The 57,338-nt window shown below is 67.7% G+C and carries 53 protein-coding genes (2 of these 53 only partly in view); 27 read left to right on the top strand and 26 right to left on the bottom strand.

Annotation, left to right across the window (positions count from 1 at the left end; translation table 11 throughout):
* Positions 1-644, top strand: partial view of an MFS transporter gene (locus tag GVY64_RS03510; RefSeq protein WP_159838643.1) — the 3' portion only. The gene continues 538 nt to the left of window position 1, outside the view; 644 of the gene's 1,182 nt are visible here — the last part of the coding sequence; its start codon lies off the left edge, out of view; the stop codon is at positions 642-644.
* A 128-nt stretch (positions 645-772) separates the two neighbouring features.
* Here GVY64_RS03510 and GVY64_RS03505 read toward each other — a convergent pair whose 3' ends face one another.
* Positions 773-1,780, bottom strand: a complete 1,008-nt coding sequence (locus tag GVY64_RS03505) for a 3-isopropylmalate dehydrogenase (protein WP_159838642.1) — start codon at positions 1,778-1,780, stop codon at positions 773-775.
* A gap of 276 nt (positions 1,781-2,056) precedes the next feature.
* Complete coding sequence (serA, locus tag GVY64_RS03500) at positions 2,057-3,655, bottom strand: phosphoglycerate dehydrogenase (RefSeq protein ID WP_159838640.1); 1,599 nt, start codon at positions 3,653-3,655, stop codon at positions 2,057-2,059.
* Positions 3,656-3,799: 144 nt separating this feature from the next.
* On the opposite strand from serA, the gene GVY64_RS03495 reads away from it, so the two are divergent.
* Positions 3,800-4,354: a TetR/AcrR family transcriptional regulator gene (locus GVY64_RS03495; RefSeq protein ID WP_159838638.1), complete on the top strand. Its 555-nt coding sequence runs from the start codon at positions 3,800-3,802 to the stop codon at positions 4,352-4,354.
* 68 nt (positions 4,355-4,422) lie between these two features.
* Positions 4,423-6,132 carry an alpha/beta fold hydrolase gene (locus tag GVY64_RS03490; protein WP_159838636.1) on the top strand — a complete coding sequence of 570 codons (1,710 nt, stop codon included), beginning with the start codon at positions 4,423-4,425 and terminating at the stop codon, positions 6,130-6,132.
* 641 nt (positions 6,133-6,773) lie between these two features.
* Here GVY64_RS03490 and GVY64_RS03485 read toward each other — a convergent pair.
* Positions 6,774-7,700: a LysR family transcriptional regulator gene (locus GVY64_RS03485; protein WP_159838634.1), complete on the bottom strand. Its 927-nt coding sequence runs from the start codon at positions 7,698-7,700 to the stop codon at positions 6,774-6,776.
* 92 nt (positions 7,701-7,792) lie between these two features.
* Between GVY64_RS03485 and GVY64_RS03480 the strand changes: the two genes are divergently transcribed.
* Together GVY64_RS03480 and GVY64_RS03475 are read left to right on the top strand one after the other, a co-directional pair.
* Positions 7,793-8,851, top strand: a complete 1,059-nt coding sequence (locus GVY64_RS03480; protein WP_159838632.1) for an MFS transporter — start codon at positions 7,793-7,795, stop codon at positions 8,849-8,851.
* 52 nt (positions 8,852-8,903) lie between these two features.
* Positions 8,904-9,710 carry a nucleotidyltransferase domain-containing protein gene (locus GVY64_RS03475; RefSeq protein ID WP_159838630.1) on the top strand — a complete coding sequence of 269 codons (807 nt, stop codon included), beginning with the start codon at positions 8,904-8,906 and terminating at the stop codon, positions 9,708-9,710.
* 90 nt (positions 9,711-9,800) lie between these two features.
* Here the strand turns inward: GVY64_RS03475 and GVY64_RS03470 are convergent, their stop codons facing one another.
* The 9 genes from GVY64_RS03470 to GVY64_RS03430 all read right to left on the bottom strand — a co-directional run bounded on the left by GVY64_RS03470 (position 9,801) and on the right by GVY64_RS03430 (position 19,497).
* Positions 9,801-10,004: a cold-shock protein gene (locus GVY64_RS03470; protein ID WP_014987157.1), complete on the bottom strand. Its 204-nt coding sequence runs from the start codon at positions 10,002-10,004 to the stop codon at positions 9,801-9,803.
* A 478-nt stretch (positions 10,005-10,482) separates the two neighbouring features.
* Positions 10,483-12,324, bottom strand: a complete 1,842-nt coding sequence (gene iolD / locus GVY64_RS03465; protein WP_201297887.1) for a 3D-(3,5/4)-trihydroxycyclohexane-1,2-dione acylhydrolase (decyclizing) — start codon at positions 12,322-12,324, stop codon at positions 10,483-10,485.
* A complete protein-coding gene (gene iolB / locus GVY64_RS03460) occupies positions 12,315-13,211 on the bottom strand; it encodes a 5-deoxy-glucuronate isomerase (RefSeq protein WP_201297886.1) in 897 nt (298 codons plus the stop codon). The genes iolD and iolB overlap by 10 nt, the downstream gene beginning before the upstream one ends.
* A gap of 244 nt (positions 13,212-13,455) precedes the next feature.
* Positions 13,456-14,349, bottom strand: coding sequence for a Cgl0159 family (beta/alpha)8-fold protein (locus tag GVY64_RS03455; RefSeq protein ID WP_159838626.1), 894 nt, complete (start codon positions 14,347-14,349; stop codon positions 13,456-13,458).
* A gap of 461 nt (positions 14,350-14,810) precedes the next feature.
* Positions 14,811-15,755: a 5-dehydro-2-deoxygluconokinase gene (iolC, locus tag GVY64_RS03450; protein ID WP_201297885.1), complete on the bottom strand. Its 945-nt coding sequence runs from the start codon at positions 15,753-15,755 to the stop codon at positions 14,811-14,813.
* On the bottom strand, positions 15,752-16,534 hold the full coding sequence (locus tag GVY64_RS03445) for an ATP-binding cassette domain-containing protein (protein ID WP_159838624.1): 783 nt from the start codon (positions 16,532-16,534) through the stop codon (positions 15,752-15,754). The genes iolC and GVY64_RS03445 overlap by 4 nt, the downstream gene beginning before the upstream one ends.
* The gene (locus tag GVY64_RS03440) at positions 16,531-17,577 is read right to left on the bottom strand and encodes an ABC transporter permease (protein WP_201297884.1); all 1,047 of its coding nucleotides are present in this window, start codon (positions 17,575-17,577) and stop codon (positions 16,531-16,533) included. The genes GVY64_RS03445 and GVY64_RS03440 overlap by 4 nt, the downstream gene beginning before the upstream one ends.
* Before the next feature lie 10 nt (positions 17,578-17,587).
* Positions 17,588-18,583, bottom strand: coding sequence for a sugar ABC transporter substrate-binding protein (locus tag GVY64_RS03435; protein WP_159838622.1), 996 nt, complete (start codon positions 18,581-18,583; stop codon positions 17,588-17,590).
* A gap of 17 nt (positions 18,584-18,600) precedes the next feature.
* Positions 18,601-19,497, bottom strand: coding sequence for a TIM barrel protein (locus tag GVY64_RS03430; protein ID WP_159838620.1), 897 nt, complete (start codon positions 19,495-19,497; stop codon positions 18,601-18,603).
* A 254-nt stretch (positions 19,498-19,751) separates the two neighbouring features.
* Between GVY64_RS03430 and GVY64_RS03425 the strand changes: the two genes are divergently transcribed.
* From GVY64_RS03425 to GVY64_RS03380, 10 genes are all read left to right on the top strand, one after another.
* Positions 19,752-20,753, top strand: a complete 1,002-nt coding sequence (locus tag GVY64_RS03425) for a LacI family DNA-binding transcriptional regulator (protein WP_159838618.1) — start codon at positions 19,752-19,754, stop codon at positions 20,751-20,753.
* 58 nt (positions 20,754-20,811) lie between these two features.
* Complete coding sequence (locus GVY64_RS03420; RefSeq protein ID WP_159838616.1) at positions 20,812-21,831, top strand: Gfo/Idh/MocA family protein; 1,020 nt, start codon at positions 20,812-20,814, stop codon at positions 21,829-21,831.
* Between the two features lie 75 nt (positions 21,832-21,906).
* On the top strand, positions 21,907-22,200 hold the full coding sequence (locus tag GVY64_RS03415; RefSeq protein ID WP_201297883.1) for a hypothetical protein: 294 nt from the start codon (positions 21,907-21,909) through the stop codon (positions 22,198-22,200).
* 227 nt (positions 22,201-22,427) lie between these two features.
* Positions 22,428-23,405, top strand: a complete 978-nt coding sequence (locus tag GVY64_RS03410; protein WP_159838612.1) for a DNA cytosine methyltransferase — start codon at positions 22,428-22,430, stop codon at positions 23,403-23,405.
* Between the two features lie 44 nt (positions 23,406-23,449).
* A complete protein-coding gene (locus GVY64_RS03405; protein ID WP_201297882.1) occupies positions 23,450-24,559 on the top strand; it encodes a DNA cytosine methyltransferase in 1,110 nt (369 codons plus the stop codon).
* 228 nt (positions 24,560-24,787) lie between these two features.
* Positions 24,788-27,352, top strand: a complete 2,565-nt coding sequence (locus tag GVY64_RS03400; RefSeq protein WP_236566585.1) for a Z1 domain-containing protein — start codon at positions 24,788-24,790, stop codon at positions 27,350-27,352.
* Entirely contained in the window at positions 27,352-28,368 is a 1,017-nt protein-coding gene (locus tag GVY64_RS03395; RefSeq protein ID WP_159838610.1) for a PD-(D/E)XK motif protein, read from the top strand. Before GVY64_RS03400 ends, GVY64_RS03395 begins: the two co-directional genes overlap by 1 nt.
* Positions 28,365-30,359: a hypothetical protein gene (locus tag GVY64_RS03390; RefSeq protein WP_159838608.1), complete on the top strand. Its 1,995-nt coding sequence runs from the start codon at positions 28,365-28,367 to the stop codon at positions 30,357-30,359. The genes GVY64_RS03395 and GVY64_RS03390 overlap by 4 nt, the downstream gene beginning before the upstream one ends.
* Positions 30,359-31,255 carry a hypothetical protein gene (locus GVY64_RS37140; RefSeq protein WP_201297881.1) on the top strand — a complete coding sequence of 299 codons (897 nt, stop codon included), beginning with the start codon at positions 30,359-30,361 and terminating at the stop codon, positions 31,253-31,255. Before GVY64_RS03390 ends, GVY64_RS37140 begins: the two co-directional genes overlap by 1 nt.
* Positions 31,252-32,082: a DUF6339 family protein gene (locus GVY64_RS03380; RefSeq protein ID WP_159838606.1), complete on the top strand. Its 831-nt coding sequence runs from the start codon at positions 31,252-31,254 to the stop codon at positions 32,080-32,082. Before GVY64_RS37140 ends, GVY64_RS03380 begins: the two co-directional genes overlap by 4 nt.
* Positions 32,083-32,221: 139 nt before the next feature.
* Here the strand turns inward: GVY64_RS03380 and GVY64_RS03375 are convergent, their stop codons facing one another.
* Both GVY64_RS03375 and GVY64_RS03370 read right to left on the bottom strand, forming a co-directional pair.
* Complete coding sequence (locus GVY64_RS03375) at positions 32,222-32,464, bottom strand: hypothetical protein (RefSeq protein ID WP_159838604.1); 243 nt, start codon at positions 32,462-32,464, stop codon at positions 32,222-32,224.
* A 303-nt stretch (positions 32,465-32,767) separates the two neighbouring features.
* Complete coding sequence (locus tag GVY64_RS03370; RefSeq protein ID WP_159838602.1) at positions 32,768-33,262, bottom strand: DNA-directed RNA polymerase subunit beta; 495 nt, start codon at positions 33,260-33,262, stop codon at positions 32,768-32,770.
* 191 nt (positions 33,263-33,453) lie between these two features.
* Here GVY64_RS03370 and GVY64_RS03365 point away from each other — a divergent pair, with 191 nt between their 5' ends.
* The 5 genes from GVY64_RS03365 (at position 33,454) to GVY64_RS03345 (ending at position 36,822) form a co-directional block, all read left to right on the top strand.
* Positions 33,454-34,788: a helix-turn-helix domain-containing protein gene (locus GVY64_RS03365; RefSeq protein ID WP_159838600.1), complete on the top strand. Its 1,335-nt coding sequence runs from the start codon at positions 33,454-33,456 to the stop codon at positions 34,786-34,788.
* Positions 34,789-34,805: 17 nt separating this feature from the next.
* Positions 34,806-35,369 (top strand): GNAT family N-acetyltransferase, encoded by a 564-nt coding sequence (locus GVY64_RS03360; protein ID WP_236566584.1) that lies wholly within the window; start codon positions 34,806-34,808, stop codon positions 35,367-35,369.
* A 212-nt stretch (positions 35,370-35,581) separates the two neighbouring features.
* Positions 35,582-36,091, top strand: coding sequence for a hypothetical protein (locus GVY64_RS37135; RefSeq protein ID WP_201297880.1), 510 nt, complete (start codon positions 35,582-35,584; stop codon positions 36,089-36,091).
* Between the two features lie 162 nt (positions 36,092-36,253).
* The gene (locus tag GVY64_RS03350; RefSeq protein WP_159838596.1) at positions 36,254-36,541 is read left to right on the top strand and encodes a hypothetical protein; all 288 of its coding nucleotides are present in this window, start codon (positions 36,254-36,256) and stop codon (positions 36,539-36,541) included.
* A 92-nt stretch (positions 36,542-36,633) separates the two neighbouring features.
* Positions 36,634-36,822, top strand: a complete 189-nt coding sequence (locus tag GVY64_RS03345) for a hypothetical protein (protein ID WP_159838594.1) — start codon at positions 36,634-36,636, stop codon at positions 36,820-36,822.
* Between the two features lie 215 nt (positions 36,823-37,037).
* On the opposite strand, the gene GVY64_RS03340 is transcribed toward GVY64_RS03345, so the two are convergent.
* The 4 genes from GVY64_RS03340 to GVY64_RS03325 all read right to left on the bottom strand — a co-directional run bounded on the left by GVY64_RS03340 (position 37,038) and on the right by GVY64_RS03325 (position 40,813).
* The gene (locus tag GVY64_RS03340; RefSeq protein ID WP_159838592.1) at positions 37,038-37,268 is read right to left on the bottom strand and encodes a DUF6400 family protein; all 231 of its coding nucleotides are present in this window, start codon (positions 37,266-37,268) and stop codon (positions 37,038-37,040) included.
* A gap of 165 nt (positions 37,269-37,433) precedes the next feature.
* Positions 37,434-38,852, bottom strand: a complete 1,419-nt coding sequence (locus tag GVY64_RS03335) for a vWA domain-containing protein (RefSeq protein ID WP_236566583.1) — start codon at positions 38,850-38,852, stop codon at positions 37,434-37,436.
* A 1-nt stretch (position 38,853) separates the two neighbouring features.
* Positions 38,854-39,738: an AAA family ATPase gene (locus GVY64_RS03330; RefSeq protein WP_159838588.1), complete on the bottom strand. Its 885-nt coding sequence runs from the start codon at positions 39,736-39,738 to the stop codon at positions 38,854-38,856.
* Between the two features lie 31 nt (positions 39,739-39,769).
* Positions 39,770-40,813, bottom strand: coding sequence for an acyl-CoA thioesterase (locus GVY64_RS03325; RefSeq protein ID WP_236566582.1), 1,044 nt, complete (start codon positions 40,811-40,813; stop codon positions 39,770-39,772).
* Between the two features lie 397 nt (positions 40,814-41,210).
* On the opposite strand from GVY64_RS03325, the gene GVY64_RS03320 reads away from it, so the two are divergent.
* On the top strand, positions 41,211-41,513 hold the full coding sequence (locus GVY64_RS03320; RefSeq protein ID WP_159838586.1) for a hypothetical protein: 303 nt from the start codon (positions 41,211-41,213) through the stop codon (positions 41,511-41,513).
* 69 nt (positions 41,514-41,582) lie between these two features.
* Here GVY64_RS03320 and ilvC read toward each other — a convergent pair whose 3' ends face one another.
* The 3 genes from ilvC to GVY64_RS03305 all read right to left on the bottom strand — a co-directional run bounded on the left by ilvC (position 41,583) and on the right by GVY64_RS03305 (position 45,219).
* Positions 41,583-42,584 carry a ketol-acid reductoisomerase gene (gene ilvC / locus GVY64_RS03315; protein WP_201297896.1) on the bottom strand — a complete coding sequence of 334 codons (1,002 nt, stop codon included), beginning with the start codon at positions 42,582-42,584 and terminating at the stop codon, positions 41,583-41,585.
* 200 nt (positions 42,585-42,784) lie between these two features.
* Complete coding sequence (ilvN, locus tag GVY64_RS03310; protein ID WP_039799659.1) at positions 42,785-43,288, bottom strand: acetolactate synthase small subunit; 504 nt, start codon at positions 43,286-43,288, stop codon at positions 42,785-42,787.
* Positions 43,285-45,219 carry an acetolactate synthase large subunit gene (locus GVY64_RS03305; RefSeq protein WP_159838582.1) on the bottom strand — a complete coding sequence of 645 codons (1,935 nt, stop codon included), beginning with the start codon at positions 45,217-45,219 and terminating at the stop codon, positions 43,285-43,287. The genes ilvN and GVY64_RS03305 overlap by 4 nt, the downstream gene beginning before the upstream one ends.
* A gap of 426 nt (positions 45,220-45,645) precedes the next feature.
* On the opposite strand from GVY64_RS03305, the gene GVY64_RS03300 reads away from it, so the two are divergent.
* Entirely contained in the window at positions 45,646-46,161 is a 516-nt protein-coding gene (locus GVY64_RS03300) for a PH domain-containing protein (protein ID WP_236566581.1), read from the top strand.
* A 454-nt stretch (positions 46,162-46,615) separates the two neighbouring features.
* The gene (gene ilvD, locus GVY64_RS03295; RefSeq protein ID WP_159838580.1) at positions 46,616-48,457 is read left to right on the top strand and encodes a dihydroxy-acid dehydratase; all 1,842 of its coding nucleotides are present in this window, start codon (positions 46,616-46,618) and stop codon (positions 48,455-48,457) included.
* 62 nt (positions 48,458-48,519) lie between these two features.
* Here ilvD and GVY64_RS03290 read toward each other — a convergent pair whose 3' ends face one another.
* Together GVY64_RS03290 and GVY64_RS03285 are read right to left on the bottom strand one after the other, a co-directional pair.
* Positions 48,520-49,362 carry an NmrA family NAD(P)-binding protein gene (locus GVY64_RS03290; protein WP_159838578.1) on the bottom strand — a complete coding sequence of 281 codons (843 nt, stop codon included), beginning with the start codon at positions 49,360-49,362 and terminating at the stop codon, positions 48,520-48,522.
* Positions 49,363-49,490: 128 nt separating this feature from the next.
* Positions 49,491-50,369 carry a DoxX family protein gene (locus GVY64_RS03285; RefSeq protein ID WP_159838576.1) on the bottom strand — a complete coding sequence of 293 codons (879 nt, stop codon included), beginning with the start codon at positions 50,367-50,369 and terminating at the stop codon, positions 49,491-49,493.
* Between the two features lie 117 nt (positions 50,370-50,486).
* Here GVY64_RS03285 and GVY64_RS03280 point away from each other — a divergent pair, with 117 nt between their 5' ends.
* Complete coding sequence (locus GVY64_RS03280; protein ID WP_159838574.1) at positions 50,487-51,593, top strand: PQQ-dependent sugar dehydrogenase; 1,107 nt, start codon at positions 50,487-50,489, stop codon at positions 51,591-51,593.
* A gap of 229 nt (positions 51,594-51,822) precedes the next feature.
* Here the strand turns inward: GVY64_RS03280 and GVY64_RS03275 are convergent, their stop codons facing one another.
* Positions 51,823-52,710 carry a LysR family transcriptional regulator gene (locus GVY64_RS03275; RefSeq protein WP_159838572.1) on the bottom strand — a complete coding sequence of 296 codons (888 nt, stop codon included), beginning with the start codon at positions 52,708-52,710 and terminating at the stop codon, positions 51,823-51,825.
* A 79-nt stretch (positions 52,711-52,789) separates the two neighbouring features.
* On the opposite strand from GVY64_RS03275, the gene GVY64_RS03270 reads away from it, so the two are divergent.
* From GVY64_RS03270 to GVY64_RS03260, 3 genes are all read left to right on the top strand, one after another.
* Positions 52,790-53,731, top strand: coding sequence for an EamA family transporter (locus tag GVY64_RS03270; RefSeq protein WP_236566580.1), 942 nt, complete (start codon positions 52,790-52,792; stop codon positions 53,729-53,731).
* A complete protein-coding gene (locus GVY64_RS03265) occupies positions 53,728-54,360 on the top strand; it encodes an NAD(P)-dependent oxidoreductase (RefSeq protein ID WP_159838570.1) in 633 nt (210 codons plus the stop codon). The genes GVY64_RS03270 and GVY64_RS03265 overlap by 4 nt, the downstream gene beginning before the upstream one ends.
* A 99-nt stretch (positions 54,361-54,459) precedes the next feature.
* Entirely contained in the window at positions 54,460-55,401 is a 942-nt protein-coding gene (locus GVY64_RS03260; protein WP_159838568.1) for an SMP-30/gluconolactonase/LRE family protein, read from the top strand.
* Positions 55,402-55,405: 4 nt separating this feature from the next.
* Here the strand turns inward: GVY64_RS03260 and gatB are convergent, their stop codons facing one another.
* Both gatB and GVY64_RS03250 read right to left on the bottom strand, forming a co-directional pair.
* Positions 55,406-56,911, bottom strand: a complete 1,506-nt coding sequence (gene gatB, locus GVY64_RS03255) for an Asp-tRNA(Asn)/Glu-tRNA(Gln) amidotransferase subunit GatB (RefSeq protein ID WP_159838566.1) — start codon at positions 56,909-56,911, stop codon at positions 55,406-55,408.
* A 64-nt stretch (positions 56,912-56,975) separates the two neighbouring features.
* A protein-coding gene (locus tag GVY64_RS03250; protein WP_159838564.1) for an alpha/beta hydrolase family protein crosses the window boundary here: on the bottom strand, positions 56,976-57,338 show its end. It continues 1,014 nt past the right edge of the window; only the last 363 of its 1,377 coding nucleotides appear in the window; its start codon lies off the right edge, out of view; its stop codon occupies positions 56,976-56,978.

Below are 57,338 nucleotides of genomic sequence, written 5' to 3'. Positions count from 1 at the left end.
CGGCCGTGGGCTGTCTGGCCGGCATCGTCGACCCGCCGCGCCCCGCCCGGTCGGACGCCGATCCCGCCTTGCGGGCCAATCCCTATCGCGACGACGCGACACTGTGGCGCATCCATCTGGTCTCGGTGCTGCTGGTCGTTCCGCAGGGCACGGTGTGGACCTTCGCGCTGCTGTGGCTGCATCGCGACATCGGCTGGTCGCTGGCCGCCGCGGGGGCGCTGGTGACCGTCACACAGATCCTCGGCGCGCTGGGCCGGATCGGCGCGGGCGCGTGGTCGGATCGCGTGGGCAGCCGGATGGGACCGCTGCGCACGGTCGCCGTCGCCGCCGTGCTCTCGATGGCGGGGCTGGCGCTGACCGCGTGGACGCACTGGTGGTGGGCCGCCATCCCGCTGCTGATCGCCGCGTCCGTGATCACCGTCTCCGACAATGGTTTGGCCTTCACCGCGGTCGCCGAAATCGCCGGCCCTTACTGGAGCGGCCGGGGCCTCGGCGTCCAGAACACCGGTCAGAATCTGGCCATGGCCGCCGTCCCGCCGGTGTTCGGCGCGCTGATCACCGCGAGCGGCTTCCCCGCCGCGTTCCTTCTGGCCGCCGTCACGGCTGTCGCGGCAATCCCCCTCGTCCCCCGCGACGCCGACTAGACCCGCGCCCCGAAGTCCTACGCAGACGGCGCTGATACGCGAGACAGCGGTCGGGCGCGGGATCCGTGCAGAGGCTGTGTGCAGGAAGGTCCCGTTCCTCGGGGGAACGGGACCTTTGCGGGGAAGGGTCAGACCGTGGCGGCGATGCGGTCGCCGATTTCCACGGTCGACGCGGCGCCGGAGCGCGACTCGAGGTCCTTGGCGACCGCCGACTCGATGCGCGCGGCCGCCTCGCTGTCGCCCAGATGATTGAGCAGCAGGGAGACCGAGAGGATCGCCGCGGTGGGGTCGGCCTTGGACTGGCCGGCGATGTCCGGGGCGCTGCCGTGCACCGGCTCGAACATGCTGGGGTTCGTCCCGGACGCGTCGATGTTGCCGCTGGCGGCCAAGCCGATGCCACCGCTCACGGCGGCGGCGAGGTCGGTGATGATGTCGCCGAAGAGGTTGTCGGTGACGATCACGTCGAACCGGCCGGGGTCGTTGACCATGTGGATGGTGGCGGCATCGATGTGCTGGTAAGCCGTGCTGACCTCGGGGAACTCGGCCGCGACCGCGTCCACCGTGCGCTGCCAGAGCGAGCCGGCGAAGGTGAGCACGTTGTTCTTGTGCACCAACGTCAAGTGCTTGCGGCGGGCCTGCGCCTTGGCGAAGGCATAGCGCACCACACGCTCGATGCCGAAGCGGGTATTGGTGCTGACCTCGGTGGCCACCTCGTGCGGGGTGCCGACGCGGATCGCACCGCCGGTGCCGGTATACGGGCCCTCGGTGCCCTCGCGCACGACGACGAAGTCGATGTCGGGGTTGTCCGCCAGCGGGCTGGTCACGCCGGGGAACAACTTGGACGGCCGCAGGTTCACGTGGTGGTCCAGCGCGAACCGGGTGCGCAGCAACAGGCCGCGTTCGAGCACGCCGCTGGGCACCGACGGGTCGCCGATCGCGCCGAGCAGGATCGCGTCGTGCTGCTGCAGCTCGGGCAGCACCGAGTCCGGCAGGATCTCGCCGGTCGCGTGGTAGCGGCGCGCACCGAGGTCGTACTCGGTCTTCTCGACGCCGGGCACGACCACGTCGAGCACCTTGAGCGCCTCGGCGATGACCTCGGGCCCGATCCCGTCGCCCGGGATGACAGCAAGTTTCATGAGAAATGCTCCGTTCGATTCTGCCGGTCGCGGCCGCCACAACCGCGGCCCACACGCGACCGCCGGGGTGCGCACGATATTCCGGCCGGGTGACCGCAGCACCGCCACGGTACTCGGCGCGGCCGGATCGCCGAGCACCGGGCGCGCGGCGCGGCACCGCGCCACTCGCGCCGGTCCGCACGCCGGTTGCGCGCGGACGCAGAAGCCGGCGCCGCGCACGATGCTTCGTGCGCGGCGCCGATTCAGCATTCGCCGGGGCGGTGCGCCCCGAGCGGATCAGGACAGGTCGACCTGCACGACCTTGGCCGCGCCGACGGACTCGGCGATCGCGGCCTGCACCTCGGCGGGCACCTCGCGGGCGACCCGCAGCACGACCGTGGCGCCTTCCTTGTCGACGTCCTGGGTCAGCTGCGCGGCCAGGATGTCGACCTCGGCCTCGCCGAGCTTGGTGCCGATCTTGCCCAGCGCGCCCGGACGGTCCTCGTAGTTCAGGATGGCCAGGTTCAGGCCCTCGGCGCGCATGTCGTAGTTGCGGCCGTTGATGTTGACGATCTTCTCCACCAACTGCGGCTCGGTCAGCGTGCCCGCGACGTTCAGGGTGCTGCCGTCGCCGAACACGGCGCGCAGGTCGACGACGCTGCGGTGGCTCGGGCTCTCCGAGGCCGTGGTGACCTCGGCGGTGATGCCGCGGTCCTTGGCCAGGGCGGGCGCGTTGACGAAGGTGACCTGGTCCTCGACCAGCGCGGAGAAGATGCCACGCAGCGCGGACAGCTCCAGCACGGCGACCTCCTGCGCGGCCAGCTCGCCGCGCACCTGGACCTCGACGCTGACCGGCAGCTCGTTGGACAGCGCGCCGAGCAGGGCGCCCTGCTTGCGGACGATGTCCAGCCAGGGGGCGACCTCTTCGCCGACGGCGCCACCGGTGACGTTCACCGCGCCGGGCACGAATTCACCGGCCAGGGCCAGCAGCACCGACTTGGCGACGTCGGTGCCCGCGCGGTCCTGGGCCTCGGAGGTGGACGCGCCCAGGTGCGGGGTGACGACGACCTGCGGCAGGTCGAACAGCGGGCTGTCGGTGCACGGCTCGGTCTCGAACACGTCCAGGCCCGCGGCGCGCACGTGGCCGGACTTGATCGCATCCGCGAGGGCGGCCTCGTCGACCAGGCCACCGCGGGCGGCGTTGACGATGATCACGCCCGGCTTGGTCTTGGCGATGGCCTCCTTGCCGATGAGGCCCTTGGTCTCCGGGGTCTTCGGCAGGTGGATCGAGATCAGGTCGGCGCGCTCGAGCAGCTCGTCGAGGGTCAGCAGCTCGATGCCCAGCTGCGCGGCGCGCGCGGGCGACACGTAGGGGTCGTAGGCGACGATCTTGGTCTCGAAGGCGGCCAGGCGCGCGGCGAACAGCTGGCCGATGCGGCCGAGACCGATGACGCCGACGGTCTTGTCGAAGATCTCGACACCGTTGAACTTGCTGCGCTGCCAGGTGCGCTCGCGCAGGGTGGCGTCCGCGGCGGGGATCTGGCGGGCGGCCGACAGCAGCAGGGTGACCGCGTGCTCGGCGGCGGTGTGGATATTCGAGGTGGGCGCGTTCACGACCATGACGCCGCGCTCGGTGGCGGCGGGCACGTCGACGTTGTCCAGGCCGACGCCGGCGCGGGCGACGATCTTCAGGTTCTTCCCGGCTTCCAGGACCTCGGCGTCGACCGTGGTCGCCGACCGCACCAGCAACGCGTCGGCCTCGGGCACCGCGGCCAGCAGGGCCGGGCGGTCCGGTCCGTCGACCCACCGGACCTCGACACCGTCACCGAGCGCGTCGACGGTCGACTGGGCGAGCTTGTCGGCGATCAGAACTACAGGACGGCCTGCTTGGCTCACGTGGAGTACTCCTGGGGAATGGGGGGCGGCAATTACCGCCGACCAGCTTAGTGCGCGCGATTTCCGGCCGGGCTACCACCTGGTAGGCGGCCGTCGTCAGTCGCGGCTCTGGCAAAAATATGAAGACCGGTCTACAGTCAGGGCATGGGCGTCAAAGGCACTGAGACTCGCGGCAAACTCGTCGACGCCGCGCGCACCCTGGTCGAGCGGCACGGCTACTACGGCGCCGGGCTCAACCAGATCCTGGCGGCCAGCGGAGCGCCGCGCGGGTCTTTGTACTTCCACTTCCCCGGCGGCAAGGACGAGTTGGTCGCCGCGGCGATCGCTCGAGCGGGCAAGGAGATCGCGGCGCTGATCGACGCGATCGAGCCCGGCGACGCCGCGGGGGCCGCGAGCAGGCTGCTGCGCGCGTTCGGCGATCGGCTGGAAGCGTCGGGCTGGCAACAGGGCTGCCCGGTCGCCACGGTGGCCTTGGATGTCGCTGCCGCGAACGATCCGATCCAGGCCGAATGCGCCGCCGCGTACGCCGCTTGGGAACAGGCGCTGCGACTGCGACTGCGCGCCGACGGCCGTCAGGACGCGGAGGACTTGGCCGCCGCGATGCTGGCGATGGTCGAGGGCGCGCTGCTGCTGGCACGGGCGCAACGCAGTCGCGAACCCTTGGAACGCGTCGAACGGGCTCTGCACTCCCTGCTCTGAGCGCGGATGCCGCGCCGGCGTTCTCGCATGTCATCAAAATATGTAGACCGGTCTAAAAAGGAGTAGTCATGTCCGACAGCATCGTCTTCGGAGCCGCGGGGTTCCTCGGCCGCAACGCGGTCGTCCGCTTACTCGAGCAGGGGCATTCCGTCGCCGCCGCCTTGCGGCCGGGCAGCGAGGAGCGGCTCACCAGCTGGCTGCGACGGCGGGGGGTGGACGCGAGCGGGTTGGAAATCGTCACGTGTGACGTCACCGCCCCCGATCTGGGCTTGCCCGCCGGGTTCGACGGCTCGGGCATCCGCGACGTGTACAACTGCGCGGCTCGCTTTTCGTTCGGGCTCGCGGCCGACGACGCGTACGCGGTCAACGTCACCGGTGCGCTGCGCGTGCTCGACTGGTCCGCCGCCCTTCCCGAACTGCGCCGGGTCGTGCACATCACGGGTTATCGGATCACCGTGGAGGAGTCGGAGGAACAGCACTACGAGAACGGCGCGTACGGCGCGTCGAAGTTCGAATCGGATCCGCTGCTGCGCAAGCGGGCCGCGGAACTCGGCGTCGCGCTGACCGTCGCGAACCCGAGCAGCGTGATCGGCCCCGGCCAGTACATCGGACTGGCCACCGTCGTCGAGGACCTGTGGAACGGGCGGCTACCGGCCCTCCCCGGCGGACCCGAGACCTTCGTGCCGATCGTCGACCTGGACTACTTCACCGATTTCCTGATCAGCCTGCCCACGCTGCCCGACACCGCGGGCCGCTCCTACACGGTGCTCGACGAGCGCACTCCGGTGTTGCCGAAGCTGATCCGGCTGCTGGCCGGGCACCTCGGGGTCCCCGCGCCGCGGTTCTCCATTCCGGTCGGGGTCATCTCCAAGCTCCCTCGCGCGCTGACCGGCGCCGATCCGGAGACGCTGACGTTCATCGCCGACGACCGTTACGACACATCGGCGGCGCAGGACGTGGCCCGCCGCGCCGGGCTCACCATGCCGCCGACCGAGGCGACGCTGCTCGCATGGGCCGACCATCTCGTGGCCGGCCGGTTCGGCGCGGTGGCCGACGATCCGACCGCGGGTTTCGCCGACGGCGTCTGGGTGAACGGCGAACGCCTGCGCCCGGACTACGTTCTGCTACACGGACTTCCGCTCGACGGCGAATCGTGGAACGACGTGCGCGCGGAGCTGGACGGGCCGAGCCTGGTCGTGGACCTGCCCGGTCTGGGACGCTCGGCGCCCGGCGATGCCGATGCGCTACTGCCGGGTCTGCTCGCTTCGGTCCGTACCCGCCCCGTGCTGGTCGGCCACTCACTCGGCTGCGGTCCGGTGCTGCGGTACGCGGCACAGCATCCGGAGCGGATCTCCGGGGTGGTGCTGGTGGCTCCCGCGTTCCTCCAGCCACGGTCCGGCTTGCTGCTGCGCTCACCGCTGACCGCGGCGGCGCTGCGCCGGACGTCGGCCGGCGACCTCGCGCGTCGGCTCGGCGTGCCGGAGAGCGCCGCGATCGCGAGCGCGACGGCCAACCTGCGCAGGCCCCGCGTCGCCGCCCGTACCGTCGCCGCATTGCGCCGGGCGAGCGCCCCGGCACGGCGCGAGGAGTTGCGAACTCTGCTCGCACGCCTCGAGGTGCCCGTTCGGATCGTCACCGGTTCCACCGATCCGCTCACCGTCCCCACCACCCGCGAGGCGATGTCGATCGAGGGTGCGGGCCACTACCCGCAGCTGACCCATCCCGCGCGACTCGCGGCCGAACTCACCCGACTCTCCGCCGTGGGGATGCGCAACTGAGCTCACCCACACGGGCGGCCCCGCAGATCTTTCCGCGATGAAGCCGACCCACACAGCGGCGGGCCCCCACACCATCCGGTGCGGGGGCCCGCTCGATCACGCCTCGGATCGGCGTGGGACCCGGTCGAGTGCCTCGACCGTCACGTCGGTCAGCGGCCGCCGAAGGAACCCGTCCACAGGGTGTCGACAAGGCCGTGCAGAGCAGCGCCGAGCGTATCGAAAAGACCGTTCAGAGCGGCACTGCCGGTGTCGATGATAACGGGGATCATGGAAATACCTCTTCCTCGAACTTATCCAGTCGAACTGGCTGACAGAGAGGACATCGGCGACCCATCGGCGACGGTTACGGAATTCGATAATATGGAGACGCAGACCACAGTCGATTATCGATAGTGAGTCAGGCCACGGCGGATAGTGGGTTTGAGCTGGCAATCTAGTCAAACGTCCAGGTCGAAGCGCGGATTCGTATCGATAGTTATCTTCGCTAATAGACTCGCCGAATGGCCGAAAAAAAGCCGACGAGGTCGCGCGATAGATAAGGCAAATAATTCTTCATCGCTCACGCGGCGGCTCCGGAAAATCCGCAACGCCATGTCGGGCGCGATATTCGGACACCCGAGCCATCCGGAGGGCGGAGTCGGTCAGGATGCCTCCGCGGTGACCGACCACACGTTCTCGATCTCCCTCGTGGCGGCCACCGCGCGGGAGAACGCACGCACCCGCGAGGTCTCGCGGTGGCGGGGCCACACCAGTCCGAGCCGGGATTCGGCGATTCCCGTCACCGGGACGAAGGACACCGGTCGTCTGCGGTGGGATTCCGCGGTGGGTTGACACAGCAGCATCGCGCCGCGACCGGCCGTCACAGCCGCGAGACCCTCCTCGAGCGTGCCGACCTCCGGACCCGGGCGCACCGTCCTCCCCTCCGGCGTCACATCCAGCTTCTGCGCACGCCGCCAGTACTCCGGCGCCGGAGCGCGCACCCCGATCAAGGGAAACTCGGCGACTTCCTCCACCGACAGCGCGGCGCGTCCGGCTACCGGATGGGAGCTCGCCACCGCCAGCGTCTGCCGCTGCCCCGCGAACACCGCTCCGAGCACCAGATCATGCTCGCCCATCGGCAGCAGCACGACCGCGGCGTCGACCTCAGCACGCCGCACCGGCCCGAACGGATCGGCGAGCGGGATCTCGACCAGCTCGGCCGAGCAGTCCGGATGCCACCGATGGAACAACTCGACCGCGGCCATCAGATGATCGTTGCCCGCGCCCTGGAACCCGATGCGCAGGATGCCGTCCATGCCTCTGGCCGCGGCGCGGGCGCCGTCGACCGTCGCGCGCAGCGCGGCATAGGCGGGCCGCAGTTCGGCGAGGAAGTCCGCGCCGAGCGGGGTCAGCCGGACGCTGCGGCTGGTCCGTTCCACCAGCTGTCCCCCGATGCGCCGCTCCAGCGCACGCAGCAGCTGGCTCACCCGGCTCTGCGATACGTACAACCGCTCGCCCGCCCGCCCGAAATGCAGTTCCTCGGCGAGCGCGAGAAACGCCTCCAACTCACGGACCTCCAGCCCACTCATCAGCTTCCCTTCCACGGTCGATGAGTCCAGCTCATAGAACTATGAGACCTTCGCCGTTGTTTCCCTTCGTCGCGAGCGTTTGCCTGGTGGACATGACACAGGTTGAGGAAGTCGTTGCGAGACGGCAGATTTCGGCGCTTCGCGGCGCGCTCGGCGTCGCCGCGGTGACAGCGGGCACGTTCACGGTGGTGACCTCGGAGATGCTGCCGGTGGGCCTGCTCACTCCGATCGGCGCGGCGCTGCGGGTGACCGAGGGCCGTGCCGGTCTCGCGTTGACGGTGACGGGATCGATCGCCGCGTTGTCGGCGCCCTTGGTCACCGCGATGCTGCGTCGCGTCGAGCGCAGGCTGGTGCTGTGCGGGTTGATGGCGGTGCTGGCGCTGGGCAACCTCGGGACGGCCTGCGCGCCCGGCTTCAGTGTGCTGATCGGAGCGCGGGTGCTGGTCGGCGTCGGCTTCCTCGGTGCGCTCGCCGGATGGCGCATGGTGTTCGTGGCCGCGGCCTGCCTCGCGCTCGCGGTGCTGGTGGCCATGGCGGCCTTGCTGCCGCGGCTGCCCGCGACGGAAGCACTGCCGTTGCGTGACGTATTGCGGCTGACCCGGCAGCCGGGCTTGCGCGTCGCGCTGCTCGTGGTGGCGTTCCTGGTCACCGGCCATTTCGCCGCCTACACCTATGTGCGGCCGGTGCTAGAGGAGGTGAGCGGGGTCGACGCGGCGACGATCGGAACACTGCTGCTGGTCTACGGAGTCGCCGGTGTGGCGGGCAATTTCGCGGCGGGAGCGGTGGCGGCGCGGACACCGCGCGGCACTCTGGTCGCGATCGGCTCGATCCTGGCCGCGGCCGCGATCGCCTTGCCCGCGCCGGGCGCTTCGCTCACCCAGGTCGTGGTGCTGATGATCGTGTGGGGCGTGTCCTACGGTGGTGTCTCGGTGAGCACGCAAAGCTGGGTCTTCGCCGCCTCGCCGCAGGCGAAGGAAGGCGCCTCCGCCCTGTTCGCCGGGGTCTTCAATGCCGCCATCGCGCTGGGATCGCTGACCGGCGGCGTAGCCGCCGACGAGATCGGCGTCGCCGCCGCCATGTGGCTGGGCGGGACGCTCGCGGTCGTAGCCGTGCTCATCGCCGCGCTCGGGAAGGGTGTGTGGCGCTGCTGAACGACGAAAAAGCAGCTGCGGCAGCATTGGTCAGGCACCTACCATCGCGTCCATGTCTCTGCGCGCGATACCGGCTTCGATGGACCCGACGGTGGTCGGGGCCATCGATGGTGAGCTGGATCGGGTGGAGCGGGAGCACCGGGTGTCGATCCGGCTGGCGATCGAGAGCGGCAGCCGTGCTTGGGGATTTCCGTCTCCCGATTCGGACTACGACTGCCGGTTCGTCTACGTCGCGGCGCTGGAGACCTACCTGTCCCCGTGGCGCACCCGCGACGTGGTGGAGACACCGCTCACGGACCTGCTCGACGTGAACGGCTGGGATCTGGCCAAGGCGCTGCGGCTGCTGGTGCAGGGCAACGCCGTGCTCATCGAGTGGCTGATGTCGCCGATCGTGTATCGCGGCGACACGCAGTTCCGCGATCGGTTGCGCGCGGTGGCCCACGAGGTCGCCGACCGCGACAGGATCGCTCGCCACTATCTGCATCTCGGAGCCAAGCAGTGGGTGCTGTTCGAGCGCACCGGCTCATTGAAGAAGGTGTTCTACGCGCTGCGTCCGGCGATGGCGCTGCGGTGGCTGCGCGAGCATCCCGCGGCGGCGGTGGCGCCGATGCATCTGCCGACGCTGTTGGCGCAGTGCGAGCTGCCCGCCGAGCTGTCGGCGGCGGTGACCGAACTGACCGAGCTGAAGTCGCGGACTCGCGAGATGGGCAGCGGTTCGGCGCCGGCGCCGATCACCGCGTTCATCGCCGCCGAATTCACCCGCGCGGCCGAGGTGTTCCGCCGGTCCGGTCATCGCGATCTCACCCGTGCCCGCGCGATCACCGCGGAGTTCTTCCGCGACGAAGCGCTGGCGGGCTGAGCGGCTCGAAGACGAGGAAGTAATACCCTCTGAACAGGGGAAAGGCCCCGCACCATCCCGGTGCGGGGCCTTTCGGAAGCTAAGTCGCGATCAGAGAACGCGGACGTCCTGGGCCTGCGGACCCTTCTGTCCCTGGCCGATCTCGAACTCCACGCGCTGCCCCTCATCGAGGGACCGGAAACCCGAGCCGCTCACAGCCGAGTAATGCACGAAGACGTCGGGCCCCCCGCCGTCCTGTGCGATGAAGCCGAAGCCCTTCTCGCTGTTGAACCACTTCACAATGCCTTGAGCCATTTCATACTTTCTGTAGACGAGCCAGGTAGGTGTTATGAGATGCCCTGGTCTCGTAGATCAACGATGCCATGATCCGACGAATTACTCACGTTCCGCACCACCAACTGTGAGCTAACGCTCACGACGGTGCTCGGCGCCGTCGTGCGCGAGTGCACTCGCGACGCTCGCTCAGGGGCGGCCTGGTCTTTCACCTCCAACGCTCGGACGGGTCCCGATCGCGCCACATCGTCGGGCCCACTCGTCGGATACCCGCACTTTTCGCCGGATAACACTCGCCGCCTCCCCCGGCGAGCACACCCCGGCCGGACCCGGGCTACCACGCCGGACGGCAGGGGACTTCTGCCTCGGCACGACTCGGCGGCGATGTGCATTCGCTACCAATTATGTTGTGCCGCAACGCCTTTCAGCGTACCACGGGCAGACCCCCACTCCAGCCTAGGCCGGTGGATCCCCGGGCGCACCGTTCGTTAAGTTCTGTTCAGGAGCCGAGATAGCGCACCTGACGCGGTTTGGTCTCGTCGTAGGCGGCTCGGCCCGCCAGATGTTCCGGCACACCGACCTCCCACCACGCGCCCGCGTCGGTCCACGCCGACGGCTGCGTCCGGACGACGAGCACCGCAGGACGACGCTCGGCCAGTGCCGCCGCGCGCGCCCGCTCGTATGTGTCACGGAATTCGTTCAGATCGGCGACGGAGAAGACGGCGCAGCCCAAGGCGGCGGCATGAGCGGCGAAATCGACCCGGGGCGGATGCTCGCGCGTGCTGCGGCAATCGGCGTAGAAGTTGTTGAACGCCGCGCCGCCCTGCCCCTCCTGCAGCCGCGCGATCACGGCATAGCCATCGTTGTCGCAGACCACCGCGACGAACGGATGCCCCGCGAACGCCGCCGAGAACAGTTCCGAGTTCAGCATCAGATACGACCCGTCCCCGAGCAGGGTGGTCACCACTCCGTCGGCGCGGGCCATGGCCGCGCCCCACGCGCCCGCGAGCTCGTAGCCCATGCAGGAGAAGCCGTACTCCACGTCCATGGCCGGCCCGCCGCCGATCGCCCGCCAGCCGCCGATCAGTTCACCGGGCAAGCCACCGGAGGCTGTCATCACGTAGTCGCCCGGCCCGCTCAGGTCGTTCACGACACCCACCACCTGGGCGTAGCTCGGCGGGCCCGGGGTCGGCGCGCGCAGTCCATCGATATACGCGTCCCACGTGCCGCGGAGTGCGGCAGCCCGTGCGGTCCACCTCGAATCGACCGACCAGTCCCCCGTCAGCCCGGCCAGCTCGCACACGGTGGCCTCGGCGTCGCCGATTACCGCGCCGGCGCCGTGTTTGACGGCGTCGAACCGTGCCACGTTGATCGTGACCAGCCGGACTTCCGGTGCGAAGACCGTCCAGGACGCGGTGGTGAAGTCTTGTAACCGGGTCCCGATCGCGAGGACGAGATCGGCTTCGGCCGCCATCGCGTTCGCCGACGCCGAGCCGGTGATGCCGAGCGGTCCAGCGAACAGCGGATGGTCGTGCGGCACGAGGGAGCGACCCGCGGTGGTCTCCACGACCGGAAGGCCATGACGCTCCGCGAAGCGCAGCACAGTCGGCCCCGCTCCCGAGTAACGGACGCCGCCCCCGAGCACCAGCAGCGGGCGGCGCGCGGCGCGCAATTCGGCGACAGCGTCGGAAATGGCTCGCTGGTCGGGCCGGGGTCGCGTGAGACGGTGCGTCACCGGCTCGAAAAGCGCGGCGGGGAAGTCATAGGTCTCGGCTTGAACGTCCTGGGGTAGCGCCAGGACGACCGGACCGGCCGCGGCCGGATCGGTCAGCACGCCCACCACCTGGGGCAAGGTGGCGAGCAGTTGTTCCGGGCGGGTGACGCGGTCGAAATACCGGCTCACCGCGCGGAACGCGTCGTTCACCGTGACGGTCGGGTCGCCGAAGTGCTCGACCTGCTGCAACACCGGATCCGGCGCCCGTCCGGTGAACGTGTCGCCCGGAAGCAACAGAAGCGGAAGGCGATTCGCGTGCGCGACACCCGCCGCCGTCACCATGTTGAGCGCGCCGGGACCGATCGACGAGGTCGCGACACCGACCTGACGCCGGTGGGTGGCCTTCGCATAGCCGACGGCCGCGAGCGCCATGCCCTCTTCGGTGTGCCCGCGCCAGACCGGCAGTTCGGCACGCCGCTCGTGCAACGCGGTGCCGAGGCCGAGCACATTGCCGTGGCCGAAGATCGCGAAGACGGCCGGGAACAGCGGCACGTCGCGGCCGTCGAGCGTCTCGGAACGCTGGGCGATCAACCAGGCCACCAGTGCCTGCGCTGTGGTCAGTCGCATCCGATCCGTCCTTCGTGGGAGGTGACCGGGCAGCGCGGGTCGAGCGGCTCGGCGTCCCAGCGCGCCCGCACCCAGCTGTGGGCCGGGTCGTCGCAGAACGCCATCGATCGCTCGGGCGCCGGGCCGGCCAGCACGTTGAGGTAATACATGGGGTAGCCGGGCGCCGCGACGCAGGGGCCGTGATAGCCGTGCGGGATCAGGAAGACGTCGCCGTCGCGCACCGCGACGTTCTCGTTCACCGTCCCGTCGGCCGTGTAGGTGCGGTGCAGGCCGAATCCTTCGGGCGACGGCGTGATGCCGTCGCGTCCGGCGATACGGAAGTAGTAGATCTCCTCGTTGACGACTTCGCAGTCGCTCACTCGGTCGTGCTTGTGCGGTGGATAGGACGACCAGTTGCCGTCCGGGGTGATCAGCTCGCAGGCGTTGAGTTTGTCCGCGTGCTCCCACACGCCGGGTACCCCGAAGTTGGTGACCTGACGGGTCGCGTGTCCCGCGCCCCGGATTTCGACCGGCACCTCCTCCGCGGGGCCGTATCGGGGTTGCAACCGTGTCCCGCAGCGGGCCATCGGTAACGCCACCTCCAGGTCACCGCCCTCGGCGGTCAGTTCCACCTCGGCGTCGCGCGGGATGTAGGCGAAATCCGTCACGCGGGTGAACACCGATCCCCGTCCGGTCAGCGCGAATGTCTCGCCGTCCACGCGTACCGTGCAGGCTCCGGCCAGGGGCAGGACGAACGCCTCGAACTCGCCCGTCCGCAGGACCCGCGATCGGTCCGCACCGATCCGCAGCACCCGCAGCCCGGCGTAGGTCCATCCGGCGGCGTCGGGTGTCAGCAGGATCGGATCACCGTCGTGGCACAGCGTTCCACGGGGACGATGCAGTGTCATCACCACCTCCTCTGTACGCGTTCCGTCCTCTGTGCGCGTTCCGGGAATACCGGCGACCGGCTCGCTCCGCGGGACGGCCGGACTCGACCGCGACGTCCGGAGAAGGCGACCGGTGGAGCAGACGGGAATGCGCTCGGCGCGTCGCCGAGCGACCAGACCACGAACGCGACAGCCGGGCCTCGAGCGTTCGCCCGACAGTCCTGCCCTGCCGGTCTTCCGGCAAGTGACGCGGCGATCGGCAGCCTCATCGGGCTTCCTTCAACAGGCGGGCGGCGGTCGCGACCGCCTTGGCGACGTCACCGTCCGGCGGGTACAGCAGGGCGCGTCCCACGACGAGACCTCGAACCACGTCGTGGCCGAGCGCCCCGCCCCACAGCGCGCGATCCACCGCCGGGTCCCCGGACGGCGCACCGCCGAGCACGAGCACCGGCAGGGTGGTCGCGTCCAGCACCGAGATATCTTGCGGCGCAGGGATTTTCAGCCAGGTATAGGCCGAGGTGACGCCGAGACCGGAGGCCACCGTGATCGCCCGCGACAGCGACAGCGCGTCCTTGCTCATCACCAGCGCCCCGGAATCGTCCCGGTGATACGGCAGCGGTTCGACCATCGCCATCAGCTGGTGCGCGGCCAGCGCGGAGACCGCCCGCGCGCAGGCTTGCAGCGTCGGGACGGTGCCCGCGTCGGAATCGACCAGGCGCAGCAGCATTTTGCCGCCGTCGAGCCGGAAGCGCGCGAGGGAATCCGCGTCGTACCCGGTGAAGCGGTCGTCGATCTCCCACTCCGCGCCCGCCAGCCCGCCGCGGTTCATCGAGCCGATCACGACCTTGTCGTCCAGGGCGTCCAGCAGCAGCAGTTCCTCGACCACGTCCGGCGAGCCGAGTACGCCGTCGACATCCGGGTCGGCCAGCGCGATGAGCAACCGTTCCAGCAGCGTGCGCCGATCCGCCATGGCCGTGCGATCCTCGCCGACGCCGAGCGCACCGCGCGCCGGGTGATCCGCGGCGACCAGGAACAAGGTTTGCTTGCCCGCCAGCAGGTCGGCGCGGCGCATCCGCTTCGCGTAGGCCCGCTCGACTGCGGCGGGGTCCGTCGCGCGCAGGTGCAGCAGCTCGCGCCGGCGTTCGTCGGTCAGATGCATGGCACCTCCTCCGTCCCGCGCTGATGCCACAGCGGCACCGCGGTTCCTTTCCGCATCCAGCCCCGCCGCACCGCGACTCCTCCGGACCGTTCAGCCGCAGCACCACCATTCATCGAGCTCCGATCCAGCTCGATCACCTGGCAGCACTCCATCGTCCCGCGCTCATGGTTCACCCGCACAGCGGTTCTACCCGTCGGTTTCTGGTTCAGTCGCACCGTGACGCTTCTTCGCTCAGTTGCGCCACCGCAGTTCGACGAGCTCCGACCCAGTCGACCACCCGGCAGCTTCCCATCGTCATGGTTCAACCGCACAGCGGTTGCTCCGCCCTGAGTCAACCGCGCGAAGCTTTCCTGACCCGCGCTCCGCTACTCCGCCTGCTGCGCGCCGGTCCGGCCGATCAGCACCTCCTCCAGCTCCGCGCCGACTCGGCCGCCGCGCAGTTCCTCGACCCCCGCGCCGGTTCACCCGCACAGCAGTTCCTCGATCTCAGCGCTGGTGGGCATCGCGTCCGCGCAGGCCAGGCGCGCGGCGACCAGCGCGCCCGCCGCGTTGGCGTAGGTGGCGACGCGCCGTGGATCCCAGTCCGAGAGCAGGCCGTGGATCAACGCGCCGCCGAAACCATCGCCCGCGCCGAGCCCGCACACCACGTCCACGCGGCACGGCGGCACCGTCCAGCGTTCCTCGGCGGTGGCCGCCAGCACCCCGTCGCCGCCTTGTTTGATCACGGCGAGACGCACCCCTCGGGCGAGCAGCCGGTCGGCCGCCGCGTCCGGGTCGGCGGTGCCCACCGCCACCTCGACCTCCGTGCGGTTGCCGACCACCACGTTCACGTGGTCGACCATCCAGCCGATCTCCGCCCGCGCGGTGTCCACGTCGGGCCAGAACATCGGCCGATAGTCCAGATCGAGCACCGTGTGCCCACGTCGTGCGCGCCGCAGCAAGATCTCGCGCTGGGTGCCGCGCCCCGGCTCGGCGCTCACTCCGGTGCCCGTGACCCACAGCAGCGGCACGGCGTCCACCACTGCCCAGGGCACTTCGTCCGGGGTGATGGTCAGGTCCGGCGCGATCGGCGCGCGGTAGAACAACAGCGGCGGATCCGACGGCGGCGTCAGCTCGCAGAAGACGACGGGCGTCTGCAGGTCCGGCGCGGTCGTCACATACCGGGACGAGACGCCGAAATCCTCCAGCGCCGTGCGCACGAAGTCGCCGAAGCCGTCGGGGCCCACTTTGGTCAGCACGGCCGAACGACGGCCGAGCCGGGCGGCGGCCACGGCGACGTTCGTGGCGGTGCCGCCCAGGGACTTCGCGAAACTGCGCACCTGCGCCAAGGCGACGCCGCTCTGTTCGGGATAGAGGTCCACTCCGACGCGGCCGATGGTCAGCGCCTCCAGCGCGCCCGCGTTCACGGCGTCACCACGCGCTGCAATTCGTGCTGCAGCGCCTCCAGTTCGGCCCCGCCCGCCATCTGGCGGGTCAGTTCGGGCAGGTCGATCTCGGACTTCTCGTAGGAGCCGAGCACCGCGCCCCGTTTCAGCAACAAGAACCGGTCGCCAACCGGATAGGCGTGGTGCGGGTTGTGCGTGATCAGTACGACCCCGAGTCCGCGGTCGCGCGCCTGCACGACGTATTTCAGCACCACCCCGGCCTGTTTGACGCCGAGCGCCGCGGTCGGCTCGTCGAGGATCAGCACCTTCGCCCCGTAGTGCACGGCCCGTGCGATCGCGACGCATTGCCGCTGGCCGCCGGACAGCGTGCCGACCGGCTGTTCCATATCGCGGATCTCGATACCCATGTCCGCCAGAGCGGTTCGTGCGATCTCGCAGCCCTTCTCGCGGTCCAGCAGCCGGAAGGGGCCGTAACCGAAGGTGGGCTCGGAGCCGAGTACGAAATTCCGCCACACGCTCATCAGCGGGACCACCGCGAGATCCTGATAGACCGTGGCGATGCCGCGATCCAGAGCCGCACGCGGCGAGGCGAACCGGACCGATTCGCCTGCCACGCGCAGGTCGCCGCGGTCGTGCTGGTGCACCCCGGCGAGGATCTTGATCAGGGTCGATTTGCCCGCGCCGTTGTCTCCGAGCACGCAGGTCACCTCGCCCGCGTTCACCACCGTGGACACATCCCGAAGGGCGACGACGCCGCCATAGCTCTTGCCGAGGTCCACGGCCTCGATGAGGGAAGTCATCGGCGCACCCTTTCGGCTCGTTTCTGGAATCTGTTGTTGACCAGGACCGCCGCCAGTAGCAGCACGCCGAGGAAAAGCATGAACCAGTCGCTGTCCCAGCGGGCGAACACGATGCCCTGGCGCGCCATACCGAAGATCAGCGCCCCGATCGCGGCGCCGACCGCCGAGCCGAAGCCGCCGGTGAGCAGGCAGCCGCCCACCACGGCGGCGATGATGTAGTGCAGTTCGAGCCCGACGCCCTGGTTGGCCTGCACGCTGGCGAACCGCAGGATGTTGCAGGAACCCACTACCCAGGCCGCGAACGCGGTGCCCATGAACAGCAGAATCTTGGTGCGGTCGGCGGGCACGCCGACCGCACGGGCGCTCTGCAGCGCACCGCCGACGGCGAAGATCCAGTTGCCGAACCGGGTGCGCACCAGGATCGTCGCGGCGATCGCGGTCAGCACGATCCACCAGACCACCGAGGCCTGCAGATGCGCCTCACCGATGTCCAGAGTCGAGGCGAACACCCAGCCCGCCGATTGGTAGCCGTCCGCGCTCCGCACGCCCGATACCTGCACCGTGTCGGTGATCAGCCGCGTCACGCCGAGGTTCAGTCCTTGCAGCGCGAGGAACGTGCCCAGCGTGACGATGAAGCTCGGCAGGCCGGTGCGCATCACCACCCAGCCGTTGAACGCGCCGACGGCCAGCGCGAACGCGAGCGAGGCGAGCAGCGCGAACCACACGTTCCACCCGGCATGCACCGCGAGCAGGGCGGTGACCAGCGCGGTGGACGCCGTCATCACGCCCGCCGACAGATCGAACTCACCGCCGATCATCAGCAGCGCCACGGCCACCGCCATGATGCCCAGCGTGGATGCGTCGTCCAGCCAGGTCGCGACGCCGAGCGGGCTGAGGAACCGATCGGTGACGAGCGAGAAGAACGCGAACACCAGCAGTGCGCCCAGCGCCGCGCCGATCTCCGGCCGCACGGCCAGGCGTTGCAGCGGGGAGAGGCCCGGCCGGTCCCGCGCCGGGTCGGATGTCTTCGTGGCAACGGTCATGTCATCCACCTCAGCGCGTGCCCTGCGCGACGAGCGCCGCGACGGCGTCCACATTGCTCTTCTCGACGAAGCCGGGACCGGTCTGCACCGGCGCGCCGCCTCCGACGGTGTTCAGGTTCGTCCGGTACAGCTTCAGCAGCACGATCGGCAGATAACCCTGCTCGTACTGTTGCTGATCGACCGCGAACAACAGCTTTCCGGCGCGGATGGCATCCACCACATCGGAATTCAGATCGAAGGTCGCGACGGTCGCGCCGGACGCCGCCTCCCGGACCGCGTCCACGGCCCGCGCGGCGACCTGCGAGTTCAACGTCAGCACCGCGTCGATGGATCGGTCGGCTTCCAGCGCGCCTTTGATCCTCGATTGCGCGTCGGTGGGATTGTTGATGTCCACCTGCAGCGTGGTCGCGTTGCCGAACGCCTCGGTCGCGCCACCGCAGCGCTCGTTCGCGCCGATATTGCCCGCCTCGTGGACGACGCAGAGCATCTTCGTGCGCCGCGCCTCGGCGAGCCGCCTGCCCGCGGCTCGTCCGGCCAGCGATTCGCTCTGGCCCACATGGACGAACGCGCCGAACTTCACGCTCTCCGACTCCCCCGAATTGATGGTCACCACCGGAATGCCCGCGGCGACAGCCTTTTCCACGGACGGCCGCAGCGCCTCGGGATTGGCCATCGAGACGACGAGCCCGTCGACACCCTGCGCCACCGCGTTGTCGATCAGCTTCGCCTGCTGGCCCGGATCACCGGATGCGTTGTAGGTCACCTGGATTCCGAGTTCCTTGCCCGCGGCCTCCGCGCCGTTCTTGACGACGTTCCAGAACGCGTCGCCGGGACTGCCGTGGGTCACCACCGCGACGGATTCCACCGTCCCGGCGGCGATCGGCGTCTGCGAGGGTGCGGGCGCGTCGGCCCCGGGGCCGCTGCACGCGGCCAGCACTCCGGCCGTGGCGATCCACGGCAGCAGCCGCCATCGGGCGGTCACGCCGCGCTGTCGTCTCGCGGACATCGTTGTCGTCGCTCCCTCTAGATTCCCGCCGCGGCGAGCGCGATGTCGGCCAAATGGCGCAGGCTGCGCCCGGTGTCGTGGCAGGCTTGTCGCGCCGAGTCGCCCGGCCGCAGCACGGCATCCTGCTCCAGCACGTACCAACCCCGGTAGCCCGCCGCCCGCATGCTGTGCACGAGTGCCGCGATATCGACGTCGCCCGCTCCCAGCGGGACATACAGCCCGCGGCGCACGGCCTGGCCGTACTCCAGCTTTCCCCCGCGGATCCGGTCGGCGAGCGCGCCGCGGACATCCTTGAGATGGACGTGCCCGATCCGCTCGGCGTGCCGCGCCGCGAGCCGCACCGGATCCGTGCCGCCGATGAGCAGATGGCCGGTGTCCAGACAGATGTCGAGGTCGGAATCGGCGAGGAACCGCTCGACCTCGGCCTCGCTCTCCACATGGGTGCCGACGTGCGGGTGCAGCACCGTGCGCAGCCCGTGCGCGGCGGCGACGTCGCGGATCGCGGCGGCCGTGTCGACCAAGGCGCTCCACTGGGAGCCGTCGAGCTGTGTGCGCGCGTCGTACCCGCCGAACCCGGTCGCGGCGGCGAGCACGAGGACGTCCGCGCCGGCGGCGGCCAGCAGGGCGGCGGTCTCCTCCGCGCGGGCGACGGCGTCCTGCCGGTCCCGATGCAGCACGACGGCGAGGAATCCGCCGACGGCGGTGAGCCCGAAAGTCTTCAGCAACCGGCGCAGCTTGACCGGATCATCCGGCAGATAGCCGGGAGGACCCAGTTCCGTCGCGGTCAGGCCGAGCGCGGCCATCTCCCCCAGAACGGTCCGCGCGTCGAGCACGTGACCCCAACCGGGGACCTCGCAGACTCCCCAGGAGATCGGCGCGGCCGCGACGCGCAGTGGGTAGAGGGTTTCGGTCATCGGCACTCTCCGACCTTCGACGTCGAGGTTCACCGCTCGATTGGAGCGCTCCAACTATGTAACGCGGGTCATAGCGTGTCAAGAGTCGTCAGCGCGTCGACCGAAGTGCCATTACCAGGCAATTTCCGCGCTCGCGCCGTCGCCGAAGTCGGTTTGCCGCCGGGGATTTCCGATTAGAGCGCTCTATTGCCTCGCCTACCCGGAGCTTGTATCGTCCGAGCCGAAAAGGCCCACGGAGGCGGAACGGAGGCGTCATGGCACGACCGACCATGGAAGACGTCGCCGCCCGCGCGGGCGTCTCGCGCGCCCTCGTCTCGCTGGTCATGCGCAACTCCCCGAAGGTCAGCGAGCACCGCCGCCGCGCCGTGCTGGACGCGGCGAAAGACCTCGGCTATCAACCGCACATCTTGGCCCGCTCCCTCGCCAGCCGGACCTCCAGCATCGTCGGCGTGATGGTCTCCGATCTGCGCAACGCCTTCTTCGCCGACGTCGTCGAGGGCATGGACGCCGCCGCCCAGACCCGCGGCCTGGAACTCATCCTCAACACCGGCCGGCGCACCGCCGCCCGCGAGCGCGCCGCGCTGGAGAGCCTGCTCTCCTTCCGGCCGGGTGGCGTCATCCTGCTGTCGCCGGTCCTGCCCGCCGCCGCCATTCGCGAAGCGGCGCAGCAAGCTCCGCTGGTGCTGGTATCCCGCACCTCCACCGTCGCCGATGTCGACACGGTCAACGACGACGGCGAGATCGGTGTGGGCCTGGCCGTCGATCACCTCGTCTCCCTCGGACATCGGCGCATCGTGCACCTCGACGGCGGCGGCGCCTTCACCTCCGCCCCGCGTCGCAAGGGCTACCGCGCCGCCATGCGGCGCCACGGCCTGGAGCCGATGGTCGTGCCGAGCGAGCACACCGACGCCGCGGGGCTGGCCGCGGTCCGCAAACTGCTGAACCTGTTCTCCCGCGACAACTTCCCCACCGCACTCGTCTGTGGCAACGATTTCAACGCCGTCGGGGCCATGTCCGCGCTCGAGGAGGCGGGCCTGCGGGTGCCCGAGGACGTCTCCGTGGTCGGCTACGACAACACCTCCCTGGCCGCCCTGCGCCACGTCGCGCTGACCACCATCGACCAGCCGCGCATCCAGATGGGCCGCCTGGCGATCGAGGCGCTCGCCGAACGCATCCACGACGGCCGCACCGCCCCGGTCCGCCGCCGGGTTGAACCTTCGCTCGTAGTCCGCTCCACCACGACCGCTCCACGCTGACCACCGGGCCCGCAGCCCGCCACTGCACGTCGCGATTCCACATATATAAGGAGAGCCGATGTCCTCGCACCGAGCCGTCACGCTGGGCCTCGCCGGAACCGGCCGCATCGGGACCGCGCACGCCGAGACCCTGAGGAAACTCCCGAACGTGGCAGGCGTCCTGGTCGCCGACGCCGACGCCACCCGCGCCCGCACCACCGCCACCGACCTCGGCGTCGAATTCGCCCCCGATCTCGGCACCCTCTTCGCCGCCGACCTCGACGGCCTGATCATCACCACCGCCACCGACTCCCACCCCGAACTCATCATCCGCGCCGTCGACGCGGGCATCCCCGTCTTCTGCGAAAAGCCCGTCGCCGCCGACCTCACCGGCACCCTGGCCGTCATCGACCGCCTCCGCACCTCCGCCGTCCCCGTCCAGATCGGCTTCCAACGCCGCTTCGACGCCGGCTACCGCGCGGCGCGCGAAGCGATTCGCTCCGGACGGCTGGGCTGGCTGCACACGTTGCGCGCGACGACCCTCGACCCGGCTCCCCCGCCCGCCGAGTACATCGCGCGCTCCGGGGGCATCTTCCGCGACTGCGGGGTGCACGATTTCGACATCATCCGGTGGGTGACCGGGCGCGAGATCACCTCCGTCTACGCCCTCGGAGCCAACCGGGGCGCGCCGTTCTTCGCCGAGGCCGACGACGTCGACACAGCCGCGGTGCTGCTGCGCCTGGACGACGGAACCGTCGCCACCGTGTCGCTGACCCGATACAACGGGGCCGGGTACGACGTGCGGCTAGAAGCGTTGGGCTCCAAGGGGAATGCGATCGTCGGGTTGGACGACCGCGCGCCCCTCACTTCCGTCGAGCCCGACCACAACCCCTCCCCGTACCCTCCCTATGCGGGGTTCATGGAACGGTTCCGTCCGGCGTATGCCGATGAACTGGCGGCCTTCATCGAGGTCGCAACCGGGCAGCTCGACAATCCCTGCCCTCCCGTCGACGCGCTGGAGGCGTTCTACGTCGCCGAAGCGTGCGAACTCTCGCGGCGGGAGAACCGAGCCGTGGAGGTTGCCGAAATTCGACGCTGACCTGACGCTGGTCCGAAGTACACTCAGTTCGTGAAAGATCGTGGCCAATATGTGCGGTACCAGCAGGACCGGGAGGTGCTGGCGACGATCGGGACCCATCTCGATCCCCAGATCACTCGGATCAGCGTGCGGTTGCCGAGGTCCGCGGCTGAGTCCGCGGTTGCCGCCTGGGACCGCGACGAAACGGGCGAGATCGAGAACGAGACCCGTGAAGAGGACGAACTTCGTGACGACGCCAACGAGCTGGCTTTGATCGGCCTCGCAATCACCACGCGCGGGGTCTGGGATGGTGATGAGGTCGTCGTCGACCTGGGCCTCGTCCAGATCGCGGCGGCATTGCGGGCCGCTTCGACATCATCCGGTGGCTGACCGGTTGCGGGCTCCATGCGGGAGGGGCGAGCGGCGGAGGTCACCGAGAACCGGCGCAGAACTTCGGTGCTGTAACTCTCCACTACAGCCGACTTCCGGCAAGGTGGTGGGTATGCGAGCCTCAGCAGGGCGAGCACTATCCTGAGCTAGAACATCTACCGGTGGGGAGGTAGGCATTGCCCCGGACAGACCATACCCACGTTCGGCTGGTGCCCACGGGTCGGCGAATGCGTTCGGTGGAGTGCTGCGCAGGTGCGGGGGGACTCGCTCTCGGCCTCGAGCAGGCGGGATTCGACCCTATTCTGCTTCTCGACAATCGCGACGTCGCGTGCGCGACACTGCGGACGAATCGGCCTCACTGGAATGTGCTCAACGCAGACCTGCTGAAGTTCGAACCCCGGTTGGATCTACCGAGATCGATCGATATCGATCTTTTAGCCGCAGGCCTTCCGAGAGTGAAATCTGCGGCAACGGCGTCGAGACAACGCGGCAGCGGCTGGGAATTGGAGTTACTCGAGACAACAGGCCGATTGGCCTCGGAACTGCGACCGCGTTCCTTGCTGGTCGAGAATGTACCCGACATGGTCACCCGCCCGGACTACCGTGAAAACCGTTCCTGCGTCGAGAAGTACCTCGACTCTGCTGGTTACGAGTACCGGTGGCTGGTGATCGACGCGCGAGACTTCGGGGTACCGCAGCACCGACTGCTGGGCATGCTGGTCGCCCTGCGCGATGGAGGCGTCGACCGCTTCGAGAGAACCCTCACAGCTCCGCCGCCGAGCCTGAACCTTACAGTCGGCACCGTGTTGCGCCCATCCATGAGTGCGCGCGGCTGGCTGCAGGTCGAGGAGTGGGCGGCCCAGGCGCACGTAATTGCACCCACCATCGTCGGTGGCTCGTGGGACCGCGGTGGCGGGGACCTCGGGCCGCAAGGGTCTGTTCGAGCCTGGGCGAAGATCGGGGTCAACGCTCGTTCGATCGGTGACGAACTACCAGCCGCCGACTTCGTCTGGGATCCGACACTCGGCCCCGAGCATATGCTGAAACTCACCATCGAGCAGGTCGCCATATTGCAGGGGTTCCCCCCGTACTGGCGCATCGAAGGCGGCAAAACGGCCCGATATCGCCAGGTGGGAAACGCGACACCGCCACCGGCTGCATTCGCGGTCGGGAGCGCTCTGAGGGCTGTGTTGACCACCTCTTGAACGCGACCCAGCCAAGCCGCGCCACACCGCTAAGATCGCGAGTCATGCCCTTCGATCCACACGAGCAACCTCGACCCCATCAGGTGGACATGATCGACCTGTTTGCGGGACCCGGGGGGCTCGATGTGGCGGCGCGGTGGTTGGGGCTGAGCGTTTACGGATTCGAGTGGGACCGAAATGCATGCGCGACAAGATCCGCCGCCGGTCTCAACGATCGCCCGCACGACGTACGCGACTTCGGCCCCGAGACCGCGCCGAGCGCCTGGATACTCGCCGGCGGGCCGCCCTGCCAGACGTTCACCGTCGCCGGTTCGGGAGCAGGCCGCAAGGCACTCGATGAGGTTCTGAGCTACGTCGTCCGAATGGGTGACGGTGAGGACGTGGTTGCCGACCTGGAAACCTTGAAGGACGAGCGGACCGGCCTCGTCCTGGAACCCTTGCGATGGGCATTGGCTGCGCACAGCAACGACGATCCTTACAAGGTCATTGTGCTGGAACAGGTTCCGGCGGTACTGCCTATCTGGCAAGCGATGGGCACCGTTCTGGAGAAGATCGGGTATCACGTCGCCTGCGATGTACTGCGCACCGAGCAGTTCGGCGTTCCACAGACTCGCAGGCGAGCCATTTTGATCGCCAGCCTCGAAGGTGAGCGCAAGCTTCCAGAAGCCACCCATCGGCCTTACCGCAAAGGTGTCGAACGCACAGCCGGTAAGCCCGATCTCCTGCCCTGGGAAACGATGGCCGCTGCGCTCGATCGCGGATACGACTTCTACGTCGTCTCGAACTACGGTACAGGTGGCAACCCCAAGTTGCGAGGTCGTCGCCATTCTCGAGAGCCGTCGGCCACGATCACCGGCAAGGTGTCTCGGAACAAGGTCGTCGACGGTGCGGGTATCGAGACTCCACGGTTCAGCCTGGCTGAGGCAGGACGACTGCAGACGTTTCCCCTCGACTATCCCTGGTCGGGCAACGACATCGCCCAGCAGATCGGTAATGCGATCCCGCCCGTGCTGGCTCTGCACGTCTTGTCGGCTGCCCTGGGGAAGCAAGTGAGTCACGAGGATGCGCGGAAGGTTGTCGATCGTCCGTGGATCGACACCCGCGACTCAGCCCCGCTGGACCATTTCGCACGAGTCGGCCAGCTTTTCGTCTGACGGTTCTCCCAAGTGGATGGGCATTGGCTCACATCCCTGCGCAGACCCCGTCGAGTCCGCCGCGCTCCTGTAGCGAACCCGCGTCGGCGACCGATCCTCACATCAGCGGGGTAACACTTCGTCCAGTTAGCCGAAGGTCATCGGATCGAGCCGATACAGTTACCCGCAACGCGGGGGAGCCAAACCTCCCATCGTCGACGTAGGGGTAACGCGCAGTGGGAGATGCCGGTGAGCGATGTGATTGACGAGCAAGACGAACTGTTCGATGTATTCAGGTTGTTGCTCGATACCTACACTCCGGCGGAGGCGATCAAGAAGCTCCGGCTGTTTTCCACGCCCGATGCTGTCATCAAGCGAATTGTGGACCGTCACGAGCGGGAAGTCGTGCGCATCGCAGAGATGCGAGAGCCACCGTCTGTCGTGATCGACAACTACGAGACCTGGTATGCCGGGCCGCATCCGGATGACAAGTTGTGGTCGGCCATTACCGCCGGGCTGGCCAAGGATGGATGGCCGCAGACGTCCATCGATAGCTTGGACGGGTCCTCGACGCGAGTCGTCTCACTCCTCCAGCATCCGAGGCAGAGCGCCTTCTCCACGCGTGGCCTCGTCGTCGGTTACGTGCAGTCCGGCAAGACCACCAATTTCACCGCCGTGATGGCCAAGGCGGCCGATCGCGGCTACAAGCTGTTCATCGTCCTCGCGGGGATTCACAACGGCCTCCGCAGACAGACTCAAGCCCGCTTGGTTCAGCAGCTCGTGGAGCCGAACCCTACGCTGTGGTCCCAGATCACGGACCTGGATCATGATTTCCGCCCGACCGCGAACCCCGCCAGCTTCTTCGGCAAGTCGAACAAGACCCACGTCCTCTGTGTCGTCAAGAAGAACGCCACCGTGCTGCGCAAACTGGTGAAGTGGCTCGGCGACGCTTCGGAGTACTTGGCGGATTGCCCGGCGTTGATCATCGATGACGAGGCCGACCAAGCGACGGTCGCGACGAAGTCGATCAACCCATTGATCCGCCAGATCCTCAACACACTGCCGAAGTCGGCCTATGTCGGCTATACGGCCTCACCGTTCGCGAACCTGCTGATCAACCCTGCCGCTGAGGATCTGTATCCCGAACACTTCATCGTGAATCTTCCTCAACCACAAGGCCATTTCGGTACCGAAGTGCTGTTCGGCCGGTACGCGTTGGATGGCGAAGATCCTAATGACGTCGATGACGGTTACGACATGATCCGCACTGTCCCCGACGACGATGTGGAACTCGTTCGACCGAAGACCAGGGCGGACGCAGAAGGGTTCTGTCCGACTATTACGGACACCTTGCGTCGCGCGGTGCTGTACTTCTGGCTGACGACCGCTGCGCGTCGCGTGCGCGGCGGGGGTAACCCGCACTGTACGATGCTGATCCACACCAGCGTTCGCACCGCCGTGCACAACAGTTTTCGGGATCCTCTGCTGGCTTTACGGGCCAAGGTGCGACGCAACCTGGAGGATCCCACGATACAGAGCGAGTTGCGTGCGCTGTGGGACGAGGAGACGTCTCGCGTGCCTGCTGCCGAGTTCCGCGAGGAGTTCGTCTCCTTCGAGGAACTCGAGGCAGAAATGCCAGGCGTACTGCGTGATTGCCGCGTGGTGATGGACAACTCGGAGAGCACCGACCGCCTCGATTACGAGAATGGTCCGGTGGTCGCGATCGCGGTGGGCGGCAACACGCTCTCGCGCGGTCTGACGCTCGAGGGTCTGTCTGTCAGTTACTTCGTGCGCTCGGTCTCGACGTATGACACATTGCTACAGATGGGCCGCTGGTTCGGCTACCGCAAGGGCTACGCGGACCTGCCGCGAATCTGGATGACCAAGGAACTCGAGGACTGGTTCCGCCACTTGGCGACGGTCGAGACCGAGATGCGGCGCGACATCGACGTCTACATGACCGAGGGCAAGACACCGATGAACTTCGCGGTGCGTCTGCGGACCCACCCGGCACTGCGCGTGACGGCAGCCGCGAAAATGAAGGACGCGGTGTCGGCGTCGTCGTCCTATGGCGGACAACGTGTCCAGACCAGATACTTCCGCCTGGAATCCGAGTGGCTGCGGCAGAATCAATCGGCAGCACGCAAGCTCGTGAGCGAGGCCGTCCGGATCGGCAGTGTCGAGGGGAGTTTCACGGATGGACGCTATCTCATTAGAGATGTGTCCAGCGATGCCGTACTGGAGTTCCTGAGGAACTACCAGTTCCATGAACGGTCGCAGGAGTGCGACGCGAAACTGATGGCAGGATACATCGAGAAGCGCATCCGAAACGCAGGAACGCTGCGGCGGTGGAACATCGCGGTGGTCGGGAAACCAGCCGAGAACAGTCCAGAGCAGTTCGACTTCGCACCAGGGGTTCGCGTCGGAACAATCGTACGATCACAATTCTCCTCTGGCTCAGACTATTCGGACATCAAGACGCTGATGAGCCGTCGTGACGCAGGTCTAGACCTCGAAGGAGTCACGACCAGCACGACCGAAGGAGAAATCCAGAAGGCTCGTGCTGCACAACAACCCGAGGCCGGACTGTTGGTGCTGTATCCGATCGACAAAATTTCGGAGCCCGAGCCCTCGAAAGACAAGCGTCAACCACTGAACGCACCGGAGCATGTCATCGGTGTGGGTCTGGTGTTCCCGAAGCCCAAAGACGACGACAGCACCGTCGCGTGGGAAGCCAACTACATCTCGGCAGACCTGTCCGGCGTCGAGATCGAGGAGGAGGACTTCAGCGCCCTCGAGGCAGAGGACATCTGATGCCGGCAGAGATCAGAGAGGTTATCGACGATCACTGGCGACGCCTCGAACATCGCCCACCGTCGATGTCGTCGGTCGTTGCCGTATCGCAGCTACCCGTGCCTACGCCGATTGGATCGCTGGCAGCCGCGATTGACAGCGCATGCAACCGGCACCTGCTCGTGCCGGTCGCAGCGCATCAGAATGTTCGCAAAGGGCTCAACGGACCGGTCCTGATGTTGCACAAGCGGACCCTTGACGACGACACGACAAGGCACGATTACGCCGATCTCGTCTGTCTGCGATCCGATCTCAGCGATATCTTCACGACGCTGTGCGCTGATGTCCTGATCGCGACCGAGGCGGCGCCCGAGAATCCGCTGAAGGTTCTCAACCGGGTGCTCGATCGGTGGAAGGCGCTGTTTCAGAATCCGGGTCCGCCCTTGGGCCCGGAGCAACGAGCTGGATTGTTCGGTGAACTGATCATATTGGCGCGGCTACTCGAGCAGGACAGCAGCGCTCACCTGTTGTGGCGAGGCCCGTCAGGCCATCGTCATGATTTCGCGACCGACGCGGGAGCTCTCGAGGTGAAAACCTCGACCAATCCTAACGGGCGCCAGATTCGCATCCACGGCCTCGACCAGTTGGAGCCGCCGATCAACGGCTTCTTGGGTCTGGTCTGGCTTCGCCTGGAACCTACCGTGCGTGAGGGCATCGGCTTTCTCGACCTGATCGATCGCGTACTCGAACTATCGGACGACGAGACGGCCGTACTCAACAAACTGGCATCGATCGGCTACCGCAAAGCCGACGACGACCATTACCGCCACGCACGCTATGCAATCGACGAACAGCGCTGGTACAACGTCGATGTCGCGTTTCCACGACTGACCACCGTCGACCTTGCAGCGGCCGCGATCTCCTCTAACGTGCGCGATGTCGACTACACGATCGACCTGTCGGGAGACACGCCAAGCCCGATGGAGAACAGTCAAGTGGAACGACATATCCGAGTGATGATCGAGGAGCATGTGTGACCCTGCCTGCCTGGGTTTCCCAGCCCTTTCCTCCGGAAGGCGCCAGCGCTGCGGAGGGCATAAGAAATCAACTCGGCAAGCCCCAACTCGATCATCTGACCATCCTGGTCCGCGAATCGGCGCAGAACAGCTGGGATGCTCGTCGCAGTGACGGCGTCTCGGTGGACTACCGCATCGATCTACAGACAGTCAGCGCCGCCGACGCGCCGGCCTGGAGGGACAATCTGCTGCGTCGGGCTCCTGCCAAGCAGGTTCTTCCCCTTCGTGACTCATTGCAGCAGCCCACCATCCGGGTGTTGTCGATCTCGGATCGGGGAACGCGGGGGCTGGGTGGACCGACCCGAGCCGATGCGGTCACCGATGATCGCCGCGACTTCGTTGCTTTCCTCCGCAATATCGGTGAACCACGTGACCAGGCACTGGGCGGCGGCACCTACGGTTTCGGCAAAGGGATCCTTTACCTTGCCTCGAGACCGGGAACGATTCTGGTTCATACCCGCTGCCAGTACGAGGGTCGCTACGAGACCCGATTGATGGGGGCGGCGCTGTGGAAAAGCTATGACGCGAGAGAGTCCGGCCGCGATCGCCGCTATACCGGCAGGCATTGGTGGGGAGACACTTCTGGGGACGTGATCGAGCCGCTCGTCGGCGCCGAGGCCGACGCGATGGCGCGGAAACTCGGACTGCGACCGTTCGAAGACACTGAAACGGGGACGACGATTGTCATTCTCGACCCCGATTTGGAGGGCGCCGAGCCTGCCTCGGTAGCCACATATCTCGCCGAGACGATTACATGCCAGTTGTGGCCGAAGATGATGCCAGACGGCAACGGCGTTGTTCCGATGCGGTTTTCCGTAACCTGCGACGGTATCGAGTACAAGGTGCCGCAACCCGCCGAGATGAAGTCCCTACGCTTGTTCGTCTCTGCCTACCGCAAAATGGTGGGCAGCGAGGCGCAAGAACTACACTGCCGCAGGCCGAAGAAGCTACTCGGGCGATTCGCGCTGCACCAGTCGATGGCGCAGCGGTTCGAGCCCACCGACGCCGAACGTATGGCTGGGTTCGAGAATGGGATGGTGCATCACGTCTGCCTTATGCGCCCAGCCGAACTCGTGGTGACGTATTGGCTCGGACCCAAACCCGCGAGCGAGTACTCCGCCTATGCAGGTGTCTTCCGAGCCGATACCGCCATGGACGAAGCGTATGCGGCGGCTGAGCCGCCGACCCACGACAATTGGAACTACCAGTCGCTGGATTATCCTGACTACTCCTTTGTGAAGATGACCTTCGTACGCATGAAAGAGGCCATCGAACGGATATTCGGCCCGCGTGGCAGCAGTGGGGTCGAGGTCGCACAAGTGTCGCTCGGGGCAGCTAGCGAACGTCTCTCGCCTCTCGTGGGCGGCGCGTGGGGTATCGGTGCGGCCACCGACTACGGCAAACCAGGCGACACCGCGCCGCCTGCTCGGCCGACACCTGGACGTCGCCCGAGTGGTCGACGACAGGATGTCAATGAAATCGAAGAAGGGGGAACTCTCGACACTGCGAGCATCGCGGAACACGAGCCTTCTGGCCCGCATGGCTACGAGCAGAACACGAACTCTCCCGACACGGATCCGTATGCCGAGGCCGCGAAGCCTGTCAGACAGCGACGACGACGCCCGAAGATCGAATACATCGGTGATCCGGAGCCGGAGGAACTGTGGGGGAATGCCGTAGTGGTGCAGCGCTTCCGTGTGCCGGTCGGCATTCCGCAACGTATCACCGTCGATCTCGCCGTTGCCCTGAACAGTGACGGCGGCCTGGAGATGGATCCGCCTGCCGGCGCCGATATGCCAGGCCTCGTCGGTTGGCAGGATCCGCACGGCGAGATCCATCAGGTTCCGTCGTACGTCATCGAAGGCGGCGACGGCCAGATCTGGAAGGCCGTGGTGAAACCTGCCGCCGACACCATGACCGACATCGTGCTCTACACAGAGGCGGTCGGCTGATGGCCCATCGCGTCCTTCCGTACAAGAAGCCATCGCCGGCCGCCGTACAGGCAGGTGAGTGGTTGCTGTCGGTCGACGGCAACGAAATGCCACTGCCGGAGTCCTATCCCCACTGGGACTATCAGACGACACTGAGTCTGCGCCGCACTATCAAGGTCGATCTGCATCGCGCCCTCGCGGAATCGACACTGGACCCGAATACCGAACTCAGTCTGGCCGCGATCTGGACATCGACGGGGTCGAAACTCAGGGGAACAGTGATGCGAACGATGGTTCCCGAGAACGGCGAAGTCGAATTACGTGCCGATCTTCCGGGCGCAGACCTCGGTGGTGTCGTTCTCCTGGACACCGCCCTGGTACTTGCGCGACGCCGACACGGCAGTGACCGACCGGTGGTGCCTCGCCGTGGTGGTTCGGTCCTGTGGAGTGATCGGAGTCAAATTCGCCTTCAAGGTGACGCTCCGCAATTTCCAATCGCGATAGTCGATTTCGACCGAACCAACTATCCCGGCGACGCTGCGTGGCACTTGGAGATCGGCACGAACCTCGACGCGGCGACGATGGGCTCTCTCCTCCTGCTCGTCAATGAGAAGAAGACCGTCGTCACCGAAGCCCTCCAACGCGCGAGCAGTCCCCGCATCGAAGACAAGATCGCACTGTCGGCTCTCTATGCCGACGTGGCTCGCACCATGGTGGATCACGCCGTGCGCCTGAACGACTTCGATGACGACTCGCACTACATCGATGAAACCTTGGGTGCCACGCTGCAGGAACTGTTCGGACGGCTGTTCCCGGGTCGGTCCATCACGGACGTCAGACTGGCGGCACAGGAATCCCCGAACTTGTTCGCCTCAGAACTGCAGGCGGCCGTGAAAATCTTCGAGGGGGTCGCGTGACACTTCTGTACCCTCGGTTGCTCCGCCACCGTGCCAAAATACTGGCGGCCGAATACAAGGAGCTCAATCCGCTCGACCTGCACAACCGTTGGGCCCTCGCCGACGAATCCGCGGTGTTCGTCGCGACCGGCGGTACCCGTGTCGATCGCGACAAATTACAGTTCCTTCGCGACATCGTCATCGACCTGGCCAAGGAGTCCGGCTTCCCGGAGCCACCTGATTCGCGCCAGAAGGTTACCTTCGATCTCAACCTCGCCGTTGCGTTGCACAAGGAAATGCGCATCGCCCCCGCAGAAGCTGCCGCCGGCGACGTCTGGGCGTTTCTGGCCTTGATCGTTCTCCCCGACGTCGCTCACTGGCGCTATCCGAGACCGCCGGCCGACCGCGTCCTGGGTTCCGATCTCACTCGTCATGTGCTCGGCCGGATGTGGTGGCGAGCACATCTGGTGTATTCCCCGGCCGATTCCGAACCGTATGCGGCGCTGCATGTCCTCGGCGAAGCGGCATTCGACCAGATCTACGCGCGACGCGCCGCCCTGGGTGGCAGTCCGCACTTGATCAAGTCGATCCTGCGAGTATGGCGGCGCATGGACCTGAAGGGGATGACGGAGCGGGACATATTGCGAGACTTCCTCAAGCGATTGCTCCGCCTGGCTCCGTTCGTCGTCTTCGAAGCGCTGGACGAATCTGCTCTGGATGAAGAGCTCGTAGAGATCGCGAAAGAAACGGTCGTCGGCGTGCTGTCGGCAGGCGGGCAGATATCGGTCGAAGAAGCAGCGATCCACGCGGCGCGCGTATTCGGTGGTTCACGATCACCTGCCCCATAGTCCCGACGGCCTCCAGATCGAGTGTGCATGAGTCGCAGAGACACCGAGGTTCTGCAGGCAGGTTCGCCGCGGCTGCTGTCAAGGCGGTGCCTGGAGGTGCAGCAGCGCTGAGATCATCAAGTCCATCGCTGTTACCTCGTCAGCGACCGCAAGACCTTCGATAATCGGGGTCGAGGATCGGTGCCGCGTACAACCGTCCGGCGTCCGGGCCGGCGACACTGCGTGCACTGACGATCAACTCGTACAGCACCACGGCGAACAAGCGCAGGCGAGCGGCGTCGCCGAGTCCGCGGTCGATCGCTGTCTTGGCGGCCTTGTCGAGCGTGGCCAGCACGTCCGTGAGCACGTCAATTTCCGCTTCAGCTTGGACGTCATAGTTCATGCCCCGGAACACCTGTCGTTCGGACTGAGCGCATCAGTCGAGCGTGGTTCAACGATCCCGCATTGAACCGGTGCGCGGTCATCGACCACGCGAGTTCCGGTCCATGGGCACCGACTGCGGGTCGCTCCTGTCGTGGTGACATGTGGCGCGATCCGGCCCACGACAAGCGGCACAACGAGCTCGACGCAGGCGTTGGATGGACAGCGCACCGCTAGGACTTCGCCCGTCGCGTGATCGAACTTCGCCACGCCGCAATGCGTCGCGGTGATCCATGGTTCGCATTCCGGGCCGCACCCGTGCGCGTTATCGGGCATGGTGTACCAGTCCCCTCCGCTTGCTCGCATGCTGGACGACACTTTCCCGAATCGCATTGACCACGGCGCGCCCGGACGGCCGGAACGAGTCGCGCGGCGGCTGGATCCATGCACGGAACAGACCTGGTCGCTGGCCTGGGCCAGGTAGAGCGATGATCCCTCCGCCACGGATGATGGATACCTGCAAGCGCGACATCTCCGCGAACAGCGCTATCCCGTCCGGAAGGTCCGCGCCTGCCAGGAATGTCCACCGCTGCGAACGCGGATGAGTCAGAATCGGGCCCGTCTCCGGGCCGTGGTGCTCCAACCGCGCCTTCACCTCTGAACCTATGAATGCCGGCATCATCAATCCGCAGACGGCCCCGGTGCGGATCACAATCCGGCCGGTATGCGGCGGATCTACCTCCGCGGGCAGGCCACACACATTTCGGTAGAAGTGGCACACCGACAACGGCGTGTCCTTGATGTCGTTCGGCGAACTCATTCGGGTGTCCCTCCGCCTGGTTCAACGTGGTCGACACCCGCCGCCGGGGAGTCGGTGGAGGCCCGAGCTCAACCCGGCGGCGGGGCTGCTTTCAGCTTCGCCAGATCAGACCCGCGATCCCAGACACGGGACTTATACAGAAGTAATACGCTTGCGCCAGCAGGCATTGGAGGGGCAAACAGGGGGTGAGCATGATCGTCAGCAAGTGGACGAAGGTGGAGGTCAAAGCGCTTCGCTTGGCAGCCCTACGGCTGACGCAGGAGCAGTTCGCCGAGAGGGTGGGCTTCACAACGGCGACGATTCGTAAGTGGGAGCAGGCAACCCGCGAGAAGCCGGTTCGGAATGAGTCAGCTGAAGCGTTGGACACCGAGCTCGCTCGACTCACCGACGAACAACGCGCTCGTTTCCGCGCCGAGATCAACTCCGTACACGAGGCTACGGTCCCGCTTGTTTACCCGCGCTTCGCCGACATACCAAGCGCTAGCCTGGTCTCGGATGGTCAAAATAGTGCGCCGGGAGTCGAGGATATTGTGAAGCGACGCGAATTCGGAATGCTACTAAGTGCCGCGTTCTTCGCGGCAGGTGGTGATCGAGCTCCGGCTCGGATCGGGATCGCCGACGCGCACAGGATCGACGCGCTTGCGGCCGAGTTCGGACGCCGCGAGCAAGTCGTCGGTGGCGCTGCCCTTGTGAGCGACGCAGTTCAAGGACTCGAGGCAGCGAAACACCTCTTGGATACCTGCGCATTCTCTGAGGAAGCTGGCCGCGCTTTCACCAGTGCCGCAGGGGAACTCGCGACTATCGCGGGTTGGCTTGCCTATGACGCCGATATGTATTCTCTTGCCCGTAGTTGCTACGCCGATGCATTCGCGCTGGCCAGCCAAGCCGGCGATGACGAACTCACTGTGCATGTCTGTCTCAACGCCGCACAGATGGCGCTGTCACGGCAGCGCACAGGCGAAGCGAATCCGCATCGCGCCCTCGCTCTCGCCGACCGCGCTCGGGCGCTCACACGCGGCCACGCACCGGGTCGAGTCCATGCCCTGATCGCGACCCGCGAGGCGCAGGCGTACGGAATCCTCTGCGACCGCATGGCCTTCGGTAAGGCCATGGCCACCGCCTGGCGGGAGCTCGATTTCGCGCTCGACCATGAGTCACGCGAGGACTGTCCACCATGGTTGCGGTTCGTCAATGCCACCGAGATCAGAAGCCATGAAGCCCGCGGCTTCGGCCACCTGGGTGACCACGCAAAGTCGGCAGACCTGTGCTCTGGTTTGGCCGTGGATAGCGCCAGTGCCCGTAACTCTGCGAACTATCGCGCGGGTTCTGCGGCGGCGCTGGCTGATCTGGGCGACATCGGCGCTGCGGTGGAGGAAGGCATGTCGGTTCTCGCCGACTTGGAGAACTCCGTGTACTCCACTCGCACACTGCGTCTGCTCGAACCAGTACGGGTAGCAACGGAAGGCCGGTCCGAAGAATTCTCGACACGATTCGATGAGCTGGCAGGAAGGACGACTACCGTATGACCTCAGAGCATTCCGCGATGTCAGACCTCGATTTCCAGCACTACACAGCCGACCAGGCCCGCGAATTGCGCGATGACGTCGAACGCATCTTCCGGGACTCCTACGTCGATGCGATCGAGTCCGGTGAGGAGTTCGAATCGCCCGAAGCATTCATGCGCCGCTTCGACGCTTACACCGATCCGGCCCGCGCCGGTGCGTTCGAGTTGGTGATCGCCCGTCTCGATGGCGAACTCTGCGGGCAGGCGTGGGGTTGGCCGCTCACCGCTAAGACCGCGTGGTGGGACGGGCTGCGGCTCGATGACGACGACCATGCGGCGTTCACGGCTGAGAACGGCTCACGCACATTCGCGTTCAGCGAGATCATGGTGCGCAAACAGTTCACGTGCAAGGGAGTTGCTCGTGCCCTGCACGACGAATTGCTCGCGGGTCGGCCGGAGCAGCGGGCAACGCTGCTGGTGCGCCTGGACAATCGCCGGGCGTACGACAGATATCGCCGGTGGGGGTGGTACCGCGTCGGCACTCTCCGACCGGATTGGCCCGATGCTCCACAGTTCGATGTTCTGATGCGTGCTCTTCAGTAGCTTCACGTGGACCGTGGCGTACATCGGCGTAGAGACGATCCCTCGGGGCCGACCGGGAGGAAAACATTCTGGCAATTGGCATTTCACCAAGGACTGATCGGTCGTGCGCCCGCTGACGCGTTGCTAGCATCGGGCGGTTCGTAACAGGGGTTTCTACGAAGGGGGAATACATGAGCGGCGGATCGGACGGCGATCGTCGGAAGAAGCGGGTCATGGCGTCGCGCCGTGTCTCGTACACCTTGCCCGCTCTCGTGGCTATGGCGCTGGTGTCGAGTGGATGCGGGGCTGGCGGCACCGCCGCTCCCCGCCCGATCGTCACCACGATCTATACCACCACCTCGAAGCCCCCGGCCCGCACGACTCCGCCGGTGACCACCACTACCCCACCGCCGACGACCACTTCTCGGATCACCTCGACCACGCCGACCACCGACACCGCGCAGCCGATTCACGTCGGGATCTGTGTCGACCAGACAACGAACACCCGGGTGATCGATGACCTGTGCGACACCACCGACAGCCGCTACGCCACCTTTTGGTACCGGCACGCCGACACCCTGATCTACCCGGCGGTCGGCGCCGCGGTGGTCCTGGCCGCCGGGACCTTCCTGCGCCCGAGCGGAACCGCGGTCCACGACCGAGGCGTTCCGACCAGTGGCGGCACGGTCCAGCGCGGCGTGCTCGGCCAGGGCCGCCCCGACATCGGCGGCGTCGGATCGTAGTACGCACGCGCCGCAATTCCGGTCGGTTACGAGTGAGAAGGGCTCCGGGTCGAGCCGTGCGGAAACGCCTTGTAATAGTCGCGTCCGCGCCGGGTAATCACGTCGTCGACGCAATCTCTGCTGGGTATCGCCGTCACGACTCGTACATGCAGGAGCGCAGGAGTGGACATCGAAGACGCACGCCGCTACGCCGCAGCGATATGGCGGCGAGAAGATATGACGGCGTCCGAGCGCCTGGCGGCCGTGAAAGCGGATTCCCATGCGCGCGGCAAGGAACCCTTCGATCTCGGGCGGCTCGAATCGCTGTGCGACACCAGCCATGAAGGCCGCATGGATCCGACGCACTGGCGCAAACGCAAGTTCGAGCTGATGTACTACAGCCATCCCGAGATGATGACGATCGAGGATCTCGCCGAACATGTCATGGCGACGCAGGGATGGATGTGGTGACCCAGGGTTTGTAACGGTCGGGACACGGCGCTCGATGCAGTCACCGAGGTCATGTTCGTGGCCGAAAGTGACTCAGGAAGAACGGTTTCGAGATGATTCGAGTCAATCGCCACATCGTCGCGGGTGCACTGCTGGCCGGTGCGGTGCTGATGTCCGCCGCTCCCGCGCAGGCCGAGGCCCCGGCCGAGCCTCAGGCGATCGACAACAGTGGGATTTCCAGCGGCTCGGCCGATCTGAACCATTGGTTCTGCGGCACGATCTGGCGGCCTTACTGCTTCTGAGCGCCCAGCGCGCAGGACGACGAAACCCACGGCGGATTATCGCGCCGTGGGTTTCGCTCTTCAACCATCTCGTCGGCTCCGCTGCCATCCGAATCGCCCTCGGCGGCAAGACCGCGCATCCACCGCCGACGAAACTCGGCGGAGAGCCGGAACCGCCAGACTATTCACCGGGGGCAACACGCCGGACACCCGTCCTTGGATGCTCGGCGGTGGGATCAGTCGGCGATCTGGCGCGTCGCCCGATCCGGCAGGACCCCGGCCAGGACGAGTTCCTCGTAGATCCGCTGCTGCTCGTCGTCGAGATTCGAGTACAGCATGTCGTACGCCAATTCTTCCTCGGCGAGCACCGCGACCGGGTCCCAGTCGTCCCCGAGCGCCGCGACGACGGCGCTGCGCCGCCTTACTTCGTCCAGCGTGAGGTCGTAAGCAAAATTGTGGTCGGCCATTCAGGCATCTCCAACAAGGTTTTCCGAAATCGAAGTGACGACGATGCCCAACCGCGTCCTTCCGAGCAATGATCTGTGTCACATTTCATGGCCGGAATTCATCACATTCGGACGTATGACAACAGTGGCGGTAAGAGCGCGGAGCATCTGGCACCACAGCGGGCACTATGCAGGCAGTAGCCGCGCGATGACCTCGGTCAATTGTCGGACATTGCGGCATTCGTGCATCGTCACCTGCTCCGCGTAGACGTGGGCCGCGGAGTCCCCCGTCGTCCACGACCGAGACGGCTCGGGATTCAGCCAGTAGGCGTGCTTGGCCCGGTCGATAATCGTCTGCACCGCAGCGAGGTTCGGATCCGTGCGGTTGGTCCGCCCGTCGCCGAGGATCAGAACAGAGGTGCGGGGACCGAGGGCGTCGGCGTAGTTGTCGAGGAAGCCTTGGAAGGCTTCGCCATAGTTGGAGCTGCCGAAGCGCGCGACCTTGGTGGAGCGGATGATCCGGGCGGCGGTGCCGGGGGTCGGGGGCTCGCCGGGGGTGAAGAAGTGGGTGATCTCGTCGCAGGTGTCGACGAAACCGAAGCTGCGCACCTTGCTGAACTGGTCCTGCAGGGCCTGGATAAGCTGGAGGGTGAATTCGGCGAAGCCGGTGACCGAGCCGGAGATGTCGGCGAGGACGACGAGCTCGGGGCGGCCGTGTTTGCGAGCGCGCAGGACAGGGTCGATGGGAACGCCGCCGGTGGACATGGAACGACGCAGGGTACGGCGTAGGTCGATCTGGCCGCGAACGGATTTGCGGCGGCGGACGGCGAGGCGGGTGGCGAGTTTGCGGGCCAACGGGTGAACCAGGCGGCGCATTTCGGCGAGGTCCTGTTCGCGGGCGCCGAGGAAATCGATGCGGTCGGTACTGGTTTCGACGCCGCGGCGGGCGATGTATTCGGTGCCGCGCAATTGCGCCGAGCGCAGGCGCGCCTCGGTCTGGACAGCGGTGCGGAAGGCGGCGAGGCGGCGGTTGGCTTCGATCGTGTGGACGGTGGTGTCGAGTCGAGAAGTGCCGTTCATGCCCGCGACGATCCGATCGATGAGTTCTTCCGGGCGTAGGGCTTTCATGGTCAGGTAGGAGGACCAGCCTGCGCCGGACGCGGTGGTGACCGGCGCGGGCTGCCCGGCGCCCGCGCCGCCGTAACCGCCGAGTTCGGTGAGCGCCTGGCGGGCCAGTTCGGCGACCGAGTCCGAATCATCCTGTGCCAGTGCGGAGACGAGGCGATCGCGCAGGGCTTCGACGGACTCGGGTGTCGACTGATCGACCTGCTGCGGCTGCTGGGCGGTCAGGAAGTAGAGGTCGAAGAGCTGATCGAAGACGGCGCGCTGACCATTGCGCCGCAGCAGGCAGGCGGCCATGCCGGAGCGCAGGCGATCGCGATCATGGATTCCGAGGGCAACCATCGCCTCCGCAGCATCGATGGTTTCGCTCGGCCCCGCGTTGATGCCGTGATCACGCAGGAGCCCGACGAACGCGACGAGCCGATCGGTCAACGATTCGGCGGCTGGGCGCCCCGCCTCGACCGTGCGAGGTTCGGACTTCACCTCACCGCCCTTCCTGCTGGGCATCCAAGTCGAGCCCGAGCCGCTCGATCGCCAGGCGGTGGTCCGATTGGTACTTCAAGAGCACCCCGAGCGTCGAGCGGACGACGCTTCCGCTCAGGTTGCGCGCACCGAGGGCGACCAATGTCTTCGCCCAATCGACGGTTTCGGCGATCGACGGGGCCTTGCGCAACGAGAGTTGACGCAGGGCTCCGACCACCCGGACCACCGGCTCCCCCAGCGCCTCGTCCAGTTCCGGAACCTTCATCCGCACGATCGCCCGTTCCAGTTCCGCCGTCGGGTAATCGATGTGCAGATACAGGCAGCGCCGCTTCAGCGCTTCGGACAGCTCGCGGTTGGCGTTGGAGGTCACGATGACGAACGGCTTGCGCACCGCGGTGACGGTGCCGAGTTCGGGGATGCTCACCTGGTAGTCGCCGAGCACCTCGAGCAGCAGCCCTTCCAGCTCCACGTCGGCCTTGTCGAGTTCGTCGATGAGCAGCACCGTGGCACGCGGGTTGCGGATGGCGGCCAGCAGCGGGCGCGCGAGAAGGAACTCTTCGGTGAAGACGTGGTCGCGGGTGCTGTCCCAGCCTTCGTCACCGGTGGCCGTGATGCGCAGCAGCTGCTTGGCGTGGTTCCACTCGTAGAGGGCGCGCGCCTCGTCGATGCCCTCGTAGCACTGCAGGCGCACCAGGTCGGATGTGGTCGCGGCGGCTACGGCCTTGGCCAGCTCGGTTTTGCCGACGCCAGCGGGGCCCTCGATCAGCAGCGGCTTGCCGAGGTGGCCCGCGAGGAACACGGCGGTGGCGATATCGAGGGAGGGGAGGTACCCGGCCTCGGTGAGGCGCCCGGTCACCTCGTCCACCGACGCAAAGAACTTACTCATCGGTAACTAGTCTAGACCGGACGCCTCCGGCTCAACTCGGCGCAGGCACGCGGAAATGACTCGGCTCGGCATCCGAGGGCACGGCGCTCGCCATGGTGAACGGCTCGACCAGCGACCGCAGTTCGATCAGGTGCTTGGCGTGCGCGTCCAGCGCCCGATCCTCCTCCGAGACCGGCTGCCATTGCCGCACGGCGCGCGCCTTCATCTCGTCGTCCACCGCGACGACCACGGCGAGGCCGTGCGCCGCCAGCGCGGGTTCGTCGGAGTGCGCGTCGGTGGACGTCACGTGCACGCTCACATGCATGCTGCGCGGACCGGTGTGGATCAGTCGCGCGGTGACCTCCACGACGTGACCGATCACGATCGGGCGGTAGAAACGGATGCCGCCGAAGTAGGAAGTGATGACTCGCTGACCGGCCCAGTCCGCGCCGCAGACGTACGCCGCCTCATCGATCCACCGCATCGTCCGGCCGCCGTGCACCTTGCCACCCCAGTTGATGTCCGAGGGCGCCGCCAGGAACCGCAGAGTCGCGCTCGGCGCGGTGCCCGCGGAGGTGTACCGCTGGGCGGCCATCGCCTCCTCGATGTGCTTGCGCACCGCGATCCGGGCGCGGGCCTGCCGGTGCCGCTGCGACTCCAGCAGCGTCGTCGGACTCCATTGCGGCACTTCGACGGTGCGGCGGTCGTCGTCCACCGCGACGAAGATCGTCAGGCACTGCGCCGACTGCACCGGCTTCACCCGGGTGGGATCGGTCGAATAGACCGTCACCAGGATGTGCATGCTGGTGCGCCCGGTGTGCACCAGGTCGGCGTGCAATTCGACCAGCTCGCCGACCGAGATCGGGCGATCGAGATGGATGTTGCCGACGTAGGCCGTGACGCAGTAGCGGCCGCTCCACTGGGCCGCCGCCGCGTAGGCGACTTTGTCGATCCATTCGAGGAGTTTGCCGCCGTCGACCGAGCCCACGATGCCCGCGTCGGCGGGCTGGACGAGGAAGCGGTGGATCGCCTCGGCGCGCCGGCCTGCCGTAGCCGGTGCGCACACGGTCGGTTCGCTGTCGGTCGAGTTGGTCAAGGTCCACCATCCGTTCGGGCAGAGAATTTTCGGCTACCTGACCCCGTTGTCCGGGAGAACCTTAGGCCCCGGCGTCGGTACGAGCGAGTAACGAGCCGACAAGGAGGCGGGTCGACTACACCGGGCCGCGCGGTTCGCACTTTTCCGCGATCGATGAGCAACGCCGATAGGGGGTGCCCCTAATATCACGGTTCGATTTGGTCCGCAGGGGAGAAAACACCCGTGACGTTTCGCGGCAAGTGCGCAAGAGTGAAGTCGTGCAGTCGCTGCCCCGTCGGTAAGCGCGACCGCGAAGCAGTGACCGTAGATCCAGATCTGTCTGCGGGGGTAGGCCGTGGGCAGACCCCGACGGGGGATGGCGCGCGGAGACGCTCGCCGCAGAGTGAAAGGATTTACGTTGTTCTCCACAACCAGCGCACGCCGTACCGTGGCCCGCGTGGCCGTCGCCGGTGCCATCGCCGCGATCCCGTTGACCGCCCTGGCGATGCCCGCGTCCGCCACCCCGAGCACACCCGGGGTCACCCAGGCTCGGTACGACCCGTATTACAACAACCGGTGCGACTTCGGCCCATTCCCGAACTGGAGTTGTAACAACAACCCCTTGTTCGGTGGTGGCCACTACGGCAGTCCGCCCTATGGCCGCGGTCCTGACCAGGGATGGGGGCAGGGCTGGGGCACAGGCTCGTTCGGCAGCAGTTAGAAGTCCGCGCAGACGCCGGTGGCCCGCTCCGGAATCCGGAGCGGGCCACCGCGCGAATAGACCTCTGTATCAGGCGGTCTCGGTGATCGGGCGATCGACCCAGCTCATCAGGCCGCGCAGCTTGGCGCCGGTGACCTCGATCGGGTGCTCGGCGTTCTTCTTGCGCAGCGCCTCGAGCTCCTTGTTGCCGCCCTCGACGTTGGCGACCAGACGCTTGACGAAGCTGCCGTCCTGGATGTCCTTGAGGATGTCCTGCATGCGCTTCTTGGTGTCGGCGTCGATGACCCGCGGGCCCGACAGGTAACCACCGAACTCGGCGGTGTCGGAGACCGAGTAGTTCATCCGCGCGATGCCGCCCTCGTACATCAGGTCGACGATCAGCTTCAGCTCGTGCAACACCTCGAAGTAGGCCATCTCCGGCGCGTAACCGGCCTCGACCATGACCTCGAAACCGGTCTTGACCAGCTCTTCGGTGCCACCGCACAGCACGGCCTGCTCACCGAACAGGTCGGTCTCGGTCTCTTCCTTGAAGGTGGTCTTGATGACGCCGGCGCGGGTGCCGCCGATGCCCTTGGCGTAGGACAGCGCCAGGGCCTGGCCCTCGCCCTTCGGGTCCTGGTCGATCGCGATCAGCGCGGGAACGCCCTTGCCGTCGACGAACTGACGACGCACCAGGTGGCCAGGGCCCTTCGGCGCCACCATGCCGATGGTGACGTTGGCCGGGGGCTTGATCAGGCCGAAGTGGATGTTGAGACCGTGGCCGAAGAACAGCGCGTCGCCGTCCTTCAGGTTCGGCTCGATGTCGCCTGCGAAGATCGACGCCTGCGCGGTGTCGGGCGCGAGCACCATGATGACGTCCGCCCACTCCGAGACCTCCGCCGGCGTGCCGACGGTCAGGCCCGCCTCCTCGGCCTTCGGGCGCGACTTCGACCCCTCGGCGAGACCGACGCGGACCTCGACGCCCGAGTCGCGCAGGCTCAGCGAGTGCGCGTGACCCTGGCTGCCGTAGCCGATGACAGCGACCTTGCGGCCCTGGATGATCGACAGATCGGCATCGTCGTCGTAGAACATCTCGACTGCCACTGTGGTTCCTTCCGGGATCATCCCCGCGCGAGGCGGGGCACACCGTGCTTGCGCCGGTGTTGATTTTCGTTGTTCTGGATCGGATCACCCCCGCAGGAGCGGGTGGGGATCATTCCCGCGTCAGCGGGGAGGGCGGCACGCCAACCGTCGATCGCAGAAAGACTAGCGTGTGGCCGCCGCTCATTACTTCATCGAGTGGCGGTGATGGACTTCGGTCCACGCCCCACCGCGACGACACCGGACTGCACGATCTCCCGGATGCCGTACGGCTCGAGCATGCGCAGCAGCGCGTCGAGCTTGGACCGGGTGCCGGTCGCCTCGACGGTGAGCGCGTCCGGCGACACGTCGATCACCTTCGCGCGGAACAGCCCCACGGCCTCGATCACCTGGGTGCGCACACTGGCGTCGGCGCGCACCTTCACCAGGATCAGTTCGCGGGCCACCGAGCTGTCGGAGTCCTGCTCCACGATCTTGATGACGTTCACCAGCTTGTTGAGCTGTTTGGTGACCTGCTCCAGCGGCAGGTCCTCGACGGTGACGACGATGGTCATGCGCGAGATCTCGGGGAGCTCGGTGCCACCGACCGCCAGCGACTCGATGTTGAAGCCGCGCCGGGAGAACAGCGCCGCGACCCTGGCCAGCACGCCCGGTTTGTCCTCGACGAGAACGCTGAGGGTATGCGTGGTACTCATCCGTTGTTCACCTTGTTCTGTTCCTGCGACATCGCCGCGTGGATGACCGCCGGCTCGGCCGCCTGCTCGTCCTCGTCGAACAGCGGGCGGATGCCGCGAGCGGCCATGATCTCGTCGTTGCTGGTGCCCGCGGCGACCATCGGCCACACCTGGGCGTCCTTGCCGACGATGAAGTCGATCACCACGGGGCGGTCGTTGATGGACTGCGCCTCGCGGATCGCGGCCTCCACGTCCTCCTCGCGCTCCACCCGGATGCCGTGGCAGCCGAGGGCTTCGGCGAGCTTCACGAAGTCGGGGATGCGCAGGGTGTGCGTGCCGAGGTCGGTGTTGGAGTAGCGCTCCTGGTAGAACAGCGTCTGCCACTGGCGCACCATGCCGAGGTTGCCGTTGTTGATCAGCGCGACCTTGATCGGCACCCCCTCGACCGCGCAGGTGGCCAGCTCCTGGTTGGTCATCTGGAAGCAGCCGTCACCGTCGACCGCCCACACCTCTTTGTCCGGCGCGCCCATCTTGGCGCCCATGGCCGCCGGCACGGCGTAGCCCATGGTGCCGAGACCACCGGAGTTCAGCCAGGTGCGCGGCTTCTCGTACTTGATGAACTGGGCGGCCCACATCTGGTGCTGGCCGACGCCCGCGCAGTAGATCGCGTCGGGACCGGCCAGGCGGCCGAGCGCCTCGATGACGAACTCCGGCGACAGCGAACCGTCCGCGGGCGGAGTCCAGCCCAGCGGGTAGGCGTCGCGCACGCCGTCGAGGTAGGTCCACCAGTCGGTCAGCGGCAGCGGCAGCGAAGTGCCCGCGGCGGGATCGGCCTTCAGCGTCTCGATGAGTTCGACGATCACCTCGCGGCAGTCGCCCACGATCGGGACGTCGGCGTGCCGGTTCTTGCCGATCTCGGCCGGGTCGATGTCGGCGTGGATGACCTTGGCGCCGGGCGCGAAGGAGTCCAGCTGGCCGGTGACGCGGTCGTCGAACCGGGCGCCGAGGGTGATCAGCAGGTCCGAGCGCTGCAACGCGGCCACGGCGCCCACGGTGCCGTGCATGCCGGGCATGCCCATGTTGAGGCGGTGGCTGTCGGGGAACGCGCCGCGCGCCATCAGCGTGGTGACCACGGGGATGCCGGTCAGCTCGGCCAGCTGCAGCAGCTCGGGCGACGCGTCGGCCTTGATCACGCCGCCGCCGACGTAGAGCACGGGGGCCTTGGCCTCCATGATCATCCGCGCGGCCTCGCGCACCTGCTTGCCATGCGGCTTGGTGACCGGACGGTAGCCGGGCAGCCGCATCTCCGGTGGCCAGCTGAAGGTGGTCTGCGCCTGCAGCACGTCCTTGGGGATGTCGACCAGCACCGCGCCGGGGCGTCCGGACGCGGCGAGGTAGAACGCCTCGGCGATGATGCGCGGGATGTCGACGCCCTCGGTGATCAGGAAGTTGTGCTTGGTGATCGGCATGGTGATGCCGGAGATGTCGGCTTCCTGGAACGCGTCGGTGCCGATCAGGCCGCGGCCGACCTGGCCGGTGATGGCCACGATCGGGACCGAGTCCATCTGTGCGTCGGCGATCGGGGTGACCAAGTTGGTCGCGCCGGGGCCGGATGTGGCCATACACACACCGACCTTGCCGGTGGCCTGGGCGTACCCCGTGGCCGCGTGACCCGCGCCCTGCTCGTGCCGAACGAGGACGTGGCGCACCTTGGTGGAATCGAACAGCGGGTCGTAGACGGGAAGAATCGCGCCGCCCGGAATGCCGAATACGGTGTCGACGCCGAGCTCCTCGAGCGATCGGACGACCGACTGCGCGCCGGTGACCCGCTCGGGCGGGAGCTGGCGGCGGTTGGCCGTGGACGTCGCGTTGGCAGCGGGCGTGGCCTGCTGATTCGCCGAAGGCGCTGGCCTACGGGCCGAAGGCCCGGGCCGTGCGGTAGGTGCGCTCACCGTCTTCGTTCCTTACTGGTTGTGGTTCCGACCCCGGATGTTGTGCCAGCGGTGTCTTGCGCTTCGCCATGTCGGACACTAGTCCGAACATAAAAAAGCCCCCGACAGCGCAGGGCTGATCGAGGGTGGCGCGTCGCAACGCGAGCTGACGTATTCGACTCAGTGTGTCAGGCTCAACGCTGGACGCGCCGGCCGATTACGAGCAACTCGTTTCGATTCACGCGCACGACGTTAAGCGGGTGTGAACCGAAGAGTCAAACAGATGACCCCGTGTGTCCCATTATGTGGGACAGTGCGGTTGCTTGTGTCCGTTCATCAGGATGCGAGGATGGTGGTGTGTCATCACCGCATCAGTCCGTGCCACCGTCTGAATCGTCCCACACGCCCGCGACGACAACGGATACGGGTAGCGCCTCCGAAGCCCGTGTGATCCGCATCCCACGGCTGGCTTTCCTGGGTGTGTTCATCCTGCTGATGTGCGTGTTCTTCCCGTTCGTCGGCTGGCCCGCCGGACTGTGGTGGCTGTTGCTCATCCCGGTCGTGGTGCTGGCCTGGGTGCTGCGGACGCAGACCGCCGTCTCCGACGCGGGACTGGATCTGCGGACGCTGTTCGGTTCGCGCCACCTCGACTGGGCACAGGTGAAGGGTGTGCGGATCCCCAAGCGCGGGTACGTGCGCGCCGACCTGACCGACGGCACCGAGGTGAAGTTGCCCGCGGTGAGCTACGACCGGCTGCGCGACCTGGCGGCGTTCTCCGGCGGACGGATTCCGGACCCGTTCGCGGAGCCGAGCGAACCCGCGACGGACCGGGCGCCCGCCGAACCCGCCGACGCAGTTGAAGACGGCGAGACCTCGAAGGCCGACGGCGGGCCGGGGACCAATGGCGTGGCGAAGTCCGGCGAGGACGCGGCGAAGACGCGCGACGGCGACGACCCGGCGTAAGCGCCGACGACAGCCTGGCGGCTGTTGACCAGCGCAGTCGGCATCGGACGAAGGCGCGTGATCATGGCCACAGCCCGACCTCCAGCGCCGGTGGCAGCCGCGCCGAACATGAATCGACACAGCGCGCGCCGCCTCAGCCCTCGACTCCTCCCGTCGCGTGGTCCGGCGCCGCGCCGGAACATCCACCGCTATTGGGAGGTTGCCCGAGTCATGGGATGATTCCCCCGGAGCCGCGATCCTCCGTCTCGTCCCACCCCGACGCTCCGGCACCTCCGGCGTCACCCCGTCATCGCCCGCGACATCCCGCACCGGCGACACACCCGACTCGGCTGACCGCGAGATCGGACGCCGCACCACCCGCCCGGTGGACACGCCCACCGGGAGTAACGTGGTGGACCGCCGAGCAGGCTCTGCGCCGTCGCACGTCAGCCCCCGCGACCCGAGGACCATCCACATGCCACCGCTTCGTTCACGAACCACGACCATCGGCCGCAATGCCGCAGGCGCGCGCGCACTCTGGCGCGCCACCGGCATGACCGACACCGACTTCGGCAAGCCGATCGTCGCCATCGCGAACTCCTACACCCAGTTCGTGCCCGGCCACGTGCATCTGAAGAATGTCGGCGACATCGTGGCCGACGCGGTGCGCGCCGCAGGCGGCGTGCCGCGCGAATTCCACACCATCGCCGTCGACGACGGCATCGCCATGGGCCACGGCGGCATGCTCTACTCGCTGCCTTCGCGCGAGATCATCGCCGACTCCGTCGAGTACATGGTGAACGCGCACACCGCCGACGCGCTGGTGTGCATCTCCAACTGCGACAAGATCACCCCGGGCATGCTCAATGCCGCCATGCGGCTGAACATCCCGACGGTGTTCGTCTCCGGCGGCCCGATGGAGGCGGGCAAGGCCGTCGTCGTCGGCGGCGTCGCGCAGGCGCCCACCGACCTCATCACCGCGATCTCCGCGAGCGCCAATCAGGCGGTGTCCGAGGAAGGTTTGTCCGAGGTCGAGCGGTCGGCGTGCCCGACCTGCGGCTCCTGCTCGGGCATGTTCACCGCGAACTCGATGAACTGCCTCACCGAAGCGCTCGGACTCGCGTTGCCAGGCAACGGCTCCACGCTCGCCACGCACGCCGCGCGCCGGGCGCTGTTCCAGCGCGCGGGCACGGTCGTGGTGGACATCGCCAACCGCTGGTACCGCGAGGACGACGCGTCGGTGCTGCCGCGCAATGTCGCCGACGCCAAAGCCTTCCGCAACGCGATGGCCCTGGACGTCGCGATGGGCGGATCGACCAACACCGTGCTGCACACGCTGGCCGCCGCGCAGGAGGGCGAGGTCGACTTCGATCTGCACACCATCGAGGAGATCAGCCGCCGGGTGCCCACCCTGTCGAAGGTGTCGCCGAACTCCGACTACCACATGGAGGACGTGCACCGCGCCGGCGGCATCCCCGCCATCCTCGGCGAACTGCGCCGCGCCGGGCTGCTGGAGACCGACGTCACCACTGTGCACACCGCGTCCTTCGACGAGTGGCTCGACACCTGGGACATCCGCTCCGGCAAGGCTTCTCAGGAAGCGATCGAACTCTTCCACGCCGCGCCGGGCGGGGTGCGCACCACCGAGCCGTTCTCCACCGACAACCGCTGGTCGTCGCTGGACACCGATGCCGCGGGCGGCTGCATCCGCGATCTCGAGCACGCCTACACCACCGAAGGCGGCCTGGTCGTGTTGCGCGGCAACATCGCGCCCGACGGCGCGGTGCTCAAGACCGCGGGCATCGACGAGGCGCTGTTCTCCTTCCAGGGCCCCGCGGTGGTGGTGGAGTCGCAGGAAGAAGCCGTGTCGGTCATCCTCGGCAAGAAGATCAAGCCCGGCGACGTGATCGTGGTCCGCTACGAGGGTCCCGCGGGCGGTCCCGGCATGCAGGAGATGCTGCACCCGACCGCCTTCCTGAAGGGCTCGGGCCTCGGCAAGGAATGCGCGCTGATCACCGACGGCCGGTTCTCCGGCGGCACCTCTGGTCTGTCGATCGGGCACATCTCGCCCGAGGCGGCCAGCGGTGGTGTCATCGGATTGGTCGAGAACGGCGACCAGATCCGCATCGACGTGGCCACCCGCACGCTCGAGGTCCTCGTCGACGACGCCGTCCTCGCCGAGCGCCGCGCCAAGATGGAAGCGTCGGAGCGACCCTGGCAGCCGGTGAACCGCGATCGTCCGGTGACGACGGCGCTGCGCGCCTACGCCGCCCTGGCCACGTCGGCCGACAAGGGCGCAGTCCGCCACGTGCCGTAACTCGCTGGATCCGCCGCCCATCGGCCTTCGATGGGCGGCGGAAGCGGTCGTGCTCCGACTGGTCAACCGATTCCGGCGTGGCCGGCGATCGGGGACTCCCGGAAGAGTTCCGCGTGCTCGGCCACCCACTGGTCGAACGTTCGCGCTGGTCTGCCCGTCACCTGTGCGACGGTGTCGACGACGGTGGTGGAGGCGGCGTCGGGTGTGGCGTACCAGCCGACGACGTACTCGGCGTCCGCCCGGGACACACCCGTGGCAACCAGCCGCTCGACGGCCTGTTCGTGCGTGATCCGGACGAAAGCGATGTCGCGGCCGATGGCCCGCGACAGGATGGCGATCCGTTCTCGCGGTGTCAGCGGCGCGGGCCCGGTGAGGTTGTAAGCACGGCCGGAATGGCCGTCCTCGAGCAGCGCGACCGCGGCGACCGCCCCGATGTCCGCTTCGTGTACCAGCGCGCTGGGGAAGTCGTACGGCTCGAGCACCACCGCCTCGCTGCGAATCGACTCGATCCAGCCCAGCGTGTTCGACATGAACTCTTGCGGTTCCAGGCGCGTCCATTCCACGCCCGAGTCCCGCACAGCCTCCTCGACCGGCCCGACCGCGCCACCCCACACCACGGTGAAGCGGCGCACGCCCGCTTCGACCGCGCGCCGGACCAGCTCCGGCCCGGCTTCGGCAAGCCCGGCGGTCACGGTGACGTGCAACCGATCGATGCCCTCCAACGCGGCATCCAGCTCGTGCGGTTGCGTATGCGTGCCGGCCACGAGTTCCGCCTCGGCCGGAAGCTTCCCCGCCGCGGCGACCGGGTCCCGGGTCAACGCGCGAACGCGCTCACCGCGGCGGACCAATTCCGCGACCACGTGGCGACCGGTATTGCCGGTGGCACCCGTAACAAGTGTTGTCACAGTGGATCTCCTTTCGTCCCGAGCGACGCTAGAAGTTCAACTGCGCTCGAGGTCAAGGAGACGGTGGGGAGCCGTACCGGCACGGCAAGATCCGTCCGATATCGGCTCCCCGCACCGCGTGCGGGAACTCAGTCGAAGGGCCCGATGCCGGTGAGCGGGTTGCCGCCGTGCAGATACCAGTAGGTTCCTACCGCGGCCGCGATGGCGAGGAGAAGGACCACGAACGAGCCGGCCGCCGGACGGATCGCCCAACCGCGATTGCGGTCGAAGGACAAGCGACCCGGACCTGTCAAGATGATGACCGCGGCGACGCCGGCCAGGATGCTCTCCAGTTCCACCGCTCCCGGTCCGGCCTTGTACTGGAAGCCGGGGGCCATGCCCTGCTTCCAGGCCCAGGCGTCCAGGATCACCGCGAGCACCGCGCCCGCGGCCAGCGGGGTGGCCAGCCCGAGGATCAGCAGCGCACCGCCGCCGACCTCGCCCGCGGTGACCAGGATGGCGGACACCGACGGGTGATCCCAGCCGCCGCGTTCCATCATGTCGCGGGTGCCGTCCAGGCCGGGACCGTGGAACCAGCCGGTGAGCTTCTGCAGGCCGTGGTAGAGGAAGGTGGCGCCGACCACCAGGCGCAACAGCAGCAAACCGAGGTCGAGCGTGCCGCGCCGGTAGTCGCCGTTGCGGCGGCGCAGGCGCGCGCTGTCGCTCGGCGGGCTGGGAGCGGGCGGGATGCTGGCGTAATCGTAGGTGGACGCGGACTTGTCCCCCGCGACCTTGCCGTGGGCGGTGGTCGGCACGTCCGGATCGAGTCCGAGTTCGTCGTCGGTGCGCGGGACGTCCTTGGACAACTGCGGCCGCTGGGCCGGGTCCACCCGCTCGAATTGCTCGGTCGGCGAGTCGTACGGGCTGGTCACGCCCCGACCGGTGGTCGAAACCGCCGACTGCTCGGCCGTGGAGGGAGCGGGGTTCCCGGCCTTGGGATCCGGCGTGTCTTTCGGCTTGTCGGTCACGGCCAATACCCTATGCCGCACCCCGCGACGGCGGGCAAGTACGGCGCGGCGTGTTCGGTGCGCGCAACACCCACCCGGAGGGGGCGCGGGCGACGTTATTTCCGTAACGTCTGGACTATGAGTTTGGTTGTCGTGGGCCGCGTCGCGGCGAGCTTGGCGCTCGGCTCCGTCCTGCTGGTCGGGTGCGCCCGGTTCGACGATTCGGCGTCCAGCCCGTTCACCCCGGAACCGACCCTGCGCGGAGCCAACATCGACCCGAAGAAACCGAGCCAGCCGCCCACCTCGACCACCCGGCCCAGCGGCCCCTGCATCGATCCCGACCCGGCGGTGGTGGCCACCTGCCTGGACACCACCGGCGGCCTGGTCACGCTCGCCGACGGCGCGCTGGTCGCCGAGCGCCGGACCGGACGCATCCTGAAGGTCGTCCCGGAGCAGCCGCCGGTCGAGATCGCCCGGCTGGACGTGGACGGCTCCGGCGACGGCGGCCTCAGCGACATCGCGCTCTCGCCGACCTACCGTGAAGACGGGTTGATGTACGCCTACATCACCACCGGCAGCGACAACCGCGTGGTCCGCATCGCCGAAGGCGGCTCCCCCAAGGACGTCCTCACCGGAATCCCGAAGGGGGCGACCGGGAATCACGGCGCCATCGAGTTCGCCGCACCGGATCAGATGCTGGTGCTGACCGGCGACGCGGGCAACCCCGGCGCTGCGGCCTCGGCGGGGTCGCTCGCGGGCAAACTGCTGCGGGTGAACTCACCGGTGCCCGGCCGCACGCCCGCGCCGGAAATCGCCGTCTCGGGCATCGGCACCGCGGGGGACGTGTGCCGGGACGGCAAGGACAGCATCTGGATCACCGACCGCACACCCGCCGAGGACCGGTTGCAGCGGCTCGGCGGCGATGGCGTGGTCACCACCATGTGGACCTGGCCGGACCGGCCCGGCGTCGCGGGCTGCGCCGCCGCGACCGACGGCGTCGCGATCTCGCTGACCCGCGCGAAGGCCGTCGCCATCGCCGCCGCCGACCCGAATACGCACGCCGTCACCGCGGCTCCGTCCCTGGTGGCGCAGGACCGGTACGGACAGCTCGGCGGCGCGGCGGTCGGCGCCGACGGCACCATCTGGGTGACCACGGTGAACAAGACCGACGGCCAGCCGGGACCGTTCGACGACCGCGTCGTGCGCATCCCGCCCCCGCAGGCAGGCGGCGGCGGTCCGGACTGAGTTCGGCTGTATTTTCGGCCGGCGGGCGCGGCGTGTTCGCGGCACATGCTCGGTCTCGCTTCGCTCGAAATCGGCGGTCGAGCCGGTGGGGCGCGTGTAGCGGTGACAGCGCGATCCGGGGTTCCGCCTTGTCGGGGTGATCAAGGGGCCAAGAGGCCATTTGTCGCTTGGCAGCGCCGCTGCGGTCTGGATACGTCGCCTTTGATCGGCCGGAATGCCTGCGGACGCTTCAGGAATCGTCTCGATCCTGGGCCGGGATACCCAGAACGTCGAGGAAGGCGGTCGCCGCGGGTGGGCGGCTGCGGCTCCAGATGACGTATTCGACGCGGGCCGGGGCGTCGGCGACCTCGATGGTGACGACGCCCTCGAGCTGCGGGGCGTAGGCGGAGGGGAGCATGGCCACGGCGAGTCCAGGGCGGACGAGCCGAGCGATGTAGTCCGCGCTGGTCACCTCGAAGGCGACGTCACGGTCGAGGCCGGCGGCCGCGAAGGCCTGGTCGGATTGGAGGCGTCCGGCCGTTCCGGCCGGCAGGTCCACGAAGACCTCTGCGGACAGCATGCGCAGATCGACCGTCGGCGCACCGGCGAGCGGGTGGTCCCGCGCGACCACGGCGACGAGCCGGTCGCGCGCGAGCTCGTGGGCGGCGACGCCGCGTGGTCGCGCGGTGACCGGCAAGCCGAGAAAGGCCACGTCGAGGGCGCCTTGCACGACGCGTTCGACGAGTTCCTCGCTGGCGCCGACCCGCAGGCTGATGCGCACATGCGGATATCGCGTGCGGAACTCACGCAGCGCCTCCGGGATGTCGACCGCGGCGACGGTGGGGATCAGCCCCACGGCGAGCCGTCCGCGCACCTCACCGACCGCAGCGGCGACTTCGGCGGCCGCGCGCTCGGCGGCGTCCAGGCACTGGCGGGCAGCCGGGAGGAACGCGGCGCCCGCCGGTGTCAGGCGTACCCGGCGGCTGGTGCGCTCGAAGAGTCTCGCGCCCAGTTCCCGTTCCAAGCGGGCGATCTGGTGGCTCAGCGCGGATTGCACGACCAGGCATCGTTCGGCGGCCCGGGTGAAGCTGTTCGTCTCGGCGACGGCAAGGACGTAGCGCATCTGTTGGAGCTCCATCCATCAATCGTGAATCGAGATCGATGAGGTGACAAACATGTGTTGGACTCATCAATAGTCGGCGGGCGAGACTCTCCCTGTGAAAAGTCCAGCAGCACAGACAATTTCCGGCGGAGACGCGCCGCTCGGAAATCTGTCCCGCACCGTCGTGACGGCGCTCGCGCCCGTGTCGTGGGGGACGACCTATGTCGTCACCACCGAACTCCTCCCACCGGGACACCCACTGTTCGCGGGACTTCTGCGGGCGTTGCCCGCGGGGTTGATCGCGCTGGCGATCACGTGGACGCTGCCGCGCGGAGCCTGGTGGGGCAAAGCCGCGGTGCTCGGCGTGCTCAACATCGGGCTGTTGTTCCCCCTGCTTTTCCTGGCCGCCGAACGTCTGCCGGGTGGCGTGGCCGCGACCTTGGCGGCTGCCCAGCCGCTCGTCGTGGCTGTCCTGGCCGTGGCCGTCCTGCGGGAGAGCCCCTCCGCCTGGCGACTCGCGTGGGGTGCGACAGGCGTCCTGGGTGTCGGCTTGGTGGTCATCGGGCCGGACGCGGCCCTCGACTTCGCCGGAGTCGCGGCGGGCATCGCCGCCGCGGCTTCGATGGCGCTGGGCCTGACGCTCACGAAGAAGTGGGGACGACCCGCTGGGGTCGGTCCCACCGCGTTCGCCGGCTGGCAGCTCACCGCGGGCGGACTGTTCCTGCTGCCCCTCACGTTCCTGATCGAAGGCTCCCCGCCCGCGATCGACGCGCCCGCTGCCTGGGGCTATCTGTGGCTCGGTCTGATCGGCGGTCTGCTCGCCTACGTCGTCTGGTTCCGCGGCATCGGCGCTTTGCCTGTCACCTCGGTCGCGGTGCTCGTGCTGCTGTCGCCGCTGGTAGCCGCCGTCCTCGGCGCCGTCCTGCTGGGCCAGACCCTCGGCCCGGTGCAGTTGGCAGGCTTCGCGCTCGCGCTCGCCGCCATCGTCGCGGGGCAGCTTCCCGCGCCCACCCGATCGTCCACCGTCGTGTCGACCCCTGAAGGGATACTGAAGTGAAGATCGCCGTCGTCGGAGCCAACGGCATGGTCGGCTCGCGCGTCATCGCCGAAGCCGTGAGCCGCGGCCACGAGATCGTCGCCGTCTTCCGGAGACAGCCGCCGACATCCTTGCCGCCCGGTGTCTCCGCCGTCGAGGGCGACGCGAACGACGCCGACCGGATGAGCGCAGTGTTCGACGGCGTCGACGCGATCGTGGCGGCGACCCGTCCGGCCCCAGGGCAGGAACACACCGTCACGGCGACGACGGCGGCCCTGCTGAACGCGGCCCGGACCACTCGGTCACGCGTCCTCGTCGTCGGCGGCGCCGCGCCTCTGCGGGCTTCGGAGCACTCCGATCGACTCGTCCTCGACAATCCGGAATACGTCCCGGCGGCGATTCGCCCCATCGCCGCCGCAAGCGTCGCGCAGTGGGAGACCTGCCGGACACATCCGGCCGACTCGGTCTATCTCAGCCCGCCCGCCCTGCTCGAGCCCGGCCGGCGGACCGGGAAATATCGGCGCGGCGCCGCCACACTGATCATCAGCGCCGACGGCTCCTCCCGGATCTCGGCCGAGGATCTCGCCGTCGCCGTCCTCGACGAACTCGAAAGCCCGGGCAGGAGCAGGCATTTCACTGTCGGTTACTGAGGGCGGGCATCGGCCGCTGATGGCTTCCGCGCGCGTCGACAGGCATCGGACACTCCCGCCGGTGGCCCCGGCGATCGTGACGGCGAAGGAAACGACCAAATGAAGCGAGTCCTCGTGCTCTCGGCCGCGCTGGCCTGTCTCGGCGCTGCGGCCTTGGTATTCACGGAGCGGACGACGGCACACCGTCCCGACCCGCGCACCACGATCGACCTGCCCGCCGGATTCCAGCCGGAGGGCATCGCGATCGGATCGGGACCGGTGGCCTATTTCGGCTCGCGGGCCGACGGCTCCATCTACCGCGCCGACCTGATGACCGGACGAGGCGGCATCCTGAGCCCCGGGCCCGGCACGCCGGCGCTCGGCCTCCGGATCGACCACCGCGGCAGGCTGTTCGTCGCCGGTGGCACCGAAGGCGACGCCCGCGTCGTGGACGCGGACACGGGCGCGGTGCTGGCGAGCTACCGGCTCGGTACGCCGCCGGACACGTTCGTCAACGACGTGGCGCTCACCCCGACGGGCGCGTGGTTCACCGACTCGCGAGCGCCGGTGCTCTACCACCTGCCCATCGGCGACGACGGGGTGCTGCCGCCGCCTCCCGCGGTGGTGCGGCGACCACTGACCGGCGACATCCGCTACGAACCCGGAGCGATCAACGCCAACGGGATCGTGCGCACGCCCGACGGCGCCGGGTTGATCGTCATACAGTCGGTGACCGGCCGGTTGTTCCGTGTCGATCCGGCGACGGGCGTGACGCGACAGGTCGATCTGGGCGGCGAGACGCTGCCCAACGGCGACGGGCTGCTCTTGCGCGGCGGCACACTGTTCGTCGTCCAGAACCGGTCCAACGCGATCGCCGTGGTCTCGCTCGATCCCGCGGGCACGACGGGCACCGTCGAACGGCGCGTCACCGACCTGCGCTTCGACGTGCCGACGACCGTCGCGATGTTCGGCGACCGTCTCTATCTCCCCAACGCCCGCTACACCACGCCGCCGACCCCGGACACGTCCTACGACTCGGTCGCGATCGACCCTCCTCGGTAACGGCTCAGCCGCAGGCGGCGAGGACGAGTTCCCGGACGCGGGCCGCGTCGGCCTGGCCGCGGGTCGCCTTCATGACGTCACCGACGATCTTGCCCGCGGCCTGCACCTTGCCGGAACGGATCTTGTCGGCGATGTCGGGGTTGGCGGCCAGCGCCTTCTCCACCTCCGCCTGCAGGGCGCTGTCGTCGCTGACCATGCCGAGCCCCTTGGCCTCGACGATCTGCGCCGGATCGCCCGCACCGTCCAGCACGTGGTCGACGACCTGCTTGGCCACCTTGTTGTTGATCGTCTTCGCGTCGACCAGCTTGATCACCTCGGCGACCTGGGCCGGGGTGATCGGCAGCTCGTCCAGCGCGACCTCGCGCTCCTTGGCCTTCTCGGTGAGGTAGGCGACCCACCAGGAGCGCGCCTCGTTGGCCGGGGCGCCCGCGTCGACGGTGGCGATGATCAGGTCCAGCGCACCCGCGTTGACCAGGTCGCGCATCACCTCGTCGGACAGGCCCCAGTCGGACTGGATCCGCGCGCGGCGCAGCCACGGGTACTCGGGGATGGTGGCGCGCAGCTGCTCCACCCAGTCCGCGTCGGGCGCGACGGGCTCGAGATCCGGCTCGGGGAAGTAGCGGTAGTCCTCGGCGGTCTCCTTGCGGCGGCCGGGCGAGGTGGTGCCGTCGGTCTCGTGGAAGTGCCTGGTCTCCTGCACGATCGTGCCGCCGCCCGCGAGCACCGCGGCCTGCCTGCGCATCTCGAAGCGCACCGCGACCTCGACGCTGCGCAGCGAGTTGACGTTCTTGGTCTCCGTGCGGGTGCCGAACTCCGTTGCGCCGATGGGCATCAGCGAGACGTTCGCGTCACAACGCAGCGAGCCCTGCTCCATCTTCACGTCCGAGACCCCGAGCGACTTCAGCAGATCCCGCAGCGCCGTCACGTAGGCCCGCGCCACCTCCGGCGCCCGCTCCCCCGCGCCGGTGATCGGCTTGGTGACGATCTCGATCAGCGGCACACCCGCCCGGTTGTAGTCCAGCAGCGAGTGGCTGGCGCCGTGGATGCGGCCGGTCGCGCCGCCGATGTGCACCGACTTGCCGGTGTCCTCTTCCATGTGCGCGCGCTCGATGTCGACGCGGAAGGTGCTGCCGTCGTCGAGCACCACGTCCAGGTGCCCGTTCGTGGCGATCGGCTCGTCGTACTGGCTGATCTGGTAGTTCTTCGGCTGATCGGGGTAGAAGTAGTTCTTGCGCGCGAACCGGCCCCACGGGGTGATCGAGCAGTTCAGCGCCAAGCCGATCCGGATCGCGGACTCGACGGCCTTCTGGTTGACCACCGGAAGCGAACCGGGCAGACCGAGGCACACCGGGCAGACCTGGGTGTTCGGCTCGGCGCCGAACTCGGTCGGGCAACCGCAGAACATCTTGGTCGCGGTGTTCAGCTCGACGTGGACCTCCATGCCGAGCACCGGCTCGAACCGGGCGATGACATCCGAGTAATCCATCAGGTCGACCGTGGGTGCGCTCATGGCCATCAGTTTAGGTAAACGCTCCCGTCGCAGCGCAGCGGCTCTCGCGTCGCGCGGCGCGGCGCTACTTCACCGGGACCCGCTCCCGCAGCCACCCGGTGACGTAGTCGAGGACCTCGGGCGCGATGGTCGTCTCGATGGTGCTGTACTCGCTGGGACGGCCGGTCTCGGTGGGTTGCATCAGATGGTTGAGACCCGGGAAGACGTGGACGGTCGCGTCGGGGTCGGCGGCGAGCTGGTCGCGCATCGGCTGCTCGCTCTGCGCCGGAGGCACCTGGAGATCTTTGCCACCGAAGAACGCCAGCACCGGAACGCGCAGCGCCGAGAGAGCCGGCGCCGGATCGTAGGCGACCAGGGACGCCAGATACGGCGTGATCTGCGCGGCCGCCTGGTCGTCCGGCACGCGCTGGTCGGCGGGCATGGACTG

The organism is Nocardia sp. CY41, assembly GCF_009829325.1.
Classification (GTDB): Bacteria; Actinomycetota; Actinomycetes; order Mycobacteriales; family Mycobacteriaceae; genus Nocardia.
Note: the sequence above shows the minus strand (reverse complement) of the source record. Positions and strands in the feature narration are given on the sequence as shown.

What these genes read in the sequence shown, in the direction of transcription:
- GVY64_RS03505 (WP_159838642.1), bottom strand. Translation starts at nt 1,780, where the DNA reads ATGAAACTTGCTGTCATCCCGGGCGACGGGATCGGGCCCGAGGTCATC.
- GVY64_RS03495 (WP_159838638.1), top strand. Translation starts at nt 3,800, where the DNA reads ATGGGCGTCAAAGGCACTGAGACTCGCGGCAAACTCGTCGACGCCGCG.
- GVY64_RS03490 (WP_159838636.1), top strand. Translation starts at nt 4,423, where the DNA reads ATGTCCGACAGCATCGTCTTCGGAGCCGCGGGGTTCCTCGGCCGCAAC.
- GVY64_RS03485 (WP_159838634.1), bottom strand. Translation starts at nt 7,700, where the DNA reads ATGAGTGGGCTGGAGGTCCGTGAGTTGGAGGCGTTTCTCGCGCTCGCC.
- GVY64_RS03480 (WP_159838632.1), top strand. Translation starts at nt 7,793, where the DNA reads ATGACACAGGTTGAGGAAGTCGTTGCGAGACGGCAGATTTCGGCGCTT.
- GVY64_RS03475 (WP_159838630.1), top strand. Translation starts at nt 8,904, where the DNA reads ATGTCTCTGCGCGCGATACCGGCTTCGATGGACCCGACGGTGGTCGGG.
- GVY64_RS03470 (WP_014987157.1), bottom strand. Translation starts at nt 10,004, where the DNA reads ATGGCTCAAGGCATTGTGAAGTGGTTCAACAGCGAGAAGGGCTTCGGC.
- iolD (WP_201297887.1), bottom strand. Translation starts at nt 12,324, where the DNA reads ATGCGACTGACCACAGCGCAGGCACTGGTGGCCTGGTTGATCGCCCAG.
- iolB (WP_201297886.1), bottom strand. Translation starts at nt 13,211, where the DNA reads ATGACACTGCATCGTCCCCGTGGAACGCTGTGCCACGACGGTGATCCG.
- GVY64_RS03455 (WP_159838626.1), bottom strand. Translation starts at nt 14,349, where the DNA reads ATGCATCTGACCGACGAACGCCGGCGCGAGCTGCTGCACCTGCGCGCG.
- GVY64_RS03445 (WP_159838624.1), bottom strand. Translation starts at nt 16,534, where the DNA reads ATGACTTCCCTCATCGAGGCCGTGGACCTCGGCAAGAGCTATGGCGGC.
- GVY64_RS03440 (WP_201297884.1), bottom strand. Translation starts at nt 17,577, where the DNA reads ATGACCGTTGCCACGAAGACATCCGACCCGGCGCGGGACCGGCCGGGC.
- GVY64_RS03435 (WP_159838622.1), bottom strand. Translation starts at nt 18,583, where the DNA reads ATGTCCGCGAGACGACAGCGCGGCGTGACCGCCCGATGGCGGCTGCTG.
- GVY64_RS03430 (WP_159838620.1), bottom strand. Translation starts at nt 19,497, where the DNA reads ATGACCGAAACCCTCTACCCACTGCGCGTCGCGGCCGCGCCGATCTCC.
- GVY64_RS03425 (WP_159838618.1), top strand. Translation starts at nt 19,752, where the DNA reads ATGGCACGACCGACCATGGAAGACGTCGCCGCCCGCGCGGGCGTCTCG.
- GVY64_RS03420 (WP_159838616.1), top strand. Translation starts at nt 20,812, where the DNA reads ATGTCCTCGCACCGAGCCGTCACGCTGGGCCTCGCCGGAACCGGCCGC.
- GVY64_RS03410 (WP_159838612.1), top strand. Translation starts at nt 22,428, where the DNA reads ATGCGTTCGGTGGAGTGCTGCGCAGGTGCGGGGGGACTCGCTCTCGGC.
- GVY64_RS03405 (WP_201297882.1), top strand. Translation starts at nt 23,450, where the DNA reads ATGCCCTTCGATCCACACGAGCAACCTCGACCCCATCAGGTGGACATG.
- GVY64_RS03395 (WP_159838610.1), top strand. Translation starts at nt 27,352, where the DNA reads ATGCCGGCAGAGATCAGAGAGGTTATCGACGATCACTGGCGACGCCTC.
- GVY64_RS37140 (WP_201297881.1), top strand. Translation starts at nt 30,359, where the DNA reads ATGGCCCATCGCGTCCTTCCGTACAAGAAGCCATCGCCGGCCGCCGTA.
- GVY64_RS03375 (WP_159838604.1), bottom strand. Translation starts at nt 32,464, where the DNA reads ATGAACTATGACGTCCAAGCTGAAGCGGAAATTGACGTGCTCACGGAC.
- GVY64_RS03370 (WP_159838602.1), bottom strand. Translation starts at nt 33,262, where the DNA reads ATGAGTTCGCCGAACGACATCAAGGACACGCCGTTGTCGGTGTGCCAC.
- GVY64_RS03365 (WP_159838600.1), top strand. Translation starts at nt 33,454, where the DNA reads ATGATCGTCAGCAAGTGGACGAAGGTGGAGGTCAAAGCGCTTCGCTTG.
- GVY64_RS03360 (WP_236566584.1), top strand. Translation starts at nt 34,806, where the DNA reads ATGTCAGACCTCGATTTCCAGCACTACACAGCCGACCAGGCCCGCGAA.
- GVY64_RS37135 (WP_201297880.1), top strand. Translation starts at nt 35,582, where the DNA reads ATGGCGTCGCGCCGTGTCTCGTACACCTTGCCCGCTCTCGTGGCTATG.
- GVY64_RS03345 (WP_159838594.1), top strand. Translation starts at nt 36,634, where the DNA reads ATGATTCGAGTCAATCGCCACATCGTCGCGGGTGCACTGCTGGCCGGT.
- GVY64_RS03340 (WP_159838592.1), bottom strand. Translation starts at nt 37,268, where the DNA reads ATGGCCGACCACAATTTTGCTTACGACCTCACGCTGGACGAAGTAAGG.
- GVY64_RS03330 (WP_159838588.1), bottom strand. Translation starts at nt 39,738, where the DNA reads ATGAGTAAGTTCTTTGCGTCGGTGGACGAGGTGACCGGGCGCCTCACC.
- ilvC (WP_201297896.1), bottom strand. Translation starts at nt 42,584, where the DNA reads ATGTTCTACGACGACGATGCCGATCTGTCGATCATCCAGGGCCGCAAG.
- ilvN (WP_039799659.1), bottom strand. Translation starts at nt 43,288, where the DNA reads ATGAGTACCACGCATACCCTCAGCGTTCTCGTCGAGGACAAACCGGGC.
- ilvD (WP_159838580.1), top strand. Translation starts at nt 46,616, where the DNA reads ATGCCACCGCTTCGTTCACGAACCACGACCATCGGCCGCAATGCCGCA.
- GVY64_RS03280 (WP_159838574.1), top strand. Translation starts at nt 50,487, where the DNA reads ATGAGTTTGGTTGTCGTGGGCCGCGTCGCGGCGAGCTTGGCGCTCGGC.
- GVY64_RS03275 (WP_159838572.1), bottom strand. Translation starts at nt 52,710, where the DNA reads ATGGAGCTCCAACAGATGCGCTACGTCCTTGCCGTCGCCGAGACGAAC.
- GVY64_RS03260 (WP_159838568.1), top strand. Translation starts at nt 54,460, where the DNA reads ATGAAGCGAGTCCTCGTGCTCTCGGCCGCGCTGGCCTGTCTCGGCGCT.
- gatB (WP_159838566.1), bottom strand. Translation starts at nt 56,911, where the DNA reads ATGAGCGCACCCACGGTCGACCTGATGGATTACTCGGATGTCATCGCC.